General features: G+C 41.4%; 40 protein-coding genes, 1 tRNA gene, 1 pseudogene and 1 other annotated feature. Of the genes and pseudogenes, 14 read left to right on the top strand and 28 right to left on the bottom strand.

Annotated elements, in window-relative coordinates; genetic code table 11:
* Window positions 1-500: 500 nt before the first annotated feature.
* Window positions 501-719: pseudogene (locus tag ACT3RN_RS02945) on the top strand (GMC oxidoreductase); the annotation flags it as partial.
* A 410-nt stretch (window positions 720-1,129) separates the two neighbouring features.
* Here ACT3RN_RS02945 and ACT3RN_RS02940 read toward each other — a convergent pair.
* Both ACT3RN_RS02940 and ACT3RN_RS02935 read right to left on the bottom strand, forming a co-directional pair.
* Window positions 1,130-1,372 (bottom strand): DUF2798 domain-containing protein, encoded by a 243-nt coding sequence (locus ACT3RN_RS02940; protein WP_192519836.1) that lies wholly within the window; start codon window positions 1,370-1,372, stop codon window positions 1,130-1,132.
* Window positions 1,373-1,521: 149 nt separating this feature from the next.
* Window positions 1,522-1,932, bottom strand: a complete 411-nt coding sequence (locus ACT3RN_RS02935; protein ID WP_192519837.1) for a nuclear transport factor 2 family protein — start codon at window positions 1,930-1,932, stop codon at window positions 1,522-1,524.
* Between the two features lie 139 nt (window positions 1,933-2,071).
* On the opposite strand from ACT3RN_RS02935, the gene ACT3RN_RS02930 reads away from it, so the two are divergent.
* Window positions 2,072-3,037, top strand: coding sequence for a LysR family transcriptional regulator (locus ACT3RN_RS02930; protein ID WP_192519838.1), 966 nt, complete (start codon window positions 2,072-2,074; stop codon window positions 3,035-3,037).
* Window positions 3,038-3,090: 53 nt separating this feature from the next.
* Here ACT3RN_RS02930 and ACT3RN_RS02925 read toward each other — a convergent pair whose 3' ends face one another.
* From ACT3RN_RS02925 to serS, 7 genes are all read right to left on the bottom strand, one after another.
* Window positions 3,091-4,170 (bottom strand): NERD domain-containing protein, encoded by a 1,080-nt coding sequence (locus tag ACT3RN_RS02925; protein WP_192519839.1) that lies wholly within the window; start codon window positions 4,168-4,170, stop codon window positions 3,091-3,093.
* Window positions 4,171-4,210: 40 nt separating this feature from the next.
* Window positions 4,211-5,728, bottom strand: a complete 1,518-nt coding sequence (locus tag ACT3RN_RS02920; RefSeq protein WP_444518453.1) for a hypothetical protein — start codon at window positions 5,726-5,728, stop codon at window positions 4,211-4,213.
* Window positions 5,729-5,792: 64 nt separating this feature from the next.
* Complete coding sequence (locus ACT3RN_RS02915) at window positions 5,793-6,824, bottom strand: hypothetical protein (protein ID WP_192992041.1); 1,032 nt, start codon at window positions 6,822-6,824, stop codon at window positions 5,793-5,795.
* 83 nt (window positions 6,825-6,907) lie between these two features.
* On the bottom strand, window positions 6,908-8,905 hold the full coding sequence (tkt, locus tag ACT3RN_RS02910) for a transketolase (RefSeq protein WP_192519433.1): 1,998 nt from the start codon (window positions 8,903-8,905) through the stop codon (window positions 6,908-6,910).
* Window positions 8,906-9,138: 233 nt separating this feature from the next.
* Window positions 9,139-9,489: a hypothetical protein gene (locus ACT3RN_RS02905; RefSeq protein WP_192519434.1), complete on the bottom strand. Its 351-nt coding sequence runs from the start codon at window positions 9,487-9,489 to the stop codon at window positions 9,139-9,141.
* A 32-nt stretch (window positions 9,490-9,521) separates the two neighbouring features.
* The gene (locus ACT3RN_RS02900) at window positions 9,522-9,938 is read right to left on the bottom strand and encodes a hypothetical protein (RefSeq protein ID WP_192519435.1); all 417 of its coding nucleotides are present in this window, start codon (window positions 9,936-9,938) and stop codon (window positions 9,522-9,524) included.
* 36 nt (window positions 9,939-9,974) lie between these two features.
* Window positions 9,975-11,261, bottom strand: coding sequence for a serine--tRNA ligase (gene serS, locus ACT3RN_RS02895; protein ID WP_192519436.1), 1,287 nt, complete (start codon window positions 11,259-11,261; stop codon window positions 9,975-9,977).
* A 394-nt stretch (window positions 11,262-11,655) separates the two neighbouring features.
* Between serS and ACT3RN_RS02890 the strand changes: the two genes are divergently transcribed.
* Both ACT3RN_RS02890 and ACT3RN_RS02885 read left to right on the top strand, forming a co-directional pair.
* Entirely contained in the window at window positions 11,656-12,315 is a 660-nt protein-coding gene (locus ACT3RN_RS02890; RefSeq protein ID WP_192519437.1) for a YcxB family protein, read from the top strand.
* A gap of 233 nt (window positions 12,316-12,548) precedes the next feature.
* The gene (locus tag ACT3RN_RS02885; RefSeq protein WP_192519438.1) at window positions 12,549-13,028 is read left to right on the top strand and encodes a Dps family protein; all 480 of its coding nucleotides are present in this window, start codon (window positions 12,549-12,551) and stop codon (window positions 13,026-13,028) included.
* A 112-nt stretch (window positions 13,029-13,140) separates the two neighbouring features.
* Here the strand turns inward: ACT3RN_RS02885 and ACT3RN_RS02880 are convergent, their stop codons facing one another.
* The 3 genes from ACT3RN_RS02880 to ACT3RN_RS02870 form a co-directional block, all read right to left on the bottom strand.
* Entirely contained in the window at window positions 13,141-13,824 is a 684-nt protein-coding gene (locus ACT3RN_RS02880; RefSeq protein WP_192519439.1) for a DUF2057 family protein, read from the bottom strand.
* A 75-nt stretch (window positions 13,825-13,899) separates the two neighbouring features.
* Window positions 13,900-14,703: a DnaA regulatory inactivator Hda gene (hda, locus tag ACT3RN_RS02875; RefSeq protein WP_192519440.1), complete on the bottom strand. Its 804-nt coding sequence runs from the start codon at window positions 14,701-14,703 to the stop codon at window positions 13,900-13,902.
* 321 nt (window positions 14,704-15,024) lie between these two features.
* Complete coding sequence (locus tag ACT3RN_RS02870; RefSeq protein WP_192519441.1) at window positions 15,025-16,131, bottom strand: AI-2E family transporter; 1,107 nt, start codon at window positions 16,129-16,131, stop codon at window positions 15,025-15,027.
* Between the two features lie 463 nt (window positions 16,132-16,594).
* Between ACT3RN_RS02870 and purM the strand changes: the two genes are divergently transcribed.
* A complete protein-coding gene (purM, locus tag ACT3RN_RS02865; protein ID WP_192519442.1) occupies window positions 16,595-17,644 on the top strand; it encodes a phosphoribosylformylglycinamidine cyclo-ligase in 1,050 nt (349 codons plus the stop codon).
* Entirely contained in the window at window positions 17,644-18,345 is a 702-nt protein-coding gene (purN, locus tag ACT3RN_RS02860) for a phosphoribosylglycinamide formyltransferase (RefSeq protein WP_225739180.1), read from the top strand. Before purM ends, purN begins: the two co-directional genes overlap by 1 nt.
* 181 nt (window positions 18,346-18,526) lie before the next feature.
* Here purN and ACT3RN_RS02855 read toward each other — a convergent pair whose 3' ends face one another.
* Together ACT3RN_RS02855 and ACT3RN_RS02850 are read right to left on the bottom strand one after the other, a co-directional pair.
* On the bottom strand, window positions 18,527-19,915 hold the full coding sequence (locus ACT3RN_RS02855) for an NAD-dependent succinate-semialdehyde dehydrogenase (protein WP_192519443.1): 1,389 nt from the start codon (window positions 19,913-19,915) through the stop codon (window positions 18,527-18,529).
* A gap of 304 nt (window positions 19,916-20,219) precedes the next feature.
* Window positions 20,220-21,209 (bottom strand): LysR family transcriptional regulator, encoded by a 990-nt coding sequence (locus ACT3RN_RS02850; RefSeq protein ID WP_192519444.1) that lies wholly within the window; start codon window positions 21,207-21,209, stop codon window positions 20,220-20,222.
* 748 nt (window positions 21,210-21,957) lie between these two features.
* On the opposite strand from ACT3RN_RS02850, the gene ACT3RN_RS02845 reads away from it, so the two are divergent.
* A complete protein-coding gene (locus ACT3RN_RS02845; RefSeq protein WP_192519445.1) occupies window positions 21,958-23,544 on the top strand; it encodes an isocitrate lyase in 1,587 nt (528 codons plus the stop codon).
* A gap of 156 nt (window positions 23,545-23,700) precedes the next feature.
* Here ACT3RN_RS02845 and ACT3RN_RS02840 read toward each other — a convergent pair whose 3' ends face one another.
* Window positions 23,701-24,957: a DUF4349 domain-containing protein gene (locus tag ACT3RN_RS02840; RefSeq protein ID WP_444518452.1), complete on the bottom strand. Its 1,257-nt coding sequence runs from the start codon at window positions 24,955-24,957 to the stop codon at window positions 23,701-23,703.
* Between the two features lie 242 nt (window positions 24,958-25,199).
* On the opposite strand from ACT3RN_RS02840, the gene ACT3RN_RS02835 reads away from it, so the two are divergent.
* The gene (locus ACT3RN_RS02835; protein WP_192519447.1) at window positions 25,200-26,771 is read left to right on the top strand and encodes a CYTH and CHAD domain-containing protein; all 1,572 of its coding nucleotides are present in this window, start codon (window positions 25,200-25,202) and stop codon (window positions 26,769-26,771) included.
* A 131-nt stretch (window positions 26,772-26,902) separates the two neighbouring features.
* Window positions 26,903-28,122 (top strand): IS3 family transposase gene (locus ACT3RN_RS02830; protein ID WP_443528262.1). Its coding sequence is split into 2 segments (ribosomal slippage): window positions 26,903-27,179 and window positions 27,179-28,122, totalling 1,221 coding nucleotides; the frame shifts between segments, so codons are not numbered across the junction.
* Window positions 27,178-27,294, top strand: a sequence feature (AL1L pseudoknot). It overlaps the preceding gene by 117 nt.
* A 179-nt stretch (window positions 28,123-28,301) precedes the next feature.
* Here the strand turns inward: ACT3RN_RS02830 and ACT3RN_RS02825 are convergent.
* Window positions 28,302-28,925, bottom strand: coding sequence for a nitroreductase family protein (locus tag ACT3RN_RS02825; protein ID WP_192991714.1), 624 nt, complete (start codon window positions 28,923-28,925; stop codon window positions 28,302-28,304).
* Between the two features lie 254 nt (window positions 28,926-29,179).
* Window positions 29,180-29,713: a L,D-transpeptidase gene (locus tag ACT3RN_RS02820; protein WP_192518176.1), complete on the bottom strand. Its 534-nt coding sequence runs from the start codon at window positions 29,711-29,713 to the stop codon at window positions 29,180-29,182.
* Window positions 29,714-29,911: 198 nt separating this feature from the next.
* Here ACT3RN_RS02820 and ACT3RN_RS02815 point away from each other — a divergent pair, with 198 nt between their 5' ends.
* Window positions 29,912-31,171, top strand: a complete 1,260-nt coding sequence (locus tag ACT3RN_RS02815) for a hypothetical protein (protein ID WP_192518177.1) — start codon at window positions 29,912-29,914, stop codon at window positions 31,169-31,171.
* A 315-nt stretch (window positions 31,172-31,486) separates the two neighbouring features.
* On the opposite strand, the gene ACT3RN_RS02810 is transcribed toward ACT3RN_RS02815, so the two are convergent.
* Window positions 31,487-32,725 carry an argininosuccinate synthase gene (locus ACT3RN_RS02810; RefSeq protein ID WP_192518178.1) on the bottom strand — a complete coding sequence of 413 codons (1,239 nt, stop codon included), beginning with the start codon at window positions 32,723-32,725 and terminating at the stop codon, window positions 31,487-31,489.
* Between the two features lie 374 nt (window positions 32,726-33,099).
* On the opposite strand from ACT3RN_RS02810, the gene pyrC reads away from it, so the two are divergent.
* From pyrC to ACT3RN_RS02790, 4 genes are all read left to right on the top strand, one after another.
* Window positions 33,100-34,170: a dihydroorotase gene (gene pyrC / locus ACT3RN_RS02805; protein ID WP_192518179.1), complete on the top strand. Its 1,071-nt coding sequence runs from the start codon at window positions 33,100-33,102 to the stop codon at window positions 34,168-34,170.
* Between the two features lie 246 nt (window positions 34,171-34,416).
* Window positions 34,417-35,118, top strand: coding sequence for a ribonuclease T (gene rnt, locus ACT3RN_RS02800; protein ID WP_192518180.1), 702 nt, complete (start codon window positions 34,417-34,419; stop codon window positions 35,116-35,118).
* A 292-nt stretch (window positions 35,119-35,410) separates the two neighbouring features.
* Window positions 35,411-35,608, top strand: coding sequence for a hypothetical protein (locus tag ACT3RN_RS02795; protein WP_192518181.1), 198 nt, complete (start codon window positions 35,411-35,413; stop codon window positions 35,606-35,608).
* A 51-nt stretch (window positions 35,609-35,659) separates the two neighbouring features.
* Window positions 35,660-35,735: transfer RNA gene (locus ACT3RN_RS02790), tRNA-Glu, on the top strand.
* Window positions 35,736-35,925: 190 nt separating this feature from the next.
* Here the strand turns inward: ACT3RN_RS02790 and ACT3RN_RS02785 are convergent.
* From ACT3RN_RS02785 to ACT3RN_RS02740, 10 genes are all read right to left on the bottom strand, one after another.
* Window positions 35,926-36,546, bottom strand: a complete 621-nt coding sequence (locus ACT3RN_RS02785; RefSeq protein ID WP_192518182.1) for a BLUF domain-containing protein — start codon at window positions 36,544-36,546, stop codon at window positions 35,926-35,928.
* Window positions 36,547-36,960: 414 nt separating this feature from the next.
* Window positions 36,961-37,704 carry a 2-C-methyl-D-erythritol 4-phosphate cytidylyltransferase gene (gene ispD / locus ACT3RN_RS02780; protein ID WP_192518183.1) on the bottom strand — a complete coding sequence of 248 codons (744 nt, stop codon included), beginning with the start codon at window positions 37,702-37,704 and terminating at the stop codon, window positions 36,961-36,963.
* 144 nt (window positions 37,705-37,848) lie between these two features.
* Window positions 37,849-38,157 (bottom strand): FtsB family cell division protein, encoded by a 309-nt coding sequence (locus ACT3RN_RS02775; protein WP_192518184.1) that lies wholly within the window; start codon window positions 38,155-38,157, stop codon window positions 37,849-37,851.
* Window positions 38,158-38,270: 113 nt separating this feature from the next.
* Entirely contained in the window at window positions 38,271-39,587 is a 1,317-nt protein-coding gene (gene eno, locus ACT3RN_RS02770) for a phosphopyruvate hydratase (protein WP_192518185.1), read from the bottom strand.
* A 321-nt stretch (window positions 39,588-39,908) separates the two neighbouring features.
* Window positions 39,909-42,251: a heavy metal translocating P-type ATPase gene (locus tag ACT3RN_RS02765; protein WP_192518186.1), complete on the bottom strand. Its 2,343-nt coding sequence runs from the start codon at window positions 42,249-42,251 to the stop codon at window positions 39,909-39,911.
* Between the two features lie 251 nt (window positions 42,252-42,502).
* Window positions 42,503-42,727 (bottom strand): heavy-metal-associated domain-containing protein, encoded by a 225-nt coding sequence (locus ACT3RN_RS02760; protein ID WP_192518187.1) that lies wholly within the window; start codon window positions 42,725-42,727, stop codon window positions 42,503-42,505.
* A 54-nt stretch (window positions 42,728-42,781) separates the two neighbouring features.
* Window positions 42,782-43,042, bottom strand: a complete 261-nt coding sequence (locus tag ACT3RN_RS02755; RefSeq protein ID WP_192518188.1) for a heavy-metal-associated domain-containing protein — start codon at window positions 43,040-43,042, stop codon at window positions 42,782-42,784.
* Between the two features lie 39 nt (window positions 43,043-43,081).
* Window positions 43,082-43,957 carry a 3-deoxy-8-phosphooctulonate synthase gene (gene kdsA, locus ACT3RN_RS02750; RefSeq protein WP_192518189.1) on the bottom strand — a complete coding sequence of 292 codons (876 nt, stop codon included), beginning with the start codon at window positions 43,955-43,957 and terminating at the stop codon, window positions 43,082-43,084.
* Window positions 43,958-44,178: 221 nt separating this feature from the next.
* Window positions 44,179-45,813 carry a CTP synthase gene (locus ACT3RN_RS02745; RefSeq protein WP_192518190.1) on the bottom strand — a complete coding sequence of 545 codons (1,635 nt, stop codon included), beginning with the start codon at window positions 45,811-45,813 and terminating at the stop codon, window positions 44,179-44,181.
* Window positions 45,814-46,006: 193 nt separating this feature from the next.
* Entirely contained in the window at window positions 46,007-47,044 is a 1,038-nt protein-coding gene (locus ACT3RN_RS02740; protein ID WP_442062350.1) for a porin, read from the bottom strand.
* Between the last annotated feature and the right edge of the window lie 420 nt (window positions 47,045-47,464).

Genomic DNA, 47,464 nt, shown 5'->3' with positions numbered 1-47,464 from the left:
AATGTAATAAACATGGTCATCATAAATGAGAGCAATACAGACATTATTGCTGTGTTAACCACTCTAAATTTGAAGTTCATAATATTCCTATAAATTCAATGTAATATTCTATGAAATAGGTTCTTATCACCAATTAACCTATATAATTATATTATATATAAAAATATATTGTATATGAATTTAGAAAAACTGAATGTAATGATTGATTACTCAGGACTATGCTTTTCTAAATCTATTTGTTAATCAATATTCACCACACCGCGACATTTGGGAAATTGGCTACAAGCAAGAGGGCGCTGGGTTATATTAGGTCACTCATTTTCATGGAGATAAACAAGGTCAACGCTGCTCTGCCGCAGCCGCTTACCTACCACCCAGTGCAAAGCCGTCCGAACCGAACCGTTATTACCCACGCGCAAGCCAACCGTGTCATCATTGAAGACAAACGAGCAACTGGCGTAATTTACGAAAAGGATGGCATGCTCGGCTATATCCGCAATAAATCAGACACCATCTATCACCCTGTAGGCACTTGCCGAATGGGCTCAAACGATTGCTCAGTAGTGGATTTAGAGTTAAAGGTATTCGGCGTAAGCGGACTGCGCGTCATCGATGCGTCAATCATGCCAACACTGGTTAGCGCCAATACCAATGCACCAACAATCATGATCGCCGAAAAAGCAGCTGATATGATTAAAGCTAAACAGCATTTAGACTAGAGCGTGTCCTCATTTTAAAAATGGAGATAAAAACGAGATAAATTGACTCCGTTTGGCAAGGTAAGTCGCTTTTAACCTATTTAGATGACTAGCGATTGAATTGAAGAAGCGTCCTAATACTCTTTGTTATAGGGCGTGTTGAACATTCAAATGTGGTGCTGGCAGTGACTATTTTTTAGACAATATGCAGTGAAATTTTTGATGCCTAGTCATTCTAGGTTAAACAATTTCGCTATGTATTGGCAAAAAAGAGTACTGCCCTGAAAGGCTGATGCTAAAATCACCCCAAACGTCGTTACAAGCCTAGTTAAGGTCTCGACCTTATCGTCGGCTGGCGCCTAGTTTGGTGCAATTTTAGCGATCAGCAGCCCTAATATTTGAATGTTCAACACGCCCTAATGTTTTAGATCCTATTTTTGTTTTGGCTCTAAAATTCGCTTGGTTAGCTTTTGTACTGGACTGGCTATTATCATGACACAAACAAAGGCTACAGGCGCTGCTAGCATCCAAGCCTTGAGCCAATAATACACAAAGCCCTCTATCGAACCAAGATTGACAAAAGTGATATAGAGAGTCATCAACCCTGACAATAGCATCGCCATGATAGCCGTGTTAATGAGGCGAAATTTCCAACTTATAGCGACTTTATTCATAGTTGCTCGATTCATTATGATTTTTAATAGATGAGTTTTTGACAAATATTTTTTGATAAGTTTTTTATAAAAACAGTAATGTATGTTGAGCTTGCACAAATCAGCACTGTCAATATATGGCCGAGTATTCAACATACCTTATATATGTATTACTGCATCGCTTTCTCCAAAGCCGCCGTGTCCTCGTGCATGCGGTACAGGCAAATCTCGCCAGCATCATTAAAACGGACAATCATTGACCAAAGGCTATTAAATACTTTCCCTGTGTCTCTGACAGTGTGAGCAAGCTTGCCAAATCTGATCACGTAATCATCAGCGACGATGGACTCCTCCATGACAAACTCGCCAAACTCAAACATTTTTGCAAGATTTTTAAAAAACTCAATGCCTGCATTTTTACCACTGTGAGTACCATAAATAGGCACCTGACTGTCTGGATGTTCTCGGAACACCACGAACTTAACGTTTTCGTCACATTGCTGCATGGCCTGCTCATATTCGCCCGCAAATATATGAGTGACGAATTGATCGAGTGTTTGGGCATTTGATTGTGATGGCATTAGTATCTCAATATTTTTAAAGTAGATAATAATTCTAATGTAGTGCAACACAGATAAACAGAGGACAGATCAGCAATCACTGTGCAAAAATGCACGGTGAAATTTGCTAAACTGATTATTTAGACTAAGATCAGTACTCATGCTGAAAGGTGATGGTGACATGCAGTGGGATGATTTGGCTTACTTTGTTTGCTTGGTAGAAAAACAGACACTGACTGCCTGCGCTGAAGAGATGGGCGTGCAACACAGTACGGTTGCGAGGCGCATAGATCATCTTGAGCAGACATTAGTGGTAAACCTGTTTGATCGATTAGGTAAACGCTATGCACTGACGCCAGAAGGTTCGATGCTCTACAATCAAGCCACTGAAGTGAAAAAAGAAATCGCTATATTCGAGAGAATGGCGATTGATCAAAACGCCATGCAGGGCAAAGTGGTTATATCGGCACCACCTGTCTGGGCGAATGAAGTGTTAATGCCTGCTCTGGCTGATTTTCGCCAGCAACTCCCAAATATATTAATCGAATTGAGCGGTGAAGTTGGCTTGAGCAATTTACATCACAGAGAAGCAGACATCGCCATTAGAACACGTTGTCCTACACAAAAGGATCTGGTTGCTCGTATTATTGGGTCCACAAGATATGGCTTCTTTGCTAATGATGAATACCTCAAACACACTCGCTCTGACCAATGGCAATTAATAGAGTTCCAAGCCAACGCTCGAGTGCTGGCTTGGTCACAGGCGTTAATGAAACAGTATGCCTATACGAGTGCATTTAACACTAATGATCTATATATGGCTTGTCACGCTGCTCGTAAAAAAATAGGTATCGCGTTACTACCAGAGTTTTTAGCCCATCAATACCCAGAGCTAACGGCAGTTGACCCAATTAATCGAGTATCACTAACAGCTCGAACACCATCAATATTGGAGAATATTCACTCTTCAACACTTGTTTCAGACAATCAGGATTCAATTTCAAATACCAATATTCCGCTGACTCAAGACTACCCTCTCTATCTTGTGATGCATCCTGATGTCAGACGCTCTGCACGAGTAAGAGCAGTTGCTGATTGGCTAGTTGCTAGTTGTGCTAGCTATTAGAGTATTTTGCTTAGCTCAAGCAGCTATTAGGGTATGGATTATATGAAGCAGCGTTAATCAATATTCACCACACCGCGGCATTTGGGAAATTGACTACAACCATAAAATGTCTGACCAAGCCGTGCGCCCTTTTTGACAACACGTTTGACCATTTCTCCCTGGCATTTTGGACAGGTAGGTATTTGCTCGGTAACAACCGTACCAAGGGTTTTTTCCGTTGTTTTGAGATTAGTAATATTAGACTTGATAACCTCACATTCAGCTATTTTAAAATCATTGCCCGATAACTCAGAATCTACAACCTCAAACGGTGTGAGAAACACTTTATCAGCCATATTATGCGATATACTGACATGTGTCGCACTCGCCTGCTGAGTATTCAAACTATCAATCGGTAACTCGTTAGATACAACTTCAGTCTGACCAGACCATTGCAGCACTTCTTTACTTTGTAGCGTGGCTCGTTTAGCGGTTTCTCTTACGATCAGCTCTGGTGTGGGCTTATTGGTAGGTTGAGCCACTGATTTATCAGTAGCGTTACCACTAGGCTTTTTGTTTGATGGGCTATGCTTGTCTTTTAGATAGGCTTTATGCTTCCGGTTAGTGCGCCAAGATTTGCTAAACCTGTTGCTATTAATCTGCTCAACGATGGATGTAACCTCATCTTCAGTCAGTAGCTTATCTTGCTTTTTCTTCACATAAGACGCCATACCACTCGTCAATACATGTTCGGGCAACTCATCGCGGGTTTTTAGTTCACACTCACCGATGAAGGCAATCATCGAATGAAAGTAGCTCAGCTCTAAACTTAATAAATCTGCAAGCGTTTTAATATGTAGATAATTTTGGCGCAATGGGTTTTGGAATTTGAATTTACTGCCATTTGGGAATGATTGCGTCCACTGTCTTTGCTTCTCGCTACCATATATCCAGCCTTTATAGTTTTTGGTTTCGATGACAAAGATGCCGTATACGGAGACAATGATATGGTCGATTTGGGTACTGCCACCATTGGCTCTTGGCAAAGTAATACCGTTTAATCGGTGGTAGACATCTTTTTCAAGCTTAAGCCACATGGCGACGTTGATAACGGTCTCGCCTAAGAAGCCTTTGAAGGAAGATTTTAGGGACATAATGAATTTCTCAAAGAATAGCCCAATAGGCTGACATCTACTAAACAAAAGATTTGAGCACATATAAAATATTTATAAATATGATTACGCCAATGACAATTTTTATGAAGCTTGTACTTTCTTGTTTTGCTTCTGCAAAATTCTGTTGAATCGATTCTGTAACGAAGTCCATATCGGTTGAAGTAGGCTTATAACTGTTAAAAGATGCTTTATTAGCTAAGCTTGGAATATCATCAATAAGCTCAGTCACTTGTGGCCGAAGGTGCTTCTCATACCCTTTCCAAGGATTATCACTCTCATAAAGTTTTCGTACGCCGTAATACATATCTTCTTCAAAATAACTGTCTTGAATCCATTCATCATAATAAGCTGGGTCCCAAAACTTGGCGGGAAGTACAGTAACCTCAGCTGTTTCATCACTGATTAAAATAGGAAATGAGCTTTGCAAAATACCATTGGGTAAATGTAATCGCCAAACGAACATACTGGTAGACTTTAGTGGTAAAGGCGTAATGCTATTAGGGATGTCAAAACCAAGCATTCTAGTATGTTCGTCAGTTATGTGCTCGGCATACTTTAATATTTCTATATCATCCGTATCAGGAATGTTATTTTTAAAAGTATAAAGTTCATGTGCAATTTCTGCTAGATAAGAAACTGGTGTTCGCCCTGTTGGATCGTATAATACTTCAGCAGGACAAGAGTATGTCTGATCAAAAGACCATAGCATTTTATTTGCTTGGACGACATGAGCCCATACTACTTTGCCTGTTTTATATAGCTTAGACAATTGGTTCATTTGTTCATACAAGACGTCGTCTTTCATCCATTTTGGAGGCATCATTTGTAAGTAAGCTAAATCCGCTCGATCTAAATTAGCAAATTCAATCTCCCTATCAAACTTCAACTCCATAGTGGGTACGGGTGGCAAAGGCTGGTTGAAATCAGTATTTCTTAATATAGTAGATGGAACTAGCTCCAACACACTTTGCCAAATTGTTTGGTCTTGTAATACCCCATCATCACTAGCTATTATCAATGCTTGGTAAATCACTTGCTTAGGAACGAAAAAATCACATAAATCTTGGATATCACTATCAAACTCGACAAACATGTTTTCAGTCAGTGCGGTCTGATCCCCTATACAATGATCGCTTGCATCAGGGTACCAAACTGGGGCTTCTCTACGAGCTCGTCCAATGATTTCACCTAAATAGTAGCTCAATATCTCAATAGTCGAGCTATTGTGCAGCGGGTATTCTGAAGAAAAAATTCGATACTCTGTAAAGTCAGGTAGTCTTGTTTTAACCGTTAGCAACCACTCATCAATTCGCTTGAGACTATTTAGTGAATAATCAAGATTACAGTCACGAAGCTCTTTTTCATATATAAAGTCATGACGCTTGGTCAAATCATCTAACTCATTAGAACTCAACTTTTTTGACATGTCAGAAAAGAAATCATCTAACGTTAAGAGCACGTTTACTGTTTCAACAGTCGGTTGATTAGACGTAAGGAATGGCTTTTGCGAGTTAATAGAAGTCGTGCAACTTGTCATGATTTTATCGTCTTAGAAAATATTGAATTTTAGTTTATGTCGTTTAATAGTTAGCTACCGATGACTACCTGTCTACTAAATCTCTTTTCTTCCATTGCACATAATTAAAATTATCTTTAGCAATGTCTATATGCCAATCATAAGGGAATAAGTCTGATTGTATTTCTTGTGGAATACTATTTTTATGTATAAAACATCGATTAACTAATAACTCTTTCGCAGCTGATACCGATACTGGTATCTCATCATTATACTGCTGATAATGTTGTTTGTAGCTTTCAGTACTTGAAAGATCTACTTCTCCATCTACGTTGAATTTCCATTCTTTTTCTGTCTCGTAATTTCTGACAAAGTCTGTTCGCCAGCGCGAATTATGTCCCCAACCATGAGATAAGTCATGACATAATCGGTTATCTCTATGGTTGGTGAAATACATATCGCTTTTTTCAGCCAAGGATTTATCTACACATGGATGGCTATAGACACTTACTCCACCCCTCGAAAACTGTAATTCACCAAACATAATAGTCGGATACAACTGGTCTTTGATAACTATTTGCTCATGCTCACCTACTGTTACTACATCATCAACATAATATATTTCATGGTAAAAGGGATGATAGTAAGGTTGGGCTACAGATGAAACTTGCATCCCTATATTTGTAAAAAAAGAACTATATTCAGCTACTGTCAATTCGCCTCGATTCAATAAACATAATAGATGATCATTACAGACGCTGAGAGCAAACAAATCCCATAGTTTAAAATTTAGTTCTTCAAACCGGTTTGAAGATAGCACCTCATGAGTGCTAAACCCATTACATTCTTCTATGCACTGTTTTACGGAAGCAAGGTTTAGCTTATTATTTTTAATACTCAATTTAGTAAATACTGATTTAAGTAGACCATCTTCTGTATTCTTTATAGGCTCTTCCATATCTGTAGATATTGCTTTAGTTAAATTAGCATCATACTTTTTTAAAGCCTCGCAGTCTTTTAGTATGCGCCTAATATCCTCAATATAGCCAATGAGTAACTCTTGATAAACATCTTTCCCTTCATAATTTGCTAAGTCGAGATATAAAGCCACACTCATAATTTTATCCAAAAAAAAGATAGACCGAACGCATTCAGTCTATCTTATATGTGCTGTCTTAAGGAACTGCTCTTAGTAAAAAATTACACCAAACTGTTTACTGCTTCTACTACCGCGTCAGTCGTAATACCAAACTCTTTATACAAATCACTGGCAGGTGCAGATTCACCATAAGTGGTCATACCGATGACTTTGCCATCTAGACCAACGAACTTATACCAGTAATCTACATGAGCGGCTTCCACTGCGACGCGAGCACGGATATTGGCAGGCAATACCGCTTCGCGATAGTTAGCATCTTGCTCTACAAAGATTTCTGCACATGGCATAGACACCACACGGACGCCAACACCATTTGCGCTCAACGTTTCATACGCTTCCATCGCAAGGCTAACTTCTGAACCAGTCGCGATGATGATGGCTTGTAGCTCGCCTTGCTCTTTCGCAAGTACATAACCGCCTTTGGTGATGTTGGCTACTTGCTCACTATCGCGCGCTTGATGTGGCAAGCTTTGACGGCTAAAGATCAATGCTGATGGGTTGTTTTCAGATTTGATTGCTTCTACCCAAGCGCTAGCCGATTCAGTCGCATCACACGGACGCCAAGTGCGTAGGTTTGGCGTGGTACGTAGGCTAGTCAATTGCTCAACTGGCTGATGCGTTGGGCCATCTTCACCCAGACCGATAGAGTCATGGGTATAGACATGGATGACGCGCTGCTTCATGAGTGCGCCCATGCGTACCGCGTTACGTGCGTATTCCATAAACATTAGGAACGTGGCTACGTAAGGGATAAATCCGCCATGTAGTGCGATACCATTGGCAATTGCGGTCATACCGAACTCACGTACGCCGTAATAGATATAGTTTCCGTCAGCGTCTTTTTCGATGCCTTTAGCACCTTTAAACAGCGTGAGGTTTGAGCCTGCTAGATCCGCTGAGCCGCCTAGCAATTCTGGTAATAATGGCTGCAAGCTATTAATGGCGTTTTGGCTAGCTTTACGACTAGCAACATCAGCGCCCGCTTCTTGCGTTTGTTGGATGTAGGCTTGTGCTTGACTAGCAAAGTCAGCTGGTAAGTCGCCATTTAAACGGCGTAACAATTCTGCTGCTAGTTCTGGATAGGCTTTTTTATACGCTTCAAAGTCAGCGTCCCAGTTCTTTTGCTGTACGTCGCCTTTGGCTTTGGCATCCCACGCTTCATAGATTTCATCATCTAATTCAAACGGAGCATGCTTCCAAGACAATGCATCACGAGTCAAGGCGATTTCGTCGTCACCAAGTGGTGCACCATGACTGGCTGCTAGGCCTTGCTTATTCGGGCTACCAGCACCGATAGTTGTTTTACAAATGATGAGACTTGGCTTAGCAGTCTCTGCAAGCGCTTGTTCAGTTGCTTGCGTAATCGCATCAGCATCATGACCGTCGACCTTGATAACTTGCCAGCCGTACGACTCAAAACGAGCTTGCGTATCATCTGTAAACCAGCCTTCTACGTTACCATCGATTGAGATACCATTGTCATCATAAAAGAAGACTAGCTTGCCAAGACCTAACGTGCCAGCCAGTGAGCACACTTCATGACTGATACCTTCCATCAAGCAACCATCACCTAAGAATGCATAAGTGTTATGGTCAACGATATTGTGACCGTCACGATTGAACTGCGCGGCTAAGGTTTTTTCAGCGATAGCAAAACCAACGGCATTGGCAATACCTTGACCTAGTGGACCAGTCGTCGTCTCCACACCTGGTGTATAGCCAAGCTCAGGGTGACCTGGGGTTTTTGAATGCAACTGGCGGAAGCCTTTTAGATCATCAACGCTGACATCATAACCTGATAAATGTAGTAATGAATAAATAAGCATTGAGCCGTGACCATTCGATAATACAAAACGGTCGCGGTTGTGCCACTGTGGATCGGTTGGGTTGTGCTTCAAAAATTTGCGCCACAAAACTTCGGCAATATCAGCCATACCCATTGGCGCGCCTGGATGTCCAGAGTTGGCTTTTTGAACCGCATCAAACGACAGTACACGGATGGCATTGGCTAATTTACGTTCGCTAATTGGAGCTGGCATAGAGTGTCCTAGTATTGGGCTAAGAGGAGAGTTTACTCAAAGGAGTATAAGCATAAGGACGCCAAATGCGCCCCTAAGTTATAGACTATAAAATTAAAGTGTAATATTAACATATTTGCTATAAGGCTAGCTAAGAAATGCTATGACAATTAAGTGCATTACCAGTCACTTTTCATGCATATCATGAAGAGCATTGGTAATGTTATATAGTAATCGTGATATGTATATTCAAGTCAATATCCATCAAATTCAGCGGTTATATCTTGATATAGGCTGACATCTACCAACTGGTTGGTATAAAACAAATAAAAGTCATTGATGACTTGGCACGTATCGTTGGTGCAGCACTGATAATGCTGAAACCCACTTTCAACAGGAAGTCGCACTTCTAAATCATAGAGCCCATCTGTGCGATAAGTTTCTACATTAACACGAGTCTGGATATAACTATTATCCTCAAGCAAGCTGCCTAAGACGATATGCTCTTCATCTGAATAAGGCAAATCCATAATATAACGTTTTATAGAATCCCAATCGAATGTTGCTAGCTCATCATTTGCAGTTCTTAAATAAAACTGTGTCATAGAAGCATCACCTAATAGAAGAGTTGCCTAAATTAGTAGGAATAATGATAAGCCGCTGGGCAGTGATTAAGCACAGCCACCTCGTTTTGTTGGCAGAACGCCACGACATAATCCGTTATTTTATCGTATATATCTTCACCATCTAGGTAATAGCAGATGCCTGTCTCGCCATTTTTAACGATCTGATACAGATATACCTGAATGGCTTGTTGGTCTGACAAGTGCTTAAAGTGTTGGCCTAATTCAGTCTCAAGGCACTTAGCCATGTTGCTAAAGTCATCACTCCAATTCATATTGCCATTTCGATAATACTCGCTAGCCAACCGACCGATCAAACGAACGAGTTCACCTTGAAGCGTATCAGCTTGACCGCTCTTAGGCACAATGCTTTGCCACAGGGCATCGTACTCATTCTGATATTGACCCAAACCATCTGCGTACAATGCCACTATCTATCCTTATTGAGCTATATGGTGAATCATATATTAAACCGAAATAGTCTCAGCACCGCCCATAAACGGACGCAATACTTCTGGAATAGTGATACTACCGTCAGCGTTTTGGTGATTTTCCATGACGGCTAGTAGCGTACGACCAACTGCCAAACCTGAGCCATTTAGCGTGTGTGCCAGTGTGGTTTTTTTACCGTCTTTGACACGCGTACCCATACGGCGCGCTTGGAAGTCACCGCAGTTAGAACAGCTAGAGATTTCACGATAGGTGTCTTGGCTCGGTAACCATACTTCGATGTCATAAGTCTTTTGCGCTGCAAAGCCCATATCACCGGTACATAACTTAACCGTACGATATGGCAGATTAAGCTGCTGCAAGACATATTCAGCTTGTCCAGTCATGGCCTCTAGCAACTCATCAGACTGCTCAGCGGTAGCAATATTGACCATCTCAACTTTTTCAAACTGATGCTGACGAATCAAGCCACGGGTATCACGACCATGAGAGCCAGCTTCACTACGGAAACATGGCGTGTGCGCGGTAAACTTAAGCGGCAATTCACTGATGTCCAAACGCTCACCACGTACCAAGTTGGTCATAGGCACTTCAGCGGTTGGAATCAAATAAAAATCCATCTCGTCATTATTAGTATGATTGGTCAATTTAAACAAATCGTCTTCAAACTTCGGCAGCTGACCCGTACCCTTTAGGCTGTCAGAATTGACAATATAAGGTACATACGTCTCAGTATAGCCATACTTAATAGTATGAGTATTCAGCATGAACTGAATCAAAGCACGGTGCATTTGTGCAAGCTGCCCTTTTAACACATTAAAACGGCTACCAGTCAGTTTTGTTGCCGCCTCAAAGTCAAGCATACCAAGCGTCTCACCGATATAAGTATGATCTTGAATATCAAAATCAAACGCGCGCGGCGTACCCCATTTACGGACTTCTACGTTATCGTCCTCTGACGTACCGACGGGCACACCCGCTGCCGGAATATTTGGAATCTGTAAAGCAGCTTGGGTGATACGTTCCTGTAAAGTACGTAGTTCGTCTTCAGCGGCTTTAATCTCACCGCTAACACTCTGCATTTCAGCCAATAGCTCGCTGGCATCTTCGCCTGATTTTTTTAGCGCACCCACCTGCTTAGCACCAGCATTACGACGTGATTGCAGCTCTTCAGTTTTCACCTGTAGTGACTTACGTTCAGACTCAATTGCTTGCCAAAAATCCATATCAAGCTCATAGCCACGTGTGGCTAGTTGTTGTTGTAAATCGCTTAAATCGCCGCGTAAGAGTTTCGGATCAATCATAGTAGTTGCCTGTAACGCTAAAAGTGAATAAGAGGTTTAAAAATGTTATTTTTAACAATACTGTTTTTATCAAAATAATTTATAGTCGCTATAATACCAAGACCCATCACATTTGACCATGTCTTGACGATACTTTCAGCCATTGCCACTAGGATTTATCACACACTATTTTAACTTGATTACCAGCTCTGACATTCAACAAACCATCATAATACGGCTGAATCGCAATAATATAGCAACTATCTGTAAACAGCTTGCTTATATGTTTCATTTAAGAGCGCTTTTCGGTAAGATAAGTACATATCTTTTTCCACTTTCAGCCAAGTGCGGCATCACCGCTGCACTTTGGTGATTTAAACCTAACACTTTTAATACAAGTATTTGAGAAACCTCTATGGCCCTGTACCCCTACACGCTGCAACCTGTCGCCTTAAACTTAACCGAGGCGGAATTCCACCAAGCACAGTACGAACTATTTGCCAGTGCCAGCCCCTCTTTTGGTCTAAAAAGCATCAAAATGAAAGAATGGATTATCATGGCAATAGTCGTGATATTAGCGATCGTAGGGTTAGTCTTTGTGACAGGTTATTCAACCATTATTTTTTGGCTGATGTTGGTGTCAGTCGTAATTTACCTACTGGCTCGTACGCTTGGTTTTCAATGGTACGTAAAAAGAGAGTTTGAAAAACAAGTGGCTGATCAAGAAATGCCAGATGAGATGCGCCAGATGAAATTAGGTGTACAAAAACATGGCTTGGTCATGGCCATGCCAGTCAATCAGCCTGACATGTTTAACTCTAACCAAATGCGCGGTATGCAGATGCGACCTGGCACTACCCAACAAGCCGTGATTCCATGGACTGCTGTTAAAAGTTGGGACGAAACTGATGACTATATCTTTATGATGTTTGAAATGAAAGGTCAACAAGGCAGCCAAATCGTACCTAAACGTCTGCAAGCACAGAAGTTTCCAATTGATACAGTTCGCCAACATTTGCAAGAAGTTATTGCTGTTAAAGGCTTAAACCCTGAAAACCTGCAGCCGCCAGCATAATAAGCCACAAGCCTTATTCTCACGATAAACTAAGCGGTAATAAGGCTTTCTCTTTTTATAAAACCAATAGTATTATTGCATTTATTCAACTTAACTTGTCGACAATGCTTTGTTATTATAATAGACAGAAAAAGAGGTTGTAGAGTCTATAATTTATATAAGTATTTTTTAATTACAACGTAAATTGATTCATCCATTTTTTACATCAACACTCACACTACAAGGATAATATTATGAGTAACAATGCAACTAACCAAATCGGCCTAGAACAAGCAGACATGAGCGAAATCATTGCTAAACTAAACGGTCTATTGTCAAGCTACCACATGTTTTATATCAACGTCCGTGGCTATCACTGGAATGTGAAAGGTGAGCACTTCTTCACCCTACACCCTCAATTTGAAGAGCTATATACAGCGCTACAACTACAAATTGACGAAATTGCTGAACGCATCTTAACATTAGGTGGTACACCACTACATGCTTATAGTGAGTTTGCTAAGCTTACAGGTATTAGCGAAGACAAAAATGTCAGCGATGGTACCACTTGTGTGAAAGGCGTGGTAACAGGCTTACAAGAGCTTATTCAAGAGCAGCGTCAAGTATCAGCACTGGCTGCTGAAAGCGATGACCAAGGATCAGCTGATCTTGTAGATGCCTATGTACAAGAGCAAGAAAAGCTAATATGGATGTACAACGCATTTTTGGGTTAATAACCACAAGCTCAAATATCATTGATATATAAAAAAGCACCTACTAACAAGTAGGTGCTTTTTTACTATTAATGCTTTATAAAAACAATTAATGCTTTATAAAAATAACGATCTATTGTTGAATCCACTGGCTCATTTTTTCACGTTCCGCAGGCGTAGCTTGCAACCATATTTGCATAAACTGGTCTAAAGTACTGCGAGAATTATCTACACTAGTACCTTGCTGTACCGTACTTTGAGTTGATACAGACGGTTGATTCAATGCTGCAATAGTCTGTTGGTTCTGCAACTCAGCATCACCGCTACCGCTGAACACACCACCAATGGCTTTACCTAAACCTGAAAACAACCCACCTTGATTATTACTCATACTTTGCTGACTAGCGATCACGACATCATCTTGCTGCACAGCCAATGTTGGACTTTTGGCATATTCTTTAGCCGCAGTATAATCTTCTGGCTGATTTGGCATGGTTAAACGATAGGTTTGATTGTCAGCCAACTGTGCCGTCACACTGACATTACCTGAACGTAGATAGTCATGCTCATCACGGCGTAAGTCATACAAACGATCATATTTAGCAGTAATCGCATGTTGTCCTGGTGCCAGTGTAAATTGTTTTGTTAGTGGCTGAAAGGCACTCTGTTTGACTTCTTGTCCATTAATTGCAGTGACTTTAATATGATCGTCCACCAATAAAGTGACGTCTGCCTGTGACAGCATAGGGATAGAGCTTGCCCCAATAAGCAGCGTGCTGATAGCCAGTTTTTTTAGCAAAGCATTATTCAGTTTCATAACAGGTTCCATTAATAGTAAAAACGTTTTGGACATAGTAAATGTATTGTAGATAAAACCATCGGACTCTCAATACTAAAAATCAAATGGCATCGTATGTTGGTCCTGATCTGCCGCGTCATTATCAACTTGGGTCTCTTGGGCAATATCAGCCAGCTCTGCTGCAAGCGTTTGCTCATCGATAGTACGCAGCGCATCACTGATGACGGCTTTAGATATGTTATTACGCCCTAGATTAGAGAACATTGGCTGAATGTAATTAAGCACGTCCATCATTGCCCCAATACGGTGTGGTCCTTCTGTGAGCAAATAGTCGAGTATGCGATCATCAAATTGCCAACCGCGTCGACGTAAAATAGACTGCAACAATGCCTGACGATCTGCTAAATCATGCCCATTAGGTACTTTAAACGTAGGAGACTGCGCTAAACGGGTCAATAAATCTCTCAGCTGAAAAGGTAACTCCCCTGCAGGCTTATTGGCGGCAAACAATAACTGACGCTGTCCTTCCCGGCTCCGATTAATCAGATGAAACAAGGCTTCTTGCCACTGACTACTCTGCTCAAGCACTTCTAAATCATCGATAGCAATGAGATCAAAATTCTCCAAAGAGGACAGCACATGCACATCAGCATGAATCAACTCATTAAGTGATAGGCAAATAGCTGACTTATCCATCTCAATGAACGACTCACAAATCGCAGATAGCAAATGAGACTTACCAGTAGCAGGGCTACCAAATAGATACAGCTGACCAATCAGGCCGACATGTAGCTGCCGCACTGCATCAATAATCGACATCCAACCAGGACCGGCAAAGTCACTTAGACTTGCATCATGCTTAATGTCCAGATTGAGACTTAGCTGTGCTTCTGCCATGAATCATCAACTCGTTTTGCGTAACGCAATATAAAAATTATTAATCACTAACTATATGAGAGTAGTACTGATACCGCTTCATACTAACTTACAATATTAGCATGTTGTCTTTTATAGCATCAGTATATCGCAAGATTGCTTTATTGAGACAAACCTTATGTACAACTGACTGCTGATACTGTCAACACTGCGCCTATATATAACATATTTGCAAAATGACTGACAAGTCTTTTACCTATTAAGCCTGATTAACCCTTTTTTATCCTTCTCACAATTCTACTGCCAATTTGTGATAACCACATTACTTTAAAGATAAATGATTTATTTCTTTTCAAAAAGGGTTAACTGCTTGTGACCTTTATAAAAATCTGTCGAACGATAATAAGCAAATAAATGACGGAACAATACGTTAAGTACAGCAGAGACAGGCAACGCAATCAGCATGCCAACGAAACCTAATAAACTTGCCCCCGCCAATACTGAAAAAATAACCCATAACGGCGATAGACCAATCTTATCACCTAATAACAAAGGCTGTAGGATATAACCTTCTGCAGCTTGTCCAATCAAAAACGCACCGGTAATCAACGATAAATAGGTCCAATCTAATCCAAATTGGAATAGGCAAGCAATAATAGCAGCGATAAAGCCAATACCAAAACCTAAATAAGGCACAAAACTTGCGATACCCGCCACCATACCGATGATCAGTCCAAGCTCTAGCCCGATAAGCTGCAACTGCACAGCATAAATGACACCCAATAGAACCATCACCAACAACTGGCCTTTAATAAAAGCCATTAATGCTTGGTCACACTCCTGAGCAATTTGAACGAATTTTTTACTATAAGCAGCTGGAATCGCCATCTTCCACGTATGTAAGCGCTGATCCCAATTGAATAAAAAGTAAAAGGTCAAAATAGGTACTAATACAATGAGACCCGCATTGTTAATAAAGTTCATGCTTGATGAGATAATGTGACTCATCATGGTGCTAGCATCTGCAAACTTATAATTCGTTTGCATATAATCTACCAATGTCTCAGAAAAACCTTTAGATTCTAGCTCTGGTAGACGCATACGAGTGTTGTTAGTGAACCACTCTCGTACCACTTCGTTATACCAATTTAAAACCTTGGGTAAGTAGTCCCATGCCGCTTGCAACTGATTCCACAATGTCGGAATCAACCACCATAGCAACAGTACCATCCCTAAGGTAATAGTCGAATAAACAATGAGAATGGCTATCCAACGTTTGATATATTTCGACAAACGCTTAACCAGTGGATTGAATAAATAAGCCAGTACGAAGGCAAAAACAAACGGTATAATAACGGGCATCATCAAATACAACAAAACCAACACCATTACCAAAGTGGTGACTATAAATAAGCGCCGAAAAAATAAGTCTATTGGTTGGTTCGTCATGACGGATAATCCTACGCTTAAGCTGATTTGAATAGTAATGTGCTTGAATCTTCGATATGGCTTATCGAACCACAACATCATAACAGCAAACAGTTATTGACAATAAATTTAGTGTTAAATTATCGCAAAGTACAGAAAAAATCAGTCATTTTTTGTTGCTTAATTTTTTATTTATCCATTAGGGTCTATTGAATATTCCGATATTAGGGCTACTGGGCGTTAAAAATTCGCTACGTGTTGTCTAAAAAGCAGCCTCTGCCAGTAGCACATTTAGATGTTAAACAGACCCTAATGTCATTCTTCATTAAATATCAGTCAAATATCCGTAAGTTGCTTTGCGAGTAGGGGCTGTTTTTGGGTATAATGCGCCCACTGTATCTATAGTTAATACGATTAAATTAATACGACAAACTCGCTTTTCTACTGACAAACCTTCATTCCCTATAAAATTTGTGAGATGACCATGAGTAACAAGCCTTCTTTAAGCTACAAAGATGCCGGTGTTGATATCGACGCGGGTGATGCACTGGTTCAGCGCATCAAATCAGTGGCAAAAGCCACTACTCGTCCCGAAGTTGTGGGTGGTTTGGGTGGCTTTGGCGCACTGTGCCGCATTCCTACTGGCTACACATCACCATTATTGGTATCTGGTACTGATGGTGTTGGCACAAAACTTAAGCTGGCTTTACAACTCAATCGTCATGACACTATCGGTATCGATTTGGTCGCCATGTGTGTTAATGATTTATTGGTATGCGGTGCAGAGCCATTATTCTTTTTAGATTATTACGCCACAGGCAAGCTAGACGTTGATGTTGCTGCTACTGTTGTAACGGGTATTGGTGACGGCTGTAAGTTAGCAAACTGCTCACTTATCGGCGGTGAAACTGCTGAAATGCCAGGCATGTACCAAGATGATGATTACGATCTAGCAGGATTCTGTGTAGGCGTGGTTGAAGAAGCCGAAGTCATCACTGGTGATAATGTGGCTGAAGGCGATGTACTGATTGCACTAGCATCAAGTGGCGCACATTCAAATGGCTATTCATTAGTTCGTAAAGTCATTGAAGTAAGCGATGTCGATGTCACCACGAGCGATGAACAGTTAGATGGCCAGCCTATCCAAGATGCCCTAATGGCACCTACTCGCATTTATGTTAAAGCCATCAAAGCCTTACAAGATACACTTGGCAGCTCAGCACTTCATGCTATGTCTCACATTACTGGTGGCGGTTTGACCGATAACTTACCACGCGTATTGCCTGAAAGTTTAGCAGCGAGCATCGACACCAACAGCTGGCAGTTCTCAGAGTTATTCACCTGGTTGCAAACCCAAGGTAATATCGAGCAAAGTGAGATGTATCGCACCTTTAACTGCGGTGTGGGTTTTGTGATTGTCGTACCAAAAGACAAAGCAGAAGCCGCCATTAACACTTTAAACGATGCAGGCGAAACGGCTTGGCAATTAGGTGAGATGGTTACACGTGAAGCGGACGCCGTGGTGTACCGTTAATGTCAACATCCACAATATCCGTCAGTACCATGAGCCAAGCCAAAAAACCACTGCGTATTGCCATCTTGGTATCAGGTAGTGGTAGCAACTTGCAAGTCCTAATAGAGGCTATGCAAGCTGGTGCGCTACCGATTGAAATCGTTGGTGTCATTAGTAACCGTGAAGATGCTTATGCCATTACACGTGCTAAAGATGCCGATATTCCAGTGGCAGTACTATCTCACGTTGCTAGCGGCAAACGCATGGGAATCAAAACGTTTGAAAGCCATGCTAGTGAGCAACTAGCGACATGGCAGCCTGATTTGGTAGTACTAGCAGGCTTTATGCGTGTATTGAGTGCATCATTTATCGACAATGCACCAGCACCGATGATTAACCTTCACCCTTCTCTACTTCCTGTTTATAAAGGCTTAGATACTCATCAGCGTGCTATACAAGCAGGTGAGCGTCATCATGGCTGTAGTATTCACGTGGTGACAGCAGAGCTAGATGCAGGAGACGTCTTGACTCAAGCACTGTTACAGGTTAATCAAAAAGATACGGCAGATGGTTTACAGGCACGTGTGCAAAAGCTTGAACATAAGCTACTGCCTTGGACGATTAAACTTATCGCAAGCGGTGTACTCAACTTGAATAATCAAGCCAATGATAACACCTCTGTGTTACCTGCCTTACCTTTAAAGCTTTGGTTGGATGCCTAATTTTTAGGCTATAATTATCCATTTTACACAAAAGCAGCACAAGACACTCTTGTGCTGCTTTTTTATGTGACAACTTTCAACGTAAAAGTTGGTTGTTTTAAGCTATTTATGCTTAAAAAAAATACCCTGCTACTTAATTAATAGCAGGATATTTTAAAAGGCTTGTAATAAAACATGAAAGTTAAGCAGGTGCTTGACCAACAACATGAATGGCTTTGATGTTTACAAATTCTTTAATACCAAAACCACCATGCTCACGGCCATAACCTGAATCCTTAACACCACCAAATGGCAATGCTGGGCTCACCAAATCGTATCCATTGATATAGACCATACCAGTATCAAAATGCTCTTGAGCTAAACTGATAGCCTTATCTTCATCTTTAGAGAATATGGCACCACCCAGTCCATAACGACTGTCATTAGCAATACGGAATGCGTCATCTTCATCTTTAGCACGAATTAAAGACGCTACTGGACCGAATAACTCATCTTTATACGCAGGCTGATCTGGCTTAATGTTTTCCAAGATAGTTGGCGGATAAAAAGAGCCTGGCATATCAGGCACTTCACCACCCAGCGTAACCGTTGCACCTTTACTCACACTTTCTTGTAGCTGCTCATGCAGCTCATCACGTTGCTTGCTACTCGACATCGGACCTACGTCAGTAGACTCATCCATTGGATCACCAATCGTGTAGCCTTTAAACTTCTCAATAATCAAGTCACGGAATTTATCATAAACACTGTCTACAACCACAAAGCGCTTGGCCGCAATACACGTCTCACCATTGTTGTATAAGCGAGCATGTGCACAAGTAGTCGCTGCCAACTCTAAGTCTGCATCTTCTAATACAATAAAGGCATCGTTAGAACCCAATTCCATAACCGTCTTTTTAAGTACTTTAGCTGCTTGCTGCGCTACGGCTCTACCAGCTACATCACTACCTGTTAAGGTCACACCACGTACTTTATTATTTTCGATGACTTGCTCAGACTGATCATGGTTGATAACTAGCGTGCGGAACAGATCATTTGGTAAATCAGATTCATGCAAAATCTTTTCAATCAATAGACCTGAGCCTGTGACGTTTGATGCATGTTTCAGTAAAACACTGTTACCTGCCATCAAATTGGCGATGGTATAGCGGAAAACTTGATAAGCTGGAAAATTCCAAGGCTGGATGCCATAGATAATACCGATAGGATCATATCTTACCAGTCCTTTTTTGATACCTTCAATATCGCGCTCATCTTCAGCAAGTGCGGCAACGCCTTCACTGGCAGTAAAATCACAAATAGCTTTGCATAAATCAACTTCGCCTAAACTGGCCTCAAGTGTTTTGCCACGCTCTTCAGTCATCAACTTAGCCAATTCATCTTTGTACTTCATCAGCGTGTCACCGATAGAGCTGATAACTTTTGTACGTTCTTCAGTACTAACTAGACGCCATTTAGAAAATGCGTGATGAGATGCATCAATAATTTTAGTGACATCACCATCACTCATATAGTTATAATCTTTAATGTTTTTGCCTGTCGCTGGGTTCACAGTAGTAATATCTGCCATGGTTATTATCCTTATTTATTGAAATATATTATTGGTTTGAATTAGCTTGTCATTATTCTTAACGTCCAGTTACCATAACAAAATGCTCAGCCAGTAGTTTTACAAGTTATAAAGAAGTGTTCATAAGATGTTAAAAGTGTGGCTGACTTATTAACTACGCTGAAGTTACGCCTTGCGCCTCGTTTTATTTATAAGCGAAGTGGTTTTGTAAAGGCAGTGGCTTGGTAAAGTTGGACAAATAAAAAAACCAGCCCTGCGGCTGGTTCAATAAATGATTCATGTACATCAACAAACCCTAAGCGATTTAAAACAAATGGTTTATCACAGGGATTTCTTGTGGTGGGTTTTCTTCGTCGTCAACGATTTGGCGGGCCACATGCATAATAAGTTGGCGTAACCAACGATGCGCTGGATGGTGTTGTAATAACGGAGACCACGCCATGGTTAACTCAAATTCAGGAATAAAAAACGGTGGCTCTTCCATCTTAATACTGTCGTTATTGGCCTGCATTTTTGCTACGCGCGTCGGCAATGTAGCAATCAAATCTTTATTTGCTGCAAGCATAGCTGGCATTTGATAATGACGCGTAAAAACGCTGATTTGACGTTTTTGTCCTAAACGTTGCAGCGCTTGATCGATAGATCCTAAGCCGCCAGACTTCTCTGGATTGACACCAAAGCCTACGCCCATACCTGTTTTAGAGACCCAAACATGCTGCGCTTTGAGATAGTTTTTTAGATTAAAACGATTGGCATAAGGACTGTCTGATGACAATAGACAGCTAAAAGTATCACGCCATACTAGCACCTGATGGAAACTTTGCGGTATCTCATTAAAGCGGTTAATCGCTAAGTCAACGCGCCCCTGCTCCATGTCGCGATAAGAGACGTCTGACGGTGTTAAGAAGTCTAAGATAACGTTGGGAGCTTCTGAGCGCAGTGCTTTAACTAGCTTTGGTACCAAAGTCGCTTCTGCATAATCTGATGTCATAATCCGAAAGACGCGAGAAGTGCTATAAGGACGAAACTCCGTACGGGGCTCCAATACTTGTGTCAAATCCGCAAGAATCTCACGGATACGAGGCTGCAACTCTAAAGCACGCTCAGTCGGCGTCATACCTTCAGAAGAACGTACCAATAATGGGTCGTTAAATAGTTTACGCAGACGACGCAAAATATTACTCATCGCAGGTTGGGTAATGCCAAGCTGCTCGGCAGCACGAGTGACGTTTTTTTCTCGTAGCAACACATCTAGGTGTACCAATAAATTTAAATCTACCCGCTGCAAATTCATATAGAGTTCTCTTGGCCTTTGAATAAGTGCCATTATAATCTTGGCATTTTTAGTGCTGTCTTGGCAATGTAGAGCCTAAAACAGCATAATTCCGCTATTTTCCATCTGTTTTTATATCATACTGACTAAGTATAACTTAATATAGCCAATGTAAGGTACTGTTATATATGAATTATAACTTATAAAAATACCAAAGATAAGTATCATAAATTAGATAAATCTTGGTAAGCCAGTTATAGTGAGTCTCATAGATGATTTGCAGCACAAACGATATACCCTAAGTATATACATCGACTATATTCATTTGACGGACACAATTATATAGTATGTTGATGGCTTTCATCGGTAGCATGATCTTATTAATTAATTGTTTATAGATACCACTTTAATCATTTTACAATGATTAGCTTTATCCTATAAACCGCTTATTATTGTAACATCTCTTACTACCAATTATGACACTGAGAGCCAACAAATAGTACAAGCACCTTAGAAATACATGAATCAGACCGACAATCGTTCATATATTACCCATTATTTTTTCACTAGCAAGTTGAGTAAATCCCTTGTATTAGTGACTAAGTTTGGTTAGGGTAAATAAGGCTTTAGCGGATAGCTTGTAATTATGTTTCATCTTATAAGATATCGACAGCATGGATATAAAGTCTAAATGTATGCTTTTATTAGCACACAATCGTCATTACTTAAGCACTTAATTTGTTTTTTACACCCCACCAAGGAGACATAGATGTCAACGGCATATAAATCAGCGATCGATTTAGTACGTGAATTAAAACAAAAACACGGTAACTGGCAGAATATCAGCGAAACCGATGCAGCACGTATGATGTCGCAAAACCGCTTCAAAACTGGTTTAGATATCGCAAAGTATACTGCAAAAATCATGCGTCAAGACATGGAAGACTATGACAATGATACATCTCAATACACCCAGTCTTTAGGTGCATGGCATGGTTTTGTTGCTCAACAAACAATGTATGCTAAGAAAAAATATTTCGGTACGACTTCTAAAACTTATATCTACCTATCAGGTTGGATGGTTGCAGCCCTACGCTCTGAGTTTGGTCCATTACCTGACCAATCTATGCACGAAAAAACGTCAGTACCTAAGCTAATCGAAGAAATCTACACGTTCCTACGTCAAGCAGATGCTAAAGTATTAAACGACTACTTCCGCGAGCTAAACGCTGCCGAAGAAGCGGGTCAAGATACTTCAGCCATCCTAGAGAAAATCGAAAACTTTGATTCACATGTTGTGCCAATCATTGCTGATATCGATGCAGGTTTTGGTAACGAAGAAGCGACGTATCTACTCACTAAGCAAATGATTGAAGCTGGTGCTTGTGCCATTCAGGTTGAAAACCAAGTATCTGATGCGAAGCAATGTGGTCACCAGGCTGGTAAAGTAACCGTACCGCATGAAGACTACATTGCGAAAATTAACGCTATCCGTTATGCATTCCTAGAGCTAGGTGTTGAAGACGGCGTTATCGTCGCTCGTACTGACTCTGAAGGCGCATCACTAACACAAAAAATTCCAGTATCAAATGAGCCAGGCGATCTTGCTTCTAAATACATCGACTTCCTAGAAATGGAAGAAGTGAGCATTGAAGACGCTAACGAAAACGACAGTCTACTTAAGCATAATGGTAAGCTAGTACGTCCAGTTCGTATGCCGAACGGCTTATACAGCTTCCGTGAAGATACTAACATCGACCGCGTTGTTCTTGACTGTGTCACTGCTCTAGAAAATGGCGCTGACCTACTTTGGATTGAAACACCAACACCAGATGTTGCCCACATCAAATCAATGGTAGATCGTATCAAAGAGCAACAGCCTAAAGCGAAGCTGGTATACAACAACAGCCCATCATTCAACTGGACGCTTAACTTCCGTAAGCAAATTATCGCTCAGTGGGAAACAGAGGGCAAAGACATCTCTGCATACAATAAAGATGACTTGATGAGTGCGGATTACGATGGTACTGAGCTTGATGCAGCAGCTGACGTAGCCGCTAAGAACTTCCAACGTGATGCGTCACGTGAAGCGGGTGTATTCCATCACTTAATCACGCTACCGACCTACCACACGACTGCTCTTAGCGTTCACGAACTGGCTAAAGGTTACTTCGGTGAAGAAGGCATGCTTGCTTATGCAGCTGGCGTACAACGTAAAGAAATCCGTGAAGGCATCTCTTGTGTTAAGCACCAAGCAATGGCAGGTTCTGACCTTGGCGATGATCACAAAGAAATCTTCTCTGGTGACAACGCACTTAAAGCAGGCGGCGGCAAGAACACGATGAACCAGTTCTAATCACCGACACTTTATAAGTCAGTGCTAGTTATAAGCAGACACTAGTTATAACTACAAACTAAAAAAGCCGCCCTACAGGATGTAGGGCGGCTTTTTAGTATTTACTGATGCTTTTATTATTATGAGCTTTTTGAGCTTTTTGAGCTTTCATTCTAACTAATGCTTAGCATCCTTGTTATTCATATCTTTACTATCCGTCTCCTTGCTATCAGCCTCTTTAGCACTGCCCCTATTATCGCCTACTTGATTGCTCTTTGTACGCTCTGGATTATAGATACCTTGGTTTTCACCCATCAGATTACGTCGTAAGTGTTCAATACGAGGGCTTTGTCTAAAGAACTTACGATAAATGGTTTTTATCAACCTATAAATGAGATAAAAAATACCAGCAAGCACTACCAACCACCACAATTGTATAACACCAAGTGCGAATGACCTGAGCATACTCCAACCATCTTTGAGTGATTTGTTGACTTCAGTACCAAAACTTGGACGTTCAGCATCTATCAAAACATCTAGGTTTTGAGTGACTTCTTTATAGCTAATGTCTGGCTGGCTAAAAACTAAGTTGATCGTACTGTATTTAACTTTATCAGCGATATCCATCTGCTCAAGCTTTGCCAGCTCTTGTTGCCGGCGCGCAGTATAAGTAGCAGTAATAGCCTCGATATTACTACGTTGGTCTTTATTGTTTTCACTATCGAGTCGCTCTTCGCTAAGCTCGCTTGCCATATCACTGTTTAGCTGACTTACCAACTGCTCACGATAAATATCTAACGTCACGTCTTGCGCTGTAAATTCCTGCTCATTTAAAAAAGCCACTTGCTGCTGCATTTGCTTTAAGAACTTACTGACGTTGGTACGAGGTACCCGAACGGTCATTTCAGCTTGGCGAGTATAAGTAGTGATGGTAATGTTTTTATCACCTTGAACGAAGGTTCTATCACTGCGTGGATAATTGCTAATATTACTGATCGCTACATAACCACCCTGCTGCCGTGTCAATGCCTCAATAGCAGCGCTACTCTTGACGACATCTTTGACGGTAAAGTCTGCACTGGAAGTAATCAGCAGCGATTTACCTTTTATCTGGATATCAGCGACCTGACTACCTAGCGTCTGCTCGCTGTCTCCTGATAAACTTTCAACTGTCAATTCATTGGCTTGGCTGTTAGCCTCTAGCTCTTCAGCCGCCGTTGGTTGTTCGGACATAAGCGCATTTGTATCAGCGGCAACAGATTCTTCACTAGCGTAATCCGATGATTCATCTGATACGCTTTCTGCATAATCCTCAGATTGGCTGCAGCCATTGATTAGTATGACTGACCCCAAGGTAACTGCTGCTAACACTAATGACAAACTATTGGACTGCGAGGGTGTTTTAGGTTTACTTACCATAGAATTTTCGTTCATAATTAAATATACTTTTGTTTGATATTTTGGCTCAATTATAACGCTAATATAATAAAAGTATATTGCTTATAGAAAATAAACACAGGCAATCCTACAAATTTTACTTGTTATTGATTAATAGCTTTCATACGATGGTAGGTAGTTCAATCTGAAAAAGATTAAAGTATATTGAACCGACTATAGACGGATATGGACTGACTACAGTAGCCACTTAACCTGCTTTAAAATAATGGGGAACCATCATGCAAGAGATAGAGTTGAAGTTTTTGGTGCCAGAATCACGGTTAAAAGGCTTGTTGCGTCAAGCGCAAGTTAAGTCCTCACAGATGACACAACTGGCTGCCCATTATTACGACACACCCGATCAACAATTGGCACAGGCAGGTATCGGCTTACGGATTCGTAAAGAAGGCGATAACTGGGTACAAACTATCAAAGCTGGTGGCGATGGGATGGCATCACGCTTAGAGCACAACGCCATATTAGATAATGAACAAGTACAGGCAATGCTTGATACCAACTCCCTTATGCCTGACCTAACGATTTATAAAGAAACGCCTATCGCGCCAGCATTATCCACCTTTAAGCTCAAAAAACTAGCCAAAAAACTCACACCGCTGTACGTCACTGATGTACAGCGCACCACTCGGTTGCTGATAGAAAATAGCGAAGACGAAACGGAAAACAGCATCGAGATAGCCTACGATCATGGCGAGATTATTCATGGTACCGATGATACTCAGCGAGAAAAGATTCAAGAAATAGAGTTCGAACTGGTATCAGGAGATTTAGATTTTTTATTTACGACAGCCAAAACATGGTGTAAGCGCTACAAGCTATGCTTATCTACCGTAACCAAAGCTGAACGTGGTGGCTTACTGATTAATGGACAACCACATAGTCCAGCAGTAAGTACCGACCTGCGTCAAATGAAAATCAATAAAAAAATTAGCATGCCTGCTTTTGTACGAGTAGCCGTGCATAACTGTTTGCTGCAAATATTACCGAATAGCAGTGCTATCGTAGCTGGCAGCACTGACAGTGGGCATATTTTGCAATTACAGACTGGTATTCGCCGCTTACATGCTGTCTTAGAAGTATTTGCTAGCTTCTCTGATGAGATCAATCCTGATTGGCAACCAATACTAAAACAAACCGCCACTCTACTTGGTAGTTATTACGAACTGACTTACCTAGCCCACCATATCGACCCCGAACTACAGGCACATGGCGCACCTGCAACGAATTGGATGACTGACATTGAAACTCTCAAAATCCAGCCTATTGACGCAGTCAGCGCCAATGATTTTCAGCTAACTTTGCTAGAGTTGATTGCCTTTACTATGAGCAATGCAAGCCTTGATCCTCAAGCCAACAAGCTGGCGATCGAACCACTAATAAAAGCCATATCCCAACAGCATGACAGTCTACTAAATATAGATGAGACTATTACGAAAGAAAGTGGCAGCGACATAGAAACCATTGACGCTGATAGCTCTGATACAGGTGGCATTGAGGAACATGAGGTTCATATAAAAAACAGTAACCAAGCAACAGATGAGTTGCGTAATCAATTAACAGCATTACACTACATCACTGAAATAGCCTCACCCCTACTGCACAAAAAATCGTTTAAAAAGAAAACCAAACGCAGCCTAAAACGTCTGATCAAAGAACAAAAAGCATTGAAACATTACCATAATCACCTTCGATATCAACAGTATTATCAACTTAAATCAGCGACAGATCATAATGCGCTTTATGGTGCTGGCTGGTTTTCAGCCAAATTGAACAACAACGCTAATGTCGTTTAGGTTATATTAGTCATGGTGATACAAGGCCTCCACAATATAAATATAATCAGTGAACTACTAAACCCCTACGGTGCAGCCCTCTGAACCGCCCCGGGATTGTCGGAGACCTAATATTCTGAGAGAATACGACAATGAAAACACGACATTATACTCCTGAGATTAAAGAACGCGCCGTTCGTATGCTGATTGAAGCGTCGGGCGATTACCCCTCCACCTGGTCAGCGATTCAAGCCATTGCCCCTAAGATTGGCTGCACGCCTGAAACTCTGCGGTCTTGGCATAAAAAGCACATCGATCAAACCATTCCTGCTTCAGTGCAAGCTCAAAGCCAAGAGCAACGTATTAAAGAGCTTGAACGCGAGAATAAAGAGCTTAAGCAAGCCAATGAGATTATACGTAAGGCTGCTGCTTTTTTCGCCCAGGCGGAGCTCGACCGCTGACTAAAATCATGATTCACTTCATCGACGACAATAAACACCTTTATGGGGTCGAGCTGATCTGTAGAGTCCTACCGATTGCCCCGTCAACTTATTATCGTGCTCAAGACTTAAGCGACAACCCACACAAGCGTTCACTGCGCAGTCAGCATGACGACTATTACATCGGTGAGATTAAACGTATTTGGCAGGATAGCAAATGCCGTTACGGTGCGCGTAAAGTCTGGCAGCAGATGAAAGCAGAAGGATTATGTATTGCTCGGTGTACCGTAGAGCGATTAATGAAGCAGTATGGCCTACAAGGCGTTTGGCGTGGCAAAGGCAAGATTACCACCAACAGCCGTGACGACCAAAAGCGCGCTGATGACTTAGTCAATCGTAACTTTAATGCTCATCGTCCTAACCAACTATGGGTTGCAGATTTTACCTATATCAAGACGACAAGCGGCTGGGTGTATACCGCTTTTATTATTGATGTGTTTGCTCGCGCTATCGTTGGCTGGAAAGTATCTAATCGCATGAATACCGATATGGTGATGGCGGCGTTAAATCAAGCAATAGCAGATAGAAACTATCCCAAAGATGTGATTCATCACAGTGATCGAGGGGTTCAGTACTTATCTATTCGCTATACCGATAAGATGACGGACTCTGGAGTGATTGCTTCTGTTGGTACAACAGGCGACTCTTATGACAACGCATTGGCTGAGACAGTTAACGGGCTTTATAAGTCTGAGGTGATTGAATATCTAAAAGAACAATGGCATGGCGTGAACGATGTTGAATTAGCAACCCTTGAATGGGTGGACTGGTTTAACAAAACACGACTGCATAGCACGATTGGATATGTGTCACCTTTTGAATTTGAAAAGCGGTATTATGATAATTTAACCCTGTCAGGCATTGCTGCCTGACTCAAGTAAATCACTCTCCGATATAGTCGGGGCGGTTCACTCCTTAGATGTACAATCTGCAGTTGGCTGTCCTGTGCTCATTTTAGACTTCTTTGATTATAGATAAACGATACAAAAAAGACAGCTCACTTTATCAGGGCTGTCTTTTTTGTTTAATAGTATTTCATTCGGTGAGACTATTATATGTTTTTCAACCCTAAAACTTTCATGCGCTCACTGACTGGTTGATAAGTCTTTTCGCCAGCAGGCTCGACGATATTACCAAAGGGCATTTGCGCAATCAGCGCCCAGCTGTCTGGAATATCAAACGCGGCTGCCGCGTCTTCATCAACTAGCGGATTATAATGCTGGAGATTTGCGCCAATATTCAAGCTGCTAAGCTCTGTCCACACTGCATACTGATGCATGGCTGAGGTCTGCTCTGACCATACAGGGAACCTATCGGCATAAAGTGCAAATTTCTCCTGTAGTGATTTGACGACATTTTTATCTTCATAAAATAATACGGTACCTGCTGCCGCACGGAAACCATCTAGTTTTTGTTTACTGCTAGAAAAATCACCATCACCTACCGCCTCGCGTAGTTTTTCTTCAGTGATATCCCAAAACTTATGATGCCGTTCACCAAACAGCACAACCAATCGCGAAGACTGTGAATTAAAAGCAGAAGGCGTATGTAGCAAAACGCGTTCTGCTATGTTTACAATCGCTTGTGGCTGCACTGGCAACTCATTACCTAATGCGTAGATAGAGCGGCGTTCATCAAAAGCTTGCTGTAAGATGCTTAATGTTTCTTTAGACATAATAACTGTCCTCAATTTATAGTTGAATGTGCTTTAGATAAGTAATGTTTGGCATAAATATCTTTAGTAATCATTACACAGAAACCACATCATAAAATTTAAAAATCAACAGGAGTTTTTAAGATAACAATCCCTAATTCATTAAAGGTTTGCTGTCGATTTATGAGCGTTTGGATATTTGCATATAAAGAGCCAGCCTTATGCTATCTGACTTCCTATTATTTCAAGGTGCCATTTTATTTTAAAGTACCATTTTATTTTAAAGTGTCATTTAAGCTGTCTACAATATTCACTGACGTCTCTTCTTCGACTTGTTCGAACAGCTTTACGATGTCTTCATTGCGCATACGTATACAGCCATGAGAGAGAGGCGTACCCATCGGTTCAGTATCTGGTGTACCGTGAATATAAATATAACGCTGGTAAGTATCACAACCACCGTTACTATTACTACCCTTATTAACACCTGCTTCCAAACCGCTCAACCATAAAATACGGCTTAATATCCAGTCTCGCTCAGGGTGTAACTTACCAAGATCAGCACTATATATCTCGCCCGTCGGTACTCTCCCGACAAACACAGCCTTAATAGGTTCACTGCCACCTATTTTTTCTGCAATGACATGCTGTCCAAGTGGTGTACAACCGCTATCTTGTTGAGCACCAATACCGTTTTTTGCAGTAGATATCTGATATTGAGCGAGTTCTTTATTTTGTTGATAGACGGTGAGGGTTTGCTGGGCAATGCTAATGATTAACCGCGTGGCAATATTTCTGTTATTTGTCATGGGGTATTCCTGAGGCCATTTATATATTTATCATACTCTTTGGCATGTCATGCTTTAGATTGTGAAATTTACCATTTGTACATAGATCATAAGATGATACACCTCAAACAAAATGATTGAAAATTTCTAGTATTAAGGGATTGTATCAAGGCTTTTGGCACCGTAATATAGAGGCACACTTTTTGATGCTAGCAGATTATGACGACTATTTCACCGACACGTGTGTCGATGTATGATTTTCTATATCAAGATACCATACCTATGGTGTCATTATTGGCAGATACCGCAAAGCTTTCTTTACCACAAGCGCGTTTAGCCATGGATGCCAGTTTACAGGCAATTATTAGCGCGCTACTTGCGTATCAGCAACACCAAGATGGTCAAACAGTAAGCAAAAAGCTGTTTGGACGTGGTGCTGTCAAAGAACTGCGACAGTATAATTCTATGAATTTTGCAACCATTAGTGCGGCGCTATATCATCGCCACGATGCTGCAGATGCCATATTTTATGATAATGCTCGAGTCATTAAAGCGAGCGATTATATCGCCAAACAAGTGGGTACAACGACACAACAAATCCAAATTTTACTGACATCTTTATGCGTGATTGTACTCCGTGAGTTGGCTATTTTGGCAGAATATAGTCAACTTGATAATGATGAAATCAACAAGTGGTTTGCATTACAGCCACAGTTTTTATCATCAGCTCGGTTTACCGTCAGTAAACCCGAAAATTTGTCAACCGAACTGGCAAATAATGAAAGCCAAGAGGCTATAGCAACTGCTGAAAACTCTATAAAAACAAAAGACTCTGCAGATACTGACCTTTCAAGTATAGAGCAGCTATCAAGCACTCCCCCGCCTTTCGACCATTACTGGTACGAGCTAACAGCTTTCAAACCTGAAAATCATGAACCCGTACAAGACATGCAGCTGGCAACAGGTAACTATTTAAAAGCCATTGGTCGCTCACCAGACAACCTGCAGCAAGGGCGCCATAATGACATGCTGGTATTTGCAGACATGCACGATATTGCCTTGCCACATCAACGTTGGTTATTACAACTCGCAAAAATCTCTGACATCTATCTTAGTCGAAACCGGTTACGGATTACATCCGAACCTATCAATCCGCCAAAACCACCTTTGGTTAGCCTCGGACTAATCGGCGGTAATAGCGACAACACTCCAACCACGATTAGTGAAAAACCGATTGAGTATGAGCCAACAACGCCACTTTGGAAAAACCCTGTTATTATCATTATCATTCTAGTTATCAGTGTATTGGGGGCACTTGCAACCTTTAAATACCAGATAAAAAAAGCTGATGGTACTAAGCTTGCAGTAGAAGAAGTATTAGAGCAAGAAGCTATTGAAGAACGCCAATCACAAGATGTAGCCATCGTAAGAGTAGACGATGATGATACTGATAGTGCAGAGGTAGAAAAAACCGAGTAGCTAAGACCAAATAGTCGCTATCTAGTAATGGCTATCTATAAGACGTTAATGAAAGATAAAATGGTTACTAGAAACTTCGTTAAGGCATCATTTTATGCCTTGTCTGAAGCCGTTTTACTAATCATTAAGAATCAGCAGTGCCTATTTGTGAATATCAAATTGTGCATATCAAACACACCTTAATAAGCTCTCATCAACAATAAAAAACAGAGGCACTATACATATAGGCCTCTGCTTTTTTGTTTACGATTTAATTTCTTATTTAACTACAAACAATCAAATAAGATTACACTATCCCATCTTTCAGGTTTGGTGTTATTTTGATAAATCGCGACCACGGCTGGCTTCGATAGCTAGACGTAGGCCATTTAGACGGATAAATCCTTCCGCATCTTTTTGATCATAAGCACCAGCATCATCCTCGAACGTTGCGATTTTTTCATCAAACAATGAGTCTGCAGACTTACGACCTACAACACTAACACTACCTTTATATAACTTCACACGCACGGTGCCGTTGACGTACTCTTGAGACTTGTCGATTAGCTCTTGCAACATGACACGTTCAGGACTGAACCAATAGCCATTGTAGATAGTTTTAGCGTAGCGTGGCATCAACTCGTCTTTTAGATGCGCCGCTTCACGATCAAGAGTCAACGACTCAATACCGCGGTGCGCTTTTAGCATAATCGTACCAGCTGGTGTCTCATAGCAACCGCGTGACTTCATACCAACGTAACGGTTTTCTACGATATCCAAACGACCAATACCGTGCTTACCACCAAGCTCATTTAGCTTAATCATCACTTCAAAAGGCTTGAGCGCTTCACCATCGATAGCAACGATATCACCTTTTTTGTATTCCAACTCTAAATACTGTGCTTCGTCAGGTGCTTGTTCTGGACTGACTGACCAACGCCACATATCTTCTTCTGCTTCAGCATACGGATCTTCTAAAATGCCGCCTTCATAAGAGATATGCAAAAGATTGGCATCCATTGAGTACGGAGATTTTTTCTTATTGCCCGCATAATCAATTGCAATGTCATGCTCTTCGGCATAATTCATCAAGCTTTCGCGGCTAGACAAGTCCCATTCGCGCCAAGGAGCAATGGTAACCACATCTGGTGATAAGGCAACAGCACCAAGCTCAAAACGCACTTGATCGTTTCCTTTACCAGTTGCGCCATGACTAATAGCATCAGCGTTGTGTTCTTTGGCGATTTCTACCAAACGCTTGGCAATCAACGGACGTGCGATAGACGTGCCAAGCAAGTACTCACCTTCGTAGATAGCATTGGCACGGAACATTGGAAACACATAATCACGGGCAAACTCTTCACGCAAATCTTCGATGTGAATATGCTTTATACCCATGGCTTTCGCTTTAGCACGTGCCGGCTCAACTTCTTCACCTTGACCGATATCAGCGGTAAAAGTAATGACTTCTGCATCATAGGTTTCTTGTAGCCATTTAGCGATGATAGAGGTATCAAGGCCTCCAGAATAGGCCAAAACGATTTTATTAATATTTTTTGGATCAAGTTGAGCCATGAATAACTCCTATTATGAGCATTTAGTTTTAGTAGCAACGTTAAGATAAAATCAAAAGATAAATTACCTGCTCAGTGTACATCATATTTGCTATGGGCAAAAGTACAACTGCCCTAAGGCGGCAAGGTTTCGACTTAAATATTGGATATATAAGGTTTTCCTTATTCTTACCAAAGAACCTCGTGATGACGATATGGTCACACTCTAATAGTATATAAGCAAATATTCTAATCATCTCACAGAGCGAATAATAAATTATGCATAGATAGATAGTTAGCCACATATTTAGTCAAGTGGGCAAATCTGTTATGATAGCAACATAGTACTACTCCCTTTTACTTCCTGTATATGACGACATAGAGCGCTATAACATTATGACTGATTCAATTAGAGAGTTGACCATCCTTCAACCAGATGACTGGCATATTCACTTACGCGACGGTAATGCCCTAAGTACAACAGTACCGCATGCAGCAAATAGCTTTAATCGCGTCATTTGCATGCCAAACCTAGTACCGCCCGTCAAGAATATCGATGACGCCTTAGCCTACCGCGCACGTATCATGGCTCATCTTGAAGCTAGCGATTTGAGCACTGAGCGCAAAACGGCGTTTGATCCACGTATGACTTTATACCTAACAGATAAAACTACCGCACACGATATCGAGATGGCAGCCAAATCGGGTATCGTACAAGCCGTTAAACTTTATCCTGCGGGTGCCACTACCAACTCTACTGATGGCGTGACAGATATAAATGCCTGCGTCGATGTGTTTGATGCGCTAGAAAAATACAACATGCCCTTACTCATACATGGTGAAGTCACTCAAAACCATGTGGATATTTTTGACCGTGAAAAACGGTTTTTAGACGAAGTACTTGCTCAAATAATCGCCAAATTTCCTGCATTAAAAATTGTCGTCGAACACATTACCACCAGTGATGCAGCCGACTTTGTATTGGCTCAAGGTAATAACATTGCTGCTACTATCACCCCGCAGCATTTGATGTTTAACCGTAATCACTTATTGGTTGGTGGTATCAAACCACATTTTTATTGCTTGCCTATCTTAAAGCGTGAAAGTCACCAAAAAGTACTATTAGATGTTGCAACCAGTGGTAGTCCAAAATTCTTTTTAGGCACTGACTCTGCGCCACATGCGACAGATAAGAAAGAAGCTGCTTGTGGTTGTGCTGGCTGCTATAGCGCTGCTCACGCTTTGTCACTGTATGCCACTGCTTTTGATAGTGTTGGTAAAATAGATAAGCTAGAGGGTTTTGCCAGTCGCTTTGGCGCCCAATTTTACGGTATGCCATTAAATGAGAGCACTATCACCCTTGTTAATACGCCTATGCAAGTCCCAACCGCTTATCCCTACTTTGACGGTGGCACTGTGACCCCACTCATGGCAGGTGAGATGCTGCCTTGGTCTATTAAAGCATAAAGAAAATACCGCAGAACTCTCTATTTTTAACTCTATGATGGACACCCTGTCTTTGTAATAGGCAGTGTGACATCCATCATCAGATGCTTGTTGTTTAACTAAATATAACCGTATTGTTGATTCAATTTAAAATAAGATCAAAGCGACTAACCTCAGTAGGTAGATATGACACCTCAAGCGAGGTTAGCGCTGTCATTCTTTTATATTAAATTGACTTTATGACTGATAAAAGTGATTTAACTTTATATGACCACTCAAAATGATGCTGCAACAGACGAACAAACCCCAATGCGTTTAAAAGAACGTTTTCGTAAATTTTTGCCTGTCGTCGTCGATGTTGAAACAGCAGGTTTTAATGCACAAACAGATGCTTTATTAGAAATTGCCTGTATTCCAGTGCTACTGAATGAGCAAGGTGTGTTTTATCCAGGCGAAGCATTCAATGCCCATGTTGAACCTTTTGAAGGCGCAAATTTAGAGCCAAGTGCTCTCTCTTTTACAGGTATCGATCCAAACAACCCACTGCGTAAAGCCATTGCTGAAGATGAAAAAACTGCGTTACGCCGTATTTTTAAGGGTTTAAAGGAAGTGCGTCGTAGCGAAGAATGCCGTCAGTGCGTACTGATCGGACACAATGCCCATTTTGACCTAGCCTTTTTAAATGCTGCCGTGCTACGTACCAATAGCAAAAACCACAATCCATTCCATAATTTCTCAGTATTTGACACCGTGACATTATCTGCACTGGCATTTGGTCAAACCGTATTAGCACGTGCTTGTAAAGCAGCAGGACTAGATTTTGATGGTAAAGACGCTCACTCTGCACTATATGATACGCAAAAGACTGCTGAGCTGTTTTGTCATATTCTGAACCACTATCCAATGCTAGCGAATGCGATGCATAACGAAGACAGTACGGATGAATTATCCGACAGTGACAGTCAGTAAGTCACATATCCTATATTGCCAACCGCTCATAATAGTGCTATTTGTAATACTTGATGACTTTAACATCTTGATTTTACAATCAATAGGGATATGATTGGTATCATGACTGAAAAGCCCCCTCGTTTAACGATTGAATATGACTTAAAACTATTCACAACCCATAAACGAGCCGTCAACCTATAAAAGCACTCTAAGATGGTGTCGTTGTATCCTATAGATGGTTTAAGTTGCCCACGCTACCTTGATAGCAAATGTTGTAAATGCTACAAGGCTCAATAGAAGGGACTTTATCATGGATCCACAATTAAAATTATGGGGAACTATCATCGGTTATATGCTACTCGCGTTGACCATTAGCGCTTGTACTTCTTTATGGATTCGCTACCATTTAAAGCGTAAAGACCTACATCCTCGCCGCGCAATCAAAAAAAGATATTTAATTTTAAAAAGACGAAAAAAAAGGCTTGACAGAAAACGCAGACGCCATTAGAATACGCACCACTTCGGCATAAATGGTGAAAGCAGCTGAGGTGTTGTACTAGTCCCCATCGTCTAGAGGCCTAGGACACCGCCCTTTCACGGCGGTAACGGGGGTTCGAATCCCCCTGGGGACGCCACTATTTGGCGTCACTTGTTAGCAAAGATATATTAAAGTATTTGATAAGACTAATAAGTAAACCACCAAAAACCCCACTCATAAAATATTATGAGTGGGGTTTTTTTATGCTTAAATTTTAACAACGCTATCCTTTTTAAGGTCAGAATGATTAATAACTAACCTTGTAGTGTCTATCATAACAATATCTATCAAACTTTATCTGATAATACCAACCATAACACTGTTAGAATGATCATTAACCCAAGTACAGTTTGAATCAAAAAGAACGCTTGATGTTGACCAATCACCTTGCTCAATGTCACACCTAGTGTGCTGTACTTGATAGGCGGTGTATCAGTATTGCCAATTTTCACTTGTTCTTCATAATACCCTTGTAGGATATCTAAAAACGCTGGCCATTCATTTGGGGCCCATTCATACGGCTGAAATGGCATAAACTTTTTCAGTTCTGGCTCTTTTATCATCCAACGCTCAAGCGTGATTGAACGTAGCGACCAATCTGTAAAACGGCGCTGGCTAATTTTTGAAAAGTCTAAAATCTGCAGCTCTTTATGTCTACCGTCTACTAATAGACGATTTTTTAGGTTGGTTAGATCCTGCTCTGAGCCTTCTATATACTGCAAGAAGTAGCCATTACCATAACAGAGAATGCCCGTGATGTTGTCAGCCCTATTACGTGCAATAGAACCCTCCGAGATGTCATTAAGCGTACTAGGGCTTGAAAGGCCAGTCGATGTAATTTTACTTATGTATACAAACTGGCAAAGACCTGTCGTTACTGGATTTGTCGAATCATTGATTGTTGACAACTCCCTTCTCCCTATTTTTAGATAAATGCAGCTAAGACAACCATACTAACTTTAGAAAAAAACATAGAGACAAGACTTTAAGAAGCATCAAACCAGTCTGGTATATTATTGATTTTATAAATGTTTATATTAATTGTATTAAGTTGGTTACATCATAGGCTAGTTTCGTCATCAAAGCAATATCTGTTTACATTACACCAATAACAAACATTAATCTATAAAAAATATCTATTCTAAAGGGGGGTTGAGCAACCACAAACGTATTTTTAGAGAAGACTTTTTGGATTTAATAATAGAAAAGTACTGTGAAAGAGTAAGTGATTTCTCATTTATATTAGGGGATGTCCTCAACTCAAGCGATAGTCATATAACTTGGCCAAAAGCATGATTCAGTTAGATCCTATTAGCAATACGTCAAGATGACTGTGTTTGAGTAGCCAGAATAGCAGCCAACAATGTGGCATCATCAGGATAAGTGAGTTTGATGTTTTGACGACTGCCTGTCACTAGTCGAATAGGTAGCGCTAAGTGCTCAAAAGCACTGGCTTCATCGGTAATATCTAGTTGATACTCAGCGACATGTGCAAGGACTTGCTGTAATTGACCTAAGCGAAATACTTGCGGCGTTTGTGCTTGCCACATATGACGACGATCTATCGTGCATTTAGCATAAGAGTGAGTGCTATTTATAAGCTTATTTTGAGCGTTAGACTGAAGATAAGCCTCTTTTAGGGTATCTGCTACAGGAGTCGCTAAGATAGCACCATAAGGCTCTATCATCGCCGCTTCAATAACGTTATCAATATCATGAATGGGTACAGCAGGACGTGCCGCATCATGAATCAGCACCAAGTCTGAATCAGCAGCACCTGCTTTACTAATTGCCTCTACGCCTGCCTGTACTGACTGCCAACGCTCAGCTCCACCAATAGCATAATGTATTGGTAGCCCAAAATCGAGTGTGCCAGCTGTAGTGTCATCTGCTGCTATTACCAATAAACACTTATCAATATAAATACTACAAGCAAGCCTTGCCACACTATGCTGTAACAATGTTTGCTCTTGCAACATAGTATATTGTTTGGCTATAGACGATCCAAAACGATTACCGCGACCAGCTGCAACGATCATGGCATGTACATGAGGTGTGGTGTTCATAAGATGATACTCAAAAAACAGCCATCATGGCTGAAACCCATGACAGAATGACTAAGGAGAAATAAGGTAAGTAAAGACTTTTAGATGAATAGTGACTTTATTATAGATAACGAGAGATAAAATCTTTTAGAAAAGTAAGAGTGCTCAGTAACGGCTATGAGTCGTTGGTGCGGTTGATACTTGTACAAACGTCTCATTTGGTTTAATCAAGCCTAAGTCTAAGCGAGCGTGTTCTTCTACTGCCTCAAGACCAGTTTTTAGATCATATACGTCAGTACGTAGTAAATTATTTGCAGCCACTTGATTGTCATTTAAATTTTGCTGCTCTTCGATTTGCGCCGTTAGTTTATTATGCTCGAAACGACCGTTTTCACCCAGCCAATACTGATATTGCAATCCTAAAAGTACGGCAACGGCTAAAGCAAGTAGGATAAATTGGCTAAAGTATTTCATAAATTGGTAACGCCAAACGATAGAGAGACAGTAAATTAAAGTTAAGGTATGCTGGTTGAGCGATATATCCTCATAGCAGTGATGATATATCGCTCATTTTCCCACCCAACTTATTAACCACGTAGGCCGATAAACTCTTCACGGCCACGATAGCTTGCACGCACTTGCTGCTCGATACGTAGCAGCTGATTGTATTTTGCAACGCGATCTGAACGGCATAGTGATCCCGTTTTGATCTGACCTGCTGCTGTACCAACGGCTAGGTCTGCAATGGTGCTGTCTTCAGTCTCACCTGATCGGTGTGAGATAATCGTTGCATAGCCGTTGTTCTTCGCAAGATAAATCGCATCTAGTGTTTCTGACAAAGTGCCAATTTGGTTAAACTTAATCAAAATTGCGTTAGCGATTTTCTTATCAATACCTTCTTGCAAAATAGCAGGGTTGGTCACAAACAAATCATCACCAACCAGTTGGACTTTATCACCAATCTGCTCAGTCAAATACTTCCAACCATCCCAGTCAGACTCATCAAGACCATCTTCGATAGAGATAATAGGGTATTGACGCGCTAGCCCAACCAGGTAGTCTGAAAAACCTTGGCTATCAAAGGCTTTATTGCCTTCACCTGCCAAAACATACTGACCGTTTTTATAAAATTCGCTGGCCGCACAATCTAACGCTAGATGAATATCTTCACCTGCTTTATAGCCAACTTGCTCAATCGCTTGCATGATGACGGTGATGGCTTCTTCATTGCTACGCAAGTTTGGTGCAAAGCCGCCTTCATCACCAACAGCGGTATTCAAGCCTTGTGACTTTAACACTGATTTTAAACTGTGAAAAATCTCTGTACCCGCACGTAGCGCTTCTGAGAAGCTCGTAAACCCAACTGGCTCAATCATAAACTCTTGGATATCGACGGTATTGTCCGCATGCTCGCCACCGTTTAAGATATTCATCATCGGTACAGGCATCGTCAGTGATGTCTGATTGCGCATATTGGCAATGTACTGATGTAATGGCAAATTTTGTGATTTAGCAGCAGCTTTAGCAGTAGCCAGCGATACAGCTAGCATCGCATTGGCACCAAGATTGTCTTTGTTCTCTGTGCCATCTAGCGCGATCATTGCATCGTCAATGCTTTGCTGTTCTGTCACGTCTTTGTCCAGTAGAGCGCTACGAATTTGGCTATTGACGTTGGCAACAGCTTTTTTGACGCCTTTACCCATGTAGCGATCTTTGTCGCCATCACGCAGTTCAAGCGCTTCACGTGAGCCAGTAGAAGCACCACTTGGTGCAGCAGCACGGCCAATAGTGCCATCAGCCAAAATAACATCGGCTTCAATCGTCGGGTTACCGCGCGAGTCTAAAATCTCACGTGCACGAATGTCTTTAATTGCAGTAACGTTGGTGGTTTCTTCAGCGTACATAATGTCTGTTAATTCCTTTGGTCATGCCAAGTTTATGGGATAAATAACGGCAACTAGAATACAAAAAAGATAAAGCAAAATATCATATAGCACATGTACTTAAAACAGCTTTACATATTTGTAAAATCGGCCAAGTCTGAGTACGATTAAAGGTTTGTTTAGCATATCAAAAGCTGGCTATAGTGCGTGGCATCATAGCATAAATTTTACTAAACTTCCTTTACCTTACACCAACTTACGCCCATAAAATTACAGATGAGTAACGATAGTAGACGTAAATGGACTGGTCAATTGGCAATGATATTAATAATGAGATATTACTTATGTTTTCGTCGAAGCCGCGATATCAGTGTGAGCGTTAGAGACGGTATTCTCCAGCTCCACCTCTGTCTTAAATTTTGTCAATCGCAGTGCATTTATCAATACTGAGATAGAACTGAGCGCCATAGCAGCAGCGGCAATCATAGGATTTAAAAAACCAAAAGCGGCAAGCGGGATACCAATACAATTATAAATAAAGGCAAAAAATAAATTTTGTTTAATATTGTGCAATGTCGCTTGAGCAATTTTTTGAGCAGCATCAATATGCATGAGCGACTCGCCCATCAATCGTGCAGAGGCACTGTGCTGCGCCACATCAGTACCCTCAAACATTGCAAAGCTGGCATCGGCTGTTGCCATTGCTGGCGCATCGTTAACACCATCTCCTGCCATCGCCACTTTATGACCAGCAGTTTGTAACAAGGCAATTTGACTCGCTTTATCACGTGGACTCATCTTACCGTACGCTTGCTTGATACCCAGCTGCCCTGCCACATGATCGACGACGGACTGCTTATCACCACTCATCAAAATCACGTTGATACCAGCAGACTGTAATGCTGCGACTGCTTGTGGCGTATCAACTTTTAGATCATCCGCCAAAGCAAAAGCACCTAGTGCTTCATCGTTGATGCTAACTGCAACGGTGCTGGCAACTTGCCATGCTTTGGGCATCAGCTTGGGCAGCGTCAAATTAGCAAACGCTGCCGTACCAACCTTGATAAGTCCAAGTCCATCAATATGCGCTTGTATACCAGCACCTTTGATAACACTAATATCGGTCACACTCATCAATGGCAAATGACGATTATTTGCCGTATCAACTAACGCTGTCGCTAGCGGGTGACTGGCATGCGCTTCCACACTAGCTGCAAGTTGCAAAACATCATCAACAACAAGCGATTTATCTACCATCACATGATCAACGATAGTCGGCTTACCAATAGTTAGCGTACCTGTTTTATCCATAACAACAGTATCAATGTTACCGGCGGCTTCTAGGCTTTGGGCATCTTTGAACCACACACCATGACGGGCGGCGACACCCATACCAGCCATGATAGCGGCTGGCGTGGCCAAACCAAGCGCACAGGGACAAGCAATAACTAATACTGACACCGCATGCATCAATGCCGTATCCACCATACCTGTCAGCCACCATGTGACACCAAAGGTAACTAAGGCAATCGTTACGACAACAGGGACAAAAATCGCAGTGACTCTATCGGCAAGACGCGCTAAATCAGCTTTTGATCCTTGTGCATCGCTGAGCGCTTGTACCATATCGCCTAACTTGGTATCACTGCCTCTAGCACTGACGCGATATAGTAAGCTACCGTTTTCGACCAAGGCCCCTGCTAATAGTTTACTGCCCTCTTGTTTTTTAAGTGGGACTGACTCACCTGTTAAATGGCTTTCCACACACCAGCCACTACCATCAATAACAATACCATCTGTCGCTACTCGGCTACCTTGCTTTGCACGCAAAATATCACCAACTTGAACGTCTCTTAATGCGACGTTATGAAAATCACCATTTGGCTGCTGCTGCTCGACTTCGTCAGGGGTCAATGACAATAGTAAATCAATACTGTTTAGGCTCTGCTTTTTGGTACGCTCTTCCAGATACTTACCTGTCCGTACAAACGCAATGACCATTACCCCAGCTTCAAAATATACCGCAGGTGCATCCACATGACCACTTTGCAATAGACTGTTCAAACTGCCATCACCATGTGTCAGCCATAAATACGTTGAATAAGCCCAGATTGTTACTGTACCGATGACTACCAGTACGTCCATATTGGCAAGACCGCCTTTAATTGAGGCCCACGCACTCTTATAAAATGGCAATGCCAATCCAAACTGTACAATCGTCGCAATGATAAACTGCAACCAAATTGGTGGCATCCACGCCATACCAGAACCTGTCAGCATGCCTACCATACCGACCAAAAACGGCACCAAGCAAATCCATAACCCAATCAATCGCCAAGGATACTCTGTGGCCGTATCTTTAGTAGTTTGCTCAAACAAGCTATCACCTGCCTGAATATTGGCCACAAAACCTGTCTTGTTTACCCATTCCATGACTTGCTCAGGTGTGGCTTGTGTAGAGTCAAAATCGACATTGGCAGTCTCACCTGCAAAATTCACACTTACCTCGTAAACTGCAGGTTTTTTGTTCAAAACTTTTTCGATACGTGAAGCGCAGGCCTGACATGTCATACCATCAATCGCTAGTTGTAGATGTGATCGATTTGGTGTGAGTGGTGTACTGGAATGACTGTCAGCTTTAGTATCATAGACAGCACCATTGTCAGGCGAGGTAAAATTATTCATAAATAAAACTCGGTATGGCATTTATTCGTTATAGCATTTATAAAATCTTATGAGCCATAAAAATATCAGTGGGTGGAAAAATAAAATCTAAATACGCAATACTCAGGTTTTCTGTCGTTGAATTCAAACGGTTTTGATACCAGGCAACCTAGTGCAATCTATATAAACCTAAGAGACAAGCCAATAGCAGCAACCTTTGAGCATTAAAAAACCAGCCATGATAGCTGGTTTTTTCAAAGAAAAAACCATACTTATGAGCGAACGACAGTCGCGTCAAAACCAGCATCGTCGATAGCTGACACAATGGCTTCGGCGTCGGTTTTGCTATCATCAAAAGTAACGGTTGCTTGATTGTCTATGAGCTCAATACTAATGTCATTTAGGCCATCGATATCAGCAGTTGCATTGTAGACACTGGCTACGCAACCACCGCAAGTCATACCATCAATTTTAATAATATGGGTTTGGTCTGCCATGTTAGGCTCCTTATTTTTATGTATGAATAGATAAGTGTATTAATAAATAAGTTTTTACGACTCATCATCGTAATGTGGATTTTGTGGTGCATCAATAGGAAATGGTTGGGTCACATAATCGACCATACTAATTGCTGCTGTTAGCGCATGAATACTCGTCTGAGTATCATCATAACGTACCATAGCGATATGATGAGCGGTATCCAAATCGATAGCGGTGACACCTGTGATATTTTTTAGCGCAGTCATCACGCTATCTAATCCTTCAGCGTCATCGATGTTTGCAATACTGACTTGTGCTGTTTGCATGGACATTATAGTACCCTCCTGTTCTGATGCTATTAGCAAGTACTGCTAATGAGTGTCTAGGGTTTCAAAACCTTTGACCAAGTCATCAATCTGCTTAAGCTGACGCAAAAATGGCTCCAGCTGACTCATACGCAATGCACAAGGGCCATCACATTTTGCCGTTTCAGGACTTGGGTGCGCTTCTAAAAACAACCCTGCCAACCCTGTTGCCATACCTGCACGTGCAAGTGTGGTGATTTGCTCTCGACGACCACCAGCACTATCACTACGCGCACCAGGCTGTTGTAAACTGTGCGTTACATCAAAAAATACAGGGATATCCATCTGCTTCATGGTGTCAAAACCAAGCATATCGACAACTAGATTGTTATAACCAAAAGCACTGCCACGCTCGCACAGTATCAATTGGTCATTACCACCTTCGAGACATTTGTTGACGATATGGCGCATCTCATGTGGTGCTAAAAACTGGGCTTTTTTGATATTGATAATGGCGTCTGTCTTTGCCATTGCATGAACCAAATCCGTCTGACGTGATAAAAAAGCAGGTAGTTGAATAATATCTGCCACTTCAGCGACAGGTGCTGCTTGATGTGGCTCATGAACGTCAGTAATAATAGGTACTTGATACTTTTCTTTTATTTGACCTAGCCAGTCAATGCCTTTCGCCAATCCTGGGCCTCTATACGAGTGTAGACTTGAACGATTGGCCTTATCGAAGCTGGCCTTAAAGACATAATCAATCCCCAAACGTTGACATATCTCAATATACTGCTCTGCAATCTCAAACGCCAATTCTCTAGACTCTAAAACGTTCATACCACCGAACAACACAAATGGTTGATCATTACCAATATTAATGGTGTTATTACTGGGTGTCGTAAGCTGAATATGTGATTGTGCTGCTGATAAATTATCCATTAAGCAATCTTCCTATTTATTGTTATCTGAATTTCTATCGCCTATTGTAACCGATAGCCCAATTAATAAAAGTATTCAAGCGTAATCACCTGCAATCAAGCAAGATATCAGAAATATAAGTCATACTTCTGCCTCTAAAAATGCAGATTAAAAAAAGACCGATTCGAAAATCAGTCTTTTTTTAGGCAAATATAAAAGCGTTGAGTGCTACTTGATTTGAGCTATTTCGCTTCGCTATAGTTCTTCGCTGCTTTTACAAAGCTATTAAACAGTGGATGACCACCGCGTGGCGAGCTGGTGAACTCAGGATGAAATTGTACAGCCACAAACCATGGATGGTCAGCAAGCTCAACTGATTCAACCAAATGCTGCTTGGCAGAATAGCCCGATATGCTCATACCTGCTTGTTCTAGTGGCTCGATATAGCGATTGTTCATCTCATAACGGTGGCGATGACGCTCAGTGATGTTTTTAGTACCATAAATTTGGCTCAACTTGCTACCAGCGACCAATTCGGCTTGCTGTGCGCCTAAACGCATGGTACCACCAAGATCTGAGTCATCATTACGAATCTGTAGCTCACCGCGCTCATCTAACCACTCGGTGATAAGACCGATGATTGGCTCTGCTGTCTTACGATCAAACTCAGAGGAATTAGCATTAATGTTGAGCACATTGCGCGCATACTCAATCACTGCCAACTGCATACCCAGACAGATACCCAAATAAGGAACGTTGTTTTCGCGTGCATAAGTGATGGCTTTCATTTTACCAATGGTACCGCGCTCACCAAAACCACCTGGCACTAGGATAGCATCAGCATCATTGAGCTGCGCCAATAAGCTGTCATCATCTTCTAAACGTTCAGCATCGACATAATCAATCTTGACGTCTGCTTTGTGCATGATACCAGCATGGAGCAATGCTTCGTTAATAGACTTATAAGCATCAGGTAGCTCGACATATTTACCGACCATCGCGACAGTAACCGTCGTCTCAGGATTCAACTGCGCTTCAACCACTTTATCCCAATCGCTCAAATCTGCTTCTGGTACGTCAAGACCAAAACGCTCACAAATCAAATCATCAAGATCTTGCTCATGCAACGTACGCGGTATTTGATAGATGCTTTGAGCATCTTCACACATAATAACCGCACGCTCTTCTACATTGGTAAATAGTGCAATCTTATGGCGATTGTCTTGTGAAATGTGATGTTCAGAACGGCAAATCAGTACATCAGGCTGTAGACCGATAGAGCGCAACTCTTTCACTGAATGCTGAGTTGGCTTGGTTTTGGTTTCACCGGCACTTGCGATATAAGGCACTAATGTCAAATGCATCAGCATGGCTCTATTACGGCCAAGCTCTACTTGCATTTGGCGTACCGCTTCCATGAATGGCAGTGATTCGATGTCACCAACGGTACCACCAATCTCGATGATAGCGATGTCATAACCTTCACCACTGGCCAAGATTTTACTCTTGATTTCGTCAGTGATATGCGGGATAACCTGTACCGTACCGCCGAGATACTCACCGCGGCGCTCTTTATTCAAGACGTTTTGATAGATACGACCACTGGTGAAGTTATTGCTCTTACTCATCTTTGAATGACGTAAAAAGCGCTCATAATAGCCCAAATCTAAATCTGTCTCGGCACCATCTTCGGTAACGAACACTTCACCATGCTGGAATGGGCTCATCGTACCTGGATCGACATTGATGTACGGATCCATTTTGGTCATCGTGACAGTCACGCCACGTGCTTCGAGTATCGCGGCAAGAGAGGCTGCGGTGATACCTTTTCCTAGTGAGGACACTACCCCACCGGTCACAAATATAAACTTGGTCATAGTACTCTTTCGGTAATTGGTAAAGAAGGATTTTACTAAAAATACGCCATAAAATATAGGGCAAAAATGCAAACTGTCTGAAACTCTTATTTTTTTGTATGGGCAATCAACATTGTTCTGTCATTAAAACACCACACAACAAAAAAACTCACCCCGAAGGATGAGTTTTTTTAATCAGATTCTAATGGTTAGATTAGAATTTGTATTCGATACCAGCACCGATACCAAAGCCATCAAAGTCTACTTCTTTAAGATCAGAGGTACCATCTACATAAGTTGTAAGAGTTTCATCTTCAGCGCCAGCATAAGCACCGTAGATATGACCAGTTGTTGCTGCGTTGAATGCATACTTGCCACCTACAACTGCACGGTAAGCTTCAGAATCCTCAAAACCAGCGTAGTTGTTTACAAAGTCACCTTGCGCATAGGCAGTCCAAGGAGTCGCAGTAGCCATCTCACCACTGATAGTGATTGCATTTTCGTTGTCATCAGTACCATAGTCAGTGTTTTGATATAGAGCACCTAGCGTCACAGCTGGGCTGATTGCATAGTTACCACTAACACGTGCTGCTTTAAAATCACCTGCTTGGATGTAAGAAGCACCAACGTTCATTGGACCTGTTTCATACTTAGCACCAAGACCGAAACCATCACGATCTAATGTATCAGTGCTGTTGTTTTCGTCCATTGCATACATTGCCATGAACTGTAAACCGTTGTTTTCAGGCGTGAAGTAAGCAAAAGAGTTGTTGATACGTGGCGCATCAAAGCTCGCTAGTACGTTATCACCACCTAATACACCACCTTGAGTGACGTTGGCATAGTTCACATAGTCATCAATAGCAGTCAAACGACCAGCTACTACTGTACCGTATTCTGCATTTTCTAAACCAAGATAGGTATCACGTGAATAAAACTGATCACCATCAGCATCAACATCAATACCATACTCTAATTGATAAAGGATGTCTGTGTTTGCAGTTAAAGCTTCAGAACCTTTAAGACCAATACGTGAAGAGTTAGAGTTTAGTTGGCTACGATCATCTGCATCTACTGAACTGTTTGATGTGCCAGTAACACTTCCATCAGCAGCATAATTTGTAATTTTAGTATCAGTGTCGCCAGTATTAAGATCTAAAGTTAAAAAGGCTTTACCATATACGGTAGGAGCGGCGTTGGCTGCAGAAACAGATAGGGCAGCAACTGCTGTAGCTAAAAGTAGTTTTTTCATGGGTATCTCCACTTTACAATTTTAGTAATAAGCTAGCTATTATTAGCTGGTGCTCATAATGGTATCGTCACAAATCCTCAAAGATATAATGTGTAACTGGCTACCGAGATTAGTCAGGAACAAGTGTGGCGAATTTCTATTACAGTAAGATGAAAAAAACCATGGCTTACACGATTGGGATTAAAAAAGTAACATTCATGTAAATATTGGTCTTTATCACTCCATTGCGTAACATCCGTTACCAAACTCATACTTCGAGTACAAGCATATCAACTTTGACATAATTTGCAACACATTTTTTTGGTTTTTGAATATAGAAATCCGCAAACACTATATTCCTTATAGAATGTAAGCCTTTACAAAAATTCCTCTGTTTTCTCAAAGAGATAAAGGCAAGATTGATTAGCATAAATACTAAAA

The sequence above is a fragment of the Psychrobacter sp. AOP5-GZ1-6 genome, from assembly GCF_052376345.1.
In the GTDB taxonomy this organism is placed as follows: domain Bacteria; phylum Pseudomonadota; class Gammaproteobacteria; order Pseudomonadales; family Moraxellaceae; genus Psychrobacter.
The sequence above is the reverse complement of the archived record's forward strand: the minus strand, read 5'-3'. Positions and strand labels throughout refer to the sequence as shown.

Bases quoted from the DNA above. Each gene is read 5' to 3' on its own strand.
- ACT3RN_RS02940 (WP_192519836.1), bottom strand. From the start codon at position 1,372: ATGAATAAAGTCGCTATAAGTTGGAAATTTCGCCTCATTAACACGGCT.
- ACT3RN_RS02935 (WP_192519837.1), bottom strand. From the start codon at position 1,932: ATGCCATCACAATCAAATGCCCAAACACTCGATCAATTCGTCACTCAT.
- ACT3RN_RS02930 (WP_192519838.1), top strand. From the start codon at position 2,072: ATGCTGAAAGGTGATGGTGACATGCAGTGGGATGATTTGGCTTACTTT.
- ACT3RN_RS02925 (WP_192519839.1), bottom strand. From the start codon at position 4,170: ATGTCCCTAAAATCTTCCTTCAAAGGCTTCTTAGGCGAGACCGTTATC.
- ACT3RN_RS02920 (WP_444518453.1), bottom strand. From the start codon at position 5,728: ATGACAAGTTGCACGACTTCTATTAACTCGCAAAAGCCATTCCTTACG.
- ACT3RN_RS02915 (WP_192992041.1), bottom strand. From the start codon at position 6,824: ATGAGTGTGGCTTTATATCTCGACTTAGCAAATTATGAAGGGAAAGAT.
- tkt (WP_192519433.1), bottom strand. From the start codon at position 8,905: ATGCCAGCTCCAATTAGCGAACGTAAATTAGCCAATGCCATCCGTGTA.
- ACT3RN_RS02905 (WP_192519434.1), bottom strand. From the start codon at position 9,489: ATGACACAGTTTTATTTAAGAACTGCAAATGATGAGCTAGCAACATTC.
- serS (WP_192519436.1), bottom strand. From the start codon at position 11,261: ATGATTGATCCGAAACTCTTACGCGGCGATTTAAGCGATTTACAACAA.
- ACT3RN_RS02890 (WP_192519437.1), top strand. From the start codon at position 11,656: ATGGCCCTGTACCCCTACACGCTGCAACCTGTCGCCTTAAACTTAACC.
- ACT3RN_RS02885 (WP_192519438.1), top strand. From the start codon at position 12,549: ATGAGTAACAATGCAACTAACCAAATCGGCCTAGAACAAGCAGACATG.
- ACT3RN_RS02880 (WP_192519439.1), bottom strand. From the start codon at position 13,824: ATGAAACTGAATAATGCTTTGCTAAAAAAACTGGCTATCAGCACGCTG.
- hda (WP_192519440.1), bottom strand. From the start codon at position 14,703: ATGGCAGAAGCACAGCTAAGTCTCAATCTGGACATTAAGCATGATGCA.
- ACT3RN_RS02870 (WP_192519441.1), bottom strand. From the start codon at position 16,131: ATGACGAACCAACCAATAGACTTATTTTTTCGGCGCTTATTTATAGTC.
- purM (WP_192519442.1), top strand. From the start codon at position 16,595: ATGAGTAACAAGCCTTCTTTAAGCTACAAAGATGCCGGTGTTGATATC.
- purN (WP_225739180.1), top strand. From the start codon at position 17,644: ATGTCAACATCCACAATATCCGTCAGTACCATGAGCCAAGCCAAAAAA.
- ACT3RN_RS02855 (WP_192519443.1), bottom strand. From the start codon at position 19,915: ATGGCAGATATTACTACTGTGAACCCAGCGACAGGCAAAAACATTAAA.
- ACT3RN_RS02850 (WP_192519444.1), bottom strand. From the start codon at position 21,209: ATGAATTTGCAGCGGGTAGATTTAAATTTATTGGTACACCTAGATGTG.
- ACT3RN_RS02845 (WP_192519445.1), top strand. From the start codon at position 21,958: ATGTCAACGGCATATAAATCAGCGATCGATTTAGTACGTGAATTAAAA.
- ACT3RN_RS02840 (WP_444518452.1), bottom strand. From the start codon at position 24,957: ATGAACGAAAATTCTATGGTAAGTAAACCTAAAACACCCTCGCAGTCC.
- ACT3RN_RS02835 (WP_192519447.1), top strand. From the start codon at position 25,200: ATGCAAGAGATAGAGTTGAAGTTTTTGGTGCCAGAATCACGGTTAAAA.
- ACT3RN_RS02825 (WP_192991714.1), bottom strand. From the start codon at position 28,925: ATGTCTAAAGAAACATTAAGCATCTTACAGCAAGCTTTTGATGAACGC.
- ACT3RN_RS02820 (WP_192518176.1), bottom strand. From the start codon at position 29,713: ATGACAAATAACAGAAATATTGCCACGCGGTTAATCATTAGCATTGCC.
- ACT3RN_RS02815 (WP_192518177.1), top strand. From the start codon at position 29,912: ATGACGACTATTTCACCGACACGTGTGTCGATGTATGATTTTCTATAT.
- ACT3RN_RS02810 (WP_192518178.1), bottom strand. From the start codon at position 32,725: ATGGCTCAACTTGATCCAAAAAATATTAATAAAATCGTTTTGGCCTAT.
- pyrC (WP_192518179.1), top strand. From the start codon at position 33,100: ATGACTGATTCAATTAGAGAGTTGACCATCCTTCAACCAGATGACTGG.
- rnt (WP_192518180.1), top strand. From the start codon at position 34,417: ATGACCACTCAAAATGATGCTGCAACAGACGAACAAACCCCAATGCGT.
- ACT3RN_RS02795 (WP_192518181.1), top strand. From the start codon at position 35,411: ATGGATCCACAATTAAAATTATGGGGAACTATCATCGGTTATATGCTA.
- ispD (WP_192518183.1), bottom strand. From the start codon at position 37,704: ATGAACACCACACCTCATGTACATGCCATGATCGTTGCAGCTGGTCGC.
- ACT3RN_RS02775 (WP_192518184.1), bottom strand. From the start codon at position 38,157: ATGAAATACTTTAGCCAATTTATCCTACTTGCTTTAGCCGTTGCCGTA.
- eno (WP_192518185.1), bottom strand. From the start codon at position 39,587: ATGTACGCTGAAGAAACCACCAACGTTACTGCAATTAAAGACATTCGT.
- ACT3RN_RS02765 (WP_192518186.1), bottom strand. From the start codon at position 42,251: ATGAATAATTTTACCTCGCCTGACAATGGTGCTGTCTATGATACTAAA.
- ACT3RN_RS02760 (WP_192518187.1), bottom strand. From the start codon at position 42,727: ATGGCAGACCAAACCCATATTATTAAAATTGATGGTATGACTTGCGGT.
- ACT3RN_RS02755 (WP_192518188.1), bottom strand. From the start codon at position 43,042: ATGTCCATGCAAACAGCACAAGTCAGTATTGCAAACATCGATGACGCT.
- kdsA (WP_192518189.1), bottom strand. From the start codon at position 43,957: ATGGATAATTTATCAGCAGCACAATCACATATTCAGCTTACGACACCC.
- ACT3RN_RS02745 (WP_192518190.1), bottom strand. From the start codon at position 45,813: ATGACCAAGTTTATATTTGTGACCGGTGGGGTAGTGTCCTCACTAGGA.
- ACT3RN_RS02740 (WP_442062350.1), bottom strand. From the start codon at position 47,044: ATGAAAAAACTACTTTTAGCTACAGCAGTTGCTGCCCTATCTGTTTCT.